The sequence below is a fragment of the Pusillimonas sp. SM2304 genome (genome assembly GCF_031628915.1).
In the GTDB taxonomy this organism is placed as follows: Bacteria; Pseudomonadota; Gammaproteobacteria; order Burkholderiales; family Burkholderiaceae_B; genus Pusillimonas_C.
The window spans coordinates 1-57671 of the sequence record NZ_JAVLUJ010000001.1 but is presented as its reverse complement, the minus strand read 5'-3'; the positions used below and the strand labels follow the sequence as shown (position 1 = coordinate 57671).

Annotated in this window: 48 protein-coding genes, 1 pseudogene and 2 riboswitches (1 of these 51 running past the window's edge); of the genes and pseudogenes, 28 read left to right on the top strand and 21 right to left on the bottom strand. The window is 61.0% G+C overall.

The features are described from left to right. The 3 genes from RE432_RS00245 to RE432_RS00235 all read right to left on the bottom strand — a co-directional run. A protein-coding gene (locus tag RE432_RS00245) for a cation diffusion facilitator family transporter (protein ID WP_310931209.1) crosses the window boundary here: on the bottom strand, positions 1–426 show its 5' portion. The gene continues 489 nt to the left of window position 1, outside the view; 426 of the gene's 915 nt are visible here — the first part of the coding sequence; it begins with the start codon at positions 424–426; its stop codon lies beyond the left edge, outside the window. A 22-nt stretch (positions 427–448) separates the two neighbouring features. Beyond that, a complete protein-coding gene (gene metG / locus RE432_RS00240; protein WP_310931208.1) occupies positions 449–2518 on the bottom strand; it encodes a methionine--tRNA ligase in 2070 nt (689 codons plus the stop codon). Between the two features lie 255 nt (positions 2519–2773). Continuing rightward, positions 2774–3022 carry a hypothetical protein gene (locus RE432_RS00235; protein ID WP_310931207.1) on the bottom strand — a complete coding sequence of 83 codons (249 nt, stop codon included), beginning with the start codon at positions 3020–3022 and terminating at the stop codon, positions 2774–2776. Positions 3023–3136: 114 nt separating this feature from the next. Here RE432_RS00235 and apbC point away from each other — a divergent pair, with 114 nt between their 5' ends. The 9 genes from apbC to gcvP all read left to right on the top strand — a co-directional run bounded on the left by apbC (position 3137) and on the right by gcvP (position 18690). Beyond that, positions 3137–4222: an iron-sulfur cluster carrier protein ApbC gene (gene apbC / locus RE432_RS00230; RefSeq protein ID WP_310931206.1), complete on the top strand. Its 1086-nt coding sequence runs from the start codon at positions 3137–3139 to the stop codon at positions 4220–4222. A 7-nt stretch (positions 4223–4229) separates the two neighbouring features. Beyond that, on the top strand, positions 4230–6002 hold the full coding sequence (locus RE432_RS00225) for a BamA/TamA family outer membrane protein (protein WP_310931205.1): 1773 nt from the start codon (positions 4230–4232) through the stop codon (positions 6000–6002). Further along, positions 5999–9676, top strand: coding sequence for a translocation/assembly module TamB domain-containing protein (locus tag RE432_RS00220; protein WP_310931204.1), 3678 nt, complete (start codon positions 5999–6001; stop codon positions 9674–9676). Before RE432_RS00225 ends, RE432_RS00220 begins: the two co-directional genes overlap by 4 nt. 74 nt (positions 9677–9750) lie before the next feature. Beyond that, positions 9751–10314 (top strand): dCTP deaminase, encoded by a 564-nt coding sequence (gene dcd / locus RE432_RS00215; protein WP_310931203.1) that lies wholly within the window; start codon positions 9751–9753, stop codon positions 10312–10314. 25 nt (positions 10315–10339) lie between these two features. After that, positions 10340–12598: an arginine/lysine/ornithine decarboxylase gene (locus RE432_RS00210; protein WP_310931202.1), complete on the top strand. Its 2259-nt coding sequence runs from the start codon at positions 10340–10342 to the stop codon at positions 12596–12598. Between the two features lie 64 nt (positions 12599–12662). Further along, positions 12663–13874: an NAD(P)/FAD-dependent oxidoreductase gene (locus tag RE432_RS00205; protein WP_409079829.1), complete on the top strand. Its 1212-nt coding sequence runs from the start codon at positions 12663–12665 to the stop codon at positions 13872–13874. Positions 13875–13963: 89 nt separating this feature from the next. After that, positions 13964–14052, top strand: a riboswitch (glycine riboswitch). 24 nt (positions 14053–14076) lie between these two features. Beyond that, positions 14077–14188: riboswitch (glycine riboswitch) on the top strand. Positions 14189–14243: 55 nt separating this feature from the next. Continuing rightward, complete coding sequence (gene gcvT / locus RE432_RS00200) at positions 14244–15338, top strand: glycine cleavage system aminomethyltransferase GcvT (protein WP_310931200.1); 1095 nt, start codon at positions 14244–14246, stop codon at positions 15336–15338. Between the two features lie 61 nt (positions 15339–15399). Continuing rightward, a complete protein-coding gene (gcvH, locus tag RE432_RS00195; protein ID WP_310931199.1) occupies positions 15400–15780 on the top strand; it encodes a glycine cleavage system protein GcvH in 381 nt (126 codons plus the stop codon). Between the two features lie 3 nt (positions 15781–15783). Further along, positions 15784–18690, top strand: a complete 2907-nt coding sequence (gcvP, locus tag RE432_RS00190; RefSeq protein ID WP_310931198.1) for an aminomethyl-transferring glycine dehydrogenase — start codon at positions 15784–15786, stop codon at positions 18688–18690. Positions 18691–18829: 139 nt separating this feature from the next. On the opposite strand, the gene RE432_RS00185 is transcribed toward gcvP, so the two are convergent. Beyond that, a complete protein-coding gene (locus tag RE432_RS00185) occupies positions 18830–20113 on the bottom strand; it encodes an aspartate aminotransferase family protein (RefSeq protein WP_409079828.1) in 1284 nt (427 codons plus the stop codon). A 190-nt stretch (positions 20114–20303) separates the two neighbouring features. On the opposite strand from RE432_RS00185, the gene RE432_RS00180 reads away from it, so the two are divergent. After that, a complete protein-coding gene (locus RE432_RS00180; RefSeq protein ID WP_310931196.1) occupies positions 20304–21734 on the top strand; it encodes a PLP-dependent aminotransferase family protein in 1431 nt (476 codons plus the stop codon). A gap of 7 nt (positions 21735–21741) precedes the next feature. Here RE432_RS00180 and RE432_RS00175 read toward each other — a convergent pair whose 3' ends face one another. The 8 genes from RE432_RS00175 to RE432_RS00140 form a co-directional block, all read right to left on the bottom strand. Next, positions 21742–22242 (bottom strand): dihydrofolate reductase, encoded by a 501-nt coding sequence (locus tag RE432_RS00175; RefSeq protein WP_310931195.1) that lies wholly within the window; start codon positions 22240–22242, stop codon positions 21742–21744. A 179-nt stretch (positions 22243–22421) separates the two neighbouring features. Continuing rightward, on the bottom strand, positions 22422–23420 hold the full coding sequence (locus RE432_RS00170) for a tripartite tricarboxylate transporter substrate binding protein (protein WP_310931194.1): 999 nt from the start codon (positions 23418–23420) through the stop codon (positions 22422–22424). 50 nt (positions 23421–23470) lie between these two features. Beyond that, on the bottom strand, positions 23471–24025 hold the full coding sequence (locus RE432_RS00165; RefSeq protein WP_310931193.1) for a flavin reductase family protein: 555 nt from the start codon (positions 24023–24025) through the stop codon (positions 23471–23473). Positions 24026–24056: 31 nt separating this feature from the next. Then, complete coding sequence (locus RE432_RS00160; protein ID WP_310931192.1) at positions 24057–24845, bottom strand: hypothetical protein; 789 nt, start codon at positions 24843–24845, stop codon at positions 24057–24059. Positions 24846–24848: 3 nt separating this feature from the next. After that, a complete protein-coding gene (locus tag RE432_RS00155) occupies positions 24849–25757 on the bottom strand; it encodes a polysaccharide deacetylase family protein (protein WP_310931191.1) in 909 nt (302 codons plus the stop codon). A 14-nt stretch (positions 25758–25771) separates the two neighbouring features. Further along, positions 25772–26479: an isochorismatase family protein gene (locus RE432_RS00150; protein ID WP_310931190.1), complete on the bottom strand. Its 708-nt coding sequence runs from the start codon at positions 26477–26479 to the stop codon at positions 25772–25774. Between the two features lie 14 nt (positions 26480–26493). Beyond that, complete coding sequence (locus tag RE432_RS00145; RefSeq protein WP_310931189.1) at positions 26494–27993, bottom strand: 4-hydroxyphenylacetate 3-hydroxylase N-terminal domain-containing protein; 1500 nt, start codon at positions 27991–27993, stop codon at positions 26494–26496. Positions 27994–28086: 93 nt separating this feature from the next. Next, positions 28087–28653: a MarR family winged helix-turn-helix transcriptional regulator gene (locus tag RE432_RS00140; protein WP_310931188.1), complete on the bottom strand. Its 567-nt coding sequence runs from the start codon at positions 28651–28653 to the stop codon at positions 28087–28089. Between the two features lie 140 nt (positions 28654–28793). On the opposite strand from RE432_RS00140, the gene RE432_RS00135 reads away from it, so the two are divergent. Next, complete coding sequence (locus RE432_RS00135) at positions 28794–29627, top strand: thymidylate synthase (protein ID WP_310931187.1); 834 nt, start codon at positions 28794–28796, stop codon at positions 29625–29627. A gap of 111 nt (positions 29628–29738) precedes the next feature. Here RE432_RS00135 and RE432_RS00130 read toward each other — a convergent pair whose 3' ends face one another. The 7 genes from RE432_RS00130 to RE432_RS00100 all read right to left on the bottom strand — a co-directional run bounded on the left by RE432_RS00130 (position 29739) and on the right by RE432_RS00100 (position 36206). Next, positions 29739–30719 (bottom strand): NADPH:quinone reductase, encoded by a 981-nt coding sequence (locus RE432_RS00130; protein ID WP_310931186.1) that lies wholly within the window; start codon positions 30717–30719, stop codon positions 29739–29741. Between the two features lie 85 nt (positions 30720–30804). Then, the gene (locus RE432_RS00125) at positions 30805–31566 is read right to left on the bottom strand and encodes a fumarylacetoacetate hydrolase family protein (protein ID WP_310931185.1); all 762 of its coding nucleotides are present in this window, start codon (positions 31564–31566) and stop codon (positions 30805–30807) included. A gap of 21 nt (positions 31567–31587) precedes the next feature. After that, positions 31588–32007: a nuclear transport factor 2 family protein gene (locus tag RE432_RS00120; RefSeq protein ID WP_310931184.1), complete on the bottom strand. Its 420-nt coding sequence runs from the start codon at positions 32005–32007 to the stop codon at positions 31588–31590. After that, positions 32000–33184: an alpha-hydroxy acid oxidase gene (locus tag RE432_RS00115; protein ID WP_310931183.1), complete on the bottom strand. Its 1185-nt coding sequence runs from the start codon at positions 33182–33184 to the stop codon at positions 32000–32002. The genes RE432_RS00120 and RE432_RS00115 overlap by 8 nt, the downstream gene beginning before the upstream one ends. A 10-nt stretch (positions 33185–33194) precedes the next feature. Further along, positions 33195–34172: a tripartite tricarboxylate transporter substrate binding protein gene (locus tag RE432_RS00110; RefSeq protein ID WP_310931182.1), complete on the bottom strand. Its 978-nt coding sequence runs from the start codon at positions 34170–34172 to the stop codon at positions 33195–33197. Positions 34173–34199: 27 nt separating this feature from the next. Further along, positions 34200–35072, bottom strand: coding sequence for a TauD/TfdA family dioxygenase (locus RE432_RS00105; RefSeq protein ID WP_310931181.1), 873 nt, complete (start codon positions 35070–35072; stop codon positions 34200–34202). A gap of 18 nt (positions 35073–35090) precedes the next feature. After that, positions 35091–36206: an iron-containing alcohol dehydrogenase gene (locus RE432_RS00100; RefSeq protein WP_310931180.1), complete on the bottom strand. Its 1116-nt coding sequence runs from the start codon at positions 36204–36206 to the stop codon at positions 35091–35093. A 158-nt stretch (positions 36207–36364) separates the two neighbouring features. Between RE432_RS00100 and RE432_RS00095 the strand changes: the two genes are divergently transcribed. Further along, a complete protein-coding gene (locus RE432_RS00095; protein WP_310931179.1) occupies positions 36365–37270 on the top strand; it encodes a LysR family transcriptional regulator in 906 nt (301 codons plus the stop codon). A 44-nt stretch (positions 37271–37314) separates the two neighbouring features. On the opposite strand, the gene RE432_RS00090 is transcribed toward RE432_RS00095, so the two are convergent. Continuing rightward, positions 37315–38298, bottom strand: coding sequence for a tripartite tricarboxylate transporter substrate binding protein (locus tag RE432_RS00090; protein ID WP_310931178.1), 984 nt, complete (start codon positions 38296–38298; stop codon positions 37315–37317). Positions 38299–38433: 135 nt separating this feature from the next. Here RE432_RS00090 and RE432_RS00085 point away from each other — a divergent pair, with 135 nt between their 5' ends. Continuing rightward, positions 38434–39600 carry an NADH:flavin oxidoreductase/NADH oxidase gene (locus RE432_RS00085; RefSeq protein ID WP_310931177.1) on the top strand — a complete coding sequence of 389 codons (1167 nt, stop codon included), beginning with the start codon at positions 38434–38436 and terminating at the stop codon, positions 39598–39600. A gap of 136 nt (positions 39601–39736) precedes the next feature. On the opposite strand, the gene RE432_RS00080 is transcribed toward RE432_RS00085, so the two are convergent. Then, positions 39737–40159 carry an OsmC family protein gene (locus tag RE432_RS00080; protein WP_310931176.1) on the bottom strand — a complete coding sequence of 141 codons (423 nt, stop codon included), beginning with the start codon at positions 40157–40159 and terminating at the stop codon, positions 39737–39739. 247 nt (positions 40160–40406) lie between these two features. Here RE432_RS00080 and RE432_RS00075 point away from each other — a divergent pair, with 247 nt between their 5' ends. The 15 genes and pseudogenes from RE432_RS00075 (at position 40407) to RE432_RS00005 (ending at position 57312) form a co-directional block, all read left to right on the top strand. Continuing rightward, positions 40407–42086 (top strand): cbb3-type cytochrome c oxidase subunit I, encoded by a 1680-nt coding sequence (locus RE432_RS00075; protein WP_310931175.1) that lies wholly within the window; start codon positions 40407–40409, stop codon positions 42084–42086. A 2-nt stretch (positions 42087–42088) separates the two neighbouring features. Next, positions 42089–42682, top strand: coding sequence for a cbb3-type cytochrome c oxidase subunit II (locus RE432_RS00070; RefSeq protein WP_310931174.1), 594 nt, complete (start codon positions 42089–42091; stop codon positions 42680–42682). Between the two features lie 65 nt (positions 42683–42747). Beyond that, the gene (locus RE432_RS00065) at positions 42748–43344 is read left to right on the top strand and encodes a cytochrome c (RefSeq protein ID WP_310931173.1); all 597 of its coding nucleotides are present in this window, start codon (positions 42748–42750) and stop codon (positions 43342–43344) included. Between the two features lie 8 nt (positions 43345–43352). Continuing rightward, the gene (locus RE432_RS00060) at positions 43353–43964 is read left to right on the top strand and encodes an SCO family protein (protein ID WP_310931172.1); all 612 of its coding nucleotides are present in this window, start codon (positions 43353–43355) and stop codon (positions 43962–43964) included. Next, on the top strand, positions 43961–44578 hold the full coding sequence (locus tag RE432_RS00055; RefSeq protein ID WP_310931171.1) for a hypothetical protein: 618 nt from the start codon (positions 43961–43963) through the stop codon (positions 44576–44578). Before RE432_RS00060 ends, RE432_RS00055 begins: the two co-directional genes overlap by 4 nt. A 30-nt stretch (positions 44579–44608) precedes the next feature. Next, entirely contained in the window at positions 44609–45298 is a 690-nt protein-coding gene (gene coq7 / locus RE432_RS00050; RefSeq protein ID WP_310931170.1) for a 2-polyprenyl-3-methyl-6-methoxy-1,4-benzoquinone monooxygenase, read from the top strand. Positions 45299–45933: 635 nt separating this feature from the next. Next, positions 45934–47013 carry a glycosyltransferase gene (locus RE432_RS00045; RefSeq protein ID WP_310932985.1) on the top strand — a complete coding sequence of 360 codons (1080 nt, stop codon included), beginning with the start codon at positions 45934–45936 and terminating at the stop codon, positions 47011–47013. A gap of 55 nt (positions 47014–47068) precedes the next feature. After that, positions 47069–48343, top strand: a complete 1275-nt coding sequence (gene tviB, locus RE432_RS00040; protein ID WP_310931169.1) for a Vi polysaccharide biosynthesis UDP-N-acetylglucosamine C-6 dehydrogenase TviB — start codon at positions 47069–47071, stop codon at positions 48341–48343. A gap of 50 nt (positions 48344–48393) precedes the next feature. Beyond that, the gene (locus RE432_RS00035; RefSeq protein ID WP_310931168.1) at positions 48394–49419 is read left to right on the top strand and encodes an SDR family oxidoreductase; all 1026 of its coding nucleotides are present in this window, start codon (positions 48394–48396) and stop codon (positions 49417–49419) included. 1 nt (position 49420) lies between these two features. Further along, the gene (gene murJ / locus RE432_RS00030; protein ID WP_310931167.1) at positions 49421–50770 is read left to right on the top strand and encodes a lipid II flippase MurJ; all 1350 of its coding nucleotides are present in this window, start codon (positions 49421–49423) and stop codon (positions 50768–50770) included. 55 nt (positions 50771–50825) lie between these two features. Next, positions 50826–51917, top strand: a complete 1092-nt coding sequence (locus RE432_RS00025; RefSeq protein ID WP_409079795.1) for a glycosyltransferase family 4 protein — start codon at positions 50826–50828, stop codon at positions 51915–51917. Between the two features lie 36 nt (positions 51918–51953). Continuing rightward, complete coding sequence (asnB, locus tag RE432_RS00020; RefSeq protein ID WP_310931165.1) at positions 51954–53870, top strand: asparagine synthase (glutamine-hydrolyzing); 1917 nt, start codon at positions 51954–51956, stop codon at positions 53868–53870. Further along, positions 53867–55018 (top strand): glycosyltransferase family 4 protein, encoded by a 1152-nt coding sequence (locus tag RE432_RS00015; RefSeq protein WP_310931164.1) that lies wholly within the window; start codon positions 53867–53869, stop codon positions 55016–55018. The genes asnB and RE432_RS00015 overlap by 4 nt, the downstream gene beginning before the upstream one ends. Beyond that, positions 54961–56031, top strand: a pseudogene (locus RE432_RS00010) (glycosyltransferase); the annotation flags it as partial. The gene RE432_RS00015 and the pseudogene RE432_RS00010, both read left to right, overlap by 58 nt. A gap of 90 nt (positions 56032–56121) precedes the next feature. Continuing rightward, positions 56122–57312: a glycosyltransferase family 4 protein gene (locus RE432_RS00005; protein ID WP_310932984.1), complete on the top strand. Its 1191-nt coding sequence runs from the start codon at positions 56122–56124 to the stop codon at positions 57310–57312. The last annotated feature ends 359 nt before the right edge of the window (positions 57313–57671 follow it).

The following is a 57671-nucleotide window of genomic DNA, read 5'->3' as shown; positions in this document are numbered from 1 at the left end:
GCGCAGCAGATAGCGAAACAGCAGTTCTTTGGTGATCAGTGCCAGCAAGGCCACGATCAGCGCCGCGCTGTGCACTTCTACCACCGCGTCGGGGCGCTGCAGCTTGGTAAAGCTGTTCCACAGCATGCCTATGCCGACCGACAGCAGCAGGGCGCCAACCGCCAGCGAGGCGGCGGTTTCAAAGCGCCGATGGCCGTAGGGGTGATCGGCGTCAGGGGCTTTCTGGCTGTGCTTGTTGGCGATCAGCACGACGCCGTCCGACACCAGGTCGGACAGCGAGTGGATGGCGTCGGCCACCAGGGCCTGCGACTGGGCAAACACCCCGATCACGATTTGCACGATGGTCAGCGAGATATTGACCGCGACGCTGACCAGCGTGCTGCGATGTCCTGCGGTCTGGCGCTCGGGGTCGAAATGCCGGCTCATGTACGCCCCCTTTGGGTGACCCCTAGCTGACGCGCATGCCGGGCTGCGCGCCGGGCCAGGGCTCAAGCACGTAAATGCCCGGGTCGACGCCTTCATCGTGGTGGCTGGCCGCCAGCACCATGCCTTCGGACACGCCGAAACGCATTTTCCGCGGCGCCAGGTTGGCGACCAGTACGGTCAGCTTGCCGACCAGGTCGGCGGGCTGATAAGAGGACTTGATCCCCGAAAATACCTGCCGGTGGCGGCCTTCGCCCGCGTCGAGCGTCAGGCGCAGCAATTTGTCGGAGCCGTCGACGGCTTCGCAGTTGACGATGCGGGCAATGCGCAGGTCGATCTTGGCGAAGTCCTTGATGTCTATCGTGTCGGCAATGGCTTGCCCGCCCGGTGTGGGAAGGGCTTCGGCAGGCGGCTCGAACAGGTCGTCCAGCATCTTGGGCTCCACGCGCTGCATCAGGTGCTTGAAGGGTGCGATGTGCCGGGGCAGTTGCGCTGCGTCGGCCCACTGGAACAGGGCGTCCTGGCCGAACAGCTCGCGCGCGACCCTTTCGGTCAGCACGGGCAGGACGGGCGCGAGCATGACCGAAAGGGCCTTGAAGCCGGCCAGGGCGCGCGAACAGATGTCTTGCAGCAAGGCTTTCTGCTCGTCGGAGGCCGAGCCTATACCCTTGGCCAGGACCCAGGGCTGGGCGGCGTCGAAGGCCTGGTTGATCTGGTCCGCCTGCGCCATGATCTGGCGGATGGCGCGGCCATATTCGCGGCTCTCGAAGTCGGCGCGTATTTTTTCGGCGGCCTGCAGCAGCGCTTGCTCGAGCGGGGCCGTGTCGCCCAGGTAGGCCAGCTTGCCGTCAAAGTGCTTGCTGATGAAATTGGCCGCGCGGCTGGCAATGTTGACGTACTTGCCGATCAGGTCGCTGTTGACGCGCGCGATGAAATCGTCGGGATTGAAGTCCAGGTCTTCGACGTGCGCGTTCAGCTTGGCGGCAATGTAGTAGCGCATCCATTCGGCGTTCATGCCGATGTCCAGATAGCGCAGGGGCGAGATCCCGGTGCCGCGGCTCTTGGACATTTTCTCGCCGCTCACGGTAATGAAACCGTGCACGTGCAGGCCGTCGGGGGTTTTCTTGCCGGCGAATTTCAGCATGGCGGGCCAGAACAGGGCATGGAAGTACACAATGTCCTTGCCGATGAAATGGACTTGCTCGGTATCGCTGTGGGGGTCGACCAGGGCGTCGAAGTCAAAGCCCTGCTGGTCGCAATAGGCTTTGAGCGAGGCCAGGTAGCCCACCGGCGCATCGAGCCAGACATAGAAATACTTGCCGGGCGCGTCGGGGATGGGGATGCCGAAATACGGCTCATCGCGGGAAATATCCCAGTCGGCCAGCTTGGCTTCGCCGTCGTCGTCGGCGCCCAGCCATTCGCGTGTTTTGGCCAGCACTTCCGATTGCAGGCGTTTGTTGCCGCTGGCGTTGCTGCCCGTGGTCCAGGCTTGCAGGAATTCCACGCAGCGCGGGTCCGACAGCTTGAAGAAGAAGTGCTCGGACGACTTCAGCACCGGCGTGGCCTGCGTCAATGTGGAGTAGGGTTCGATCAGCTCGGTGGGCGCATAGACCGCCCCGCAGGACTCGCAGGAGTCGCCGTACTGGTCTTTGGCGTGGCAGCGCGGGCACTCGCCCTTGATGTAGCGGTCGGGCAGGAACATGCCTTTGACCGGATCGTAGAACTGTTCGATGCTGCGGGTATCGATGAAGCCGGCGGCTTTCAGGCGGCGGTAGATGTCCTGCGACAGCGCCACGTTCTCGGCCGAGTCGGTCGAGTGCCAGTGGTCGAACTTGATATGGAAGCCGTTCAGGTATTGCGGGCGCTCGGCGGCATACCGCGCCACCAGGGCTTGCGGCGTGATGCCCTCGCTTTCCGCCTTCAGCATGATGGGCGCGCCATGGGCGTCGTCCGCACCCACGAAGTGGACGGTGTGGCCCGACATGCGCATCGACCGCACCCAGATATCGGCCTGGATGTATTCCATGATGTGGCCGATATGAAAAGAACCGTTGGCGTAGGGCAGGGCTGTAGTGACGAAAATCGTGCGCGACATGTTCAAGAGGCTAAAGAGAAGTAAGGGGGAAGACCAGCGATTTTAGCCCTTACTGGCAAAGCAAAGGCAAAATCCGCTCGGGGGAGGCCATAAGCATAGCAGGCGGGCGCGATCACGCTCGGGATCGTCCTGGGCCGGACGCCCGGGCAGGGGCTTGCGGGTTTTTAGTTATGAATTGTTAACTTGCATGCGCTAGACAGCCCGGCGGCCGCGACGCTGCGTATCATGCGTAGGCACCGCGCGGCGTGGCTGCCCTTAAGGGATTTCACGCATTTCGACGTCGGTGATGTCTTTGTTTTTAAAGACGTTTTTAGTTGGCGAGGGGCGCCGGCGCTCTTCCCAGTAGGCTTTTACGCCAAAGGGGCGGCCCTTGATGCGCGCGACAACGTACAGGATGGCGACGGCGATGGCCGTGGAAATCATGAAGACGACCGCCATCGCCATGCCGAAAAGAGCCAGGACAAAGAAGAGGATGCCGCGGATAATTTGATTAAATGTATTCATATTGATTACGTAGACCCCCTTGGGGGAAAAAAATTCCCTTAATCCGCTATTCTTTAGACTTCACTGCACTTACATAAGGCTTGAGTGCATTTTATTCAAGCAAGGCCGATTGAAATGAGCGTAAATCCTGAACAGATACTCGGTGTGCTGTCTGATGTGACGGATCCCAACACCAAGAAAAAGCTGCCTGTCACGGCAAAAAACTGCGAAATCATCATTGAAGGGAAAGATGTAAATATCACTGTACCCCTCGGTTACCCTTCGCACAATGGGGAGTCTGAATTGAAGAAACGGATTGAAACGGCTTTGGGCGCCTTGGGCTTGTCCCTTAAACGCCTGAACCAGAACACGAAAATTGCCAGCCACGCCGTACAGCCGGGGCTCAGGCCCCTGCCCAATGTCCGCAATATCATTGCCGTGGCCTCGGGCAAGGGCGGGGTCGGGAAAAGCACGACGGCGGTCAATGTCGCCCTGGCGCTGCACAAACAGGGCGCCCGCGTGGGCTTGCTGGATGCCGACATCTACGGCCCCAGCGTCCCCATCATGCTGGGCCTGTCGGGCAAGCCCAAGAGCCAGGACGGCAAAACCATGGAGCCGCTGGTCGGGCACGGCCTGCAGGCCAACTCCATTGGTTTCCTGATCGAAGAGGACTCTCCGGCCATCTGGCGCGGGCCCATGGTGACCCAGGCATTGACGCAATTGCTGAACCAGACAGCCTGGGACGACCTGGACTACCTGATTATCGACATGCCGCCGGGCACGGGCGATATCGCCTTGACCATGGCGCAGAAGGTGCCCCTGACCGGCGCCATCATCGTGACCACGCCGCAGGACCTGGCCCTGGCCGATGCGCGCCGCGGCTTGCGCATGTTCCAGAAGGTCAATGTGCCGGTGCTGGGCGTGGTGGAAAACATGTCGGTCCATGTGTGCAGCCAGTGCGGGCACGCAGAGCCTATTTTCGGCGAGCATGGCGGGCGCGACATGGCGGCCGAGTTCAACCTGCCCTGGCTGGGGGCCTTGCCGCTGCAGATGGCCATACGCACGCAGACCGATTCGGGCCAGCCCAGTGTGGTGTCCGATCCCGATGGCGACGCGGCGCGCGCCTATCACGAGATCGCCCGGCGCATCGCCGCCAACGTGGCGGCGCTACCGCGCGATATGTCGGCAAATATGCCCAAAGTCGTCGCACGCAAAGCATAGGGACGTTATGCGGGTAGGGGTGGGTTGTCTGTTGTTGGTCTGGAGCGCCGCGCACTGCGCTCATGCGGCTCGCCCCGAAGTGGTGATCGATCCGGGCGGGGTGCCGCCTGGCGCGCTGCAAGCCATCACCGGGGCGGTTGACGCCATTACCCGCCTGGCGGAAGACCAGGATGGCGGCGAAGTCTCGCGGCTCAGGCGCCGCGCGCGCGACGCCACGCTGTCGGCGCTGGAAACCCAGGGGTATTACGCGCCCAAGGTCACCCTGGAAGTCGGCGAAGACATCGGCGGCGAAACCTGGGACATCACCATAGAGCCGGGCGAGCGCACGCAGGTCGACGACGTCAGCCTGCACTTCAAGGGGCAGATTGCGCGGCCCGAGTTTGCCGGCCGGGTGCAGATACTGAAAGAGCAATGGCCCCTGCAGCAAGGCATGCCGTTCATCAACGAATCGTGGCACAACGCCAAGACCAGTTTGCTGGACGATGTCAGCCGCAAGGATTTCTACTTCGCGCGTCTGCTCAACACACAGGCCACGGTGGATGCGGAAACCTCCAAAGCCGATCTTTTCGTGGAGGTGGCCAGCGGGCCCAGGGTCAGGTTGGGCAAGCTGTCGACCAGCGGGCTGAAGCGGGTGCCGCGCAAGCTGATCGAGCGCTATGTGCAGTACAAGCCCGGCGATCCCTACGATCAAGACAAGCTGGATGAGTGGCAGCAGGCCTTGCAGTCCACGTCTTTTTTCCGCGGGGCTTTCGTCACGCTGGACCAGGACGAGTCCGCGCAACGTGTCTTGCCCGGAGACGAGCTTGAGCTGCCGGTGCACGTCAAGGTGTCCGAGGCGCCGGCCCGCCGTGTCACCTCGTCCCTGGGTGTGGACAGCGACCATGGCGTCCGGGTCGAAGGGCTGTACCGGCAGAACGTGGTGTTTGGCAAGCCGGTATGGATAGAAACCGGCGCGGGGGTCGACAAGGACAATCAGCGCGCGTTCTTCGATGTGCATTTGCCGCCGACCACGCGGGGCTACAAAGACAGCGTGGGGGTGTTGTACGAACACTCCGATGTGGAAGGGCTGGACAATCGCCGGGTCGGCGCGGCTTGGAAGCGCCGTCAAGAGCGCAAGGCGGGCGACGGCAGCCGGGTCGAGTACGAGACGCAGCTGGGGCTGGGCGTGGCCTACGACAAGACCCGCATCCGCGGCGCCGACGACTACGAGGTGCCTTCGGCGGTCACGACCTGGCAGTGGCTGCGGCGCGATGTCGACAAGAAATACGATCCGCGCGAAGGCAATCTGGTGGATTTCGGCGTGGGAGCGGGCATCACGCTGGACAAAAGCGAGCCGTTCTACCGCAGCAGCCTGCGTGTGCAGCAATGGTGGCCGATCGGGCGGCGCGATGTCCTGACCGTGCGCGGCGAGATCGGCAAGGTCTGGTCCGACACCGACCGCCTGCCGCAGGACTTTGGGTATCGCACCGGCGGCGCGCGAACCATACGCGGCTATCGCTATCAAAGCATAGGGCTGGATCGCGGCGATGCGGTGATCGGGGCGCCGGCGCTGGCGGTGGCCAGTATCGAGTACACGCACTATTTCACCGAGATGATCGGGATGAATTACTTTATCGACGTGGGCGACGCCACCACTTCATTCGGCGAGATGGACCCGGCCCTGGGCTATGGGCTGGGCGTGGCGATCCGTACGCCGGCGGGGCCCTTTCATGTGGATCTGGCCTACGGCCAGCGTGACCGGCGGCTGCGGCTGCACTTTTCTTTGGGTATAGCGTTTTGAGCCGACTGTTGAAATGGCTGCGTGGCATCCTGGTCTGGGTGGGGCCGCTGGCGGTATTGCTGCTGGCCGTGTTGTGCGGTTTTTCGTACTGGGTGCTGAACACGGCCTCGGGAACACGGTGGGCGCTGGTGACGGCGGCGGAGCAGCTCGACGGGCAGGTCAGCGGGGTTTCCGGCACCTTCTGGGACGGCGTCCAGGTGGGGCGGCTGTCGCTGGCCTTGCCGGATACGGCCGTGCAGGTGCAGGATTTTCGTTTGCAGGCCAACTGGCGTGAGCTGCTGGATGGGCGCTTGCATGTCATCGAATTGGCAACGGGCGCGCTGCGGCTCGATCTGACCAGCAGCCAAGAGGAAAAACCCGCCGAGCCTTTCAAGATGCCGGCATTGCCGGTGCGTCTGGCGGTTGATCGCCTGGCGGTGGGCAAGCTGGTGGTGACCCAGGACGGCGAACCGCTGCCGGTCGATGTCGGCAATGTGTCGACCTCTCTGTCGCTGACCGAGGCCGGCGGCCAACTGGTGATTCAAAGCCTGGACGTCGAGCATCAGCAATTGCGGGCGGGCCTCTCGGGCGAGGCCCGGGTTCTGGACTTGCGCGATCCGTGGCCTTTGCAGGCGCGGATTGCGACCCGGGCGCAGGGGCTGGTTGCCGACTCGCCTTTGTGCGCGCGCCACTACTTGCCCACTCTGCCGCCGGGCAATGGGGAGGCTGCTGAATCGGACACGGCGAAAGCAGAGGAAGAAGGCGCGGACAGCCCTGCGTTGGCGGCAGCCGGGACGGAGGCCTCTGAGGATTGCGTCCTGGATATCGAGACCACGCTCGATGGCAGCCTGGACGCCATGCGTGTTGTGCTGAAAGGGGCGGGGCAAGGCATGAAGGTGGATGCCGATGTGAATCTGACGCCGCGCGCGTCCTTCCCGCTGAAGGATGCGGTGGCCAGCCTGCAGTTGGCCGATGGTTCTTCCCTGCAGGGCAAGCTGGACTGGTCGTCCACGCTGCACGAAGGCGAGGTGCGTGACCAGGTTGCCGGCACCCTGCGCACGGAAAAACTGGATATCGGCCAACTGGTGGGGCCCGCCATTCCGCCGGCGCTACTGACCCTGGCGGCCGATTTCGATGTCGCGCTGCGCAATCACAGTGAACTGCTGCAAGGCCGCCTGGACCTGAACATCCAGGAAGGGTCGCGCTGGAATCAGCAGGCGCTGTCCGGGCATTTGAACACGCAGGTGGTGAACACGGGGCAGCCGGATCAGACGCCGGTGGTCAAGGCTCAGGACACCGCGCAGCCGGCGCAGGCCGCGGGGATCGAACCCGTTGCGCCAACCCGGCAAGATCCTTTGTGGAAAGGGCTGCGGCTGGCGGCGGTGGACATGGATCTGCAACTGGGCAAGAACCGTCTGCGCGCGGACGGCGCGCTGGGCATGACCGACAGCCGCATCAATCTGGATCTGCTTGCGCCCGAGCTGGCGGCTTTCTGGCCCGACCTGCCGGGAGGCGCGCAGTTGAAGGGGGTTGTCGCGGGCGAGCTGGCCCGGCATACGGCCGACCTGGCCGGCCAGTACACGCCGGAACATAGCCAGGCAGGCAAAGTCGGCGCCGCGCCCATGAAAGCGCATCTGGCGCTGGAAGGGGGCTGGGGCCGCGCCAGCGGCGAGGCCGGCAGCCCGGAAGGCTGGCAAGGGACGATCAAGACGCTGGACGCCGAGCACGCGGGGCTGGGATTGAAAACGGCGGCGGCGATGCCGGTCAGTTTTTATCCCGGTGTCGCGGCGCCCGCCTGGCAGTGGCAGGTGGGCAAGACCCGGATTGAGTTCCTGATGTCGTCCCGCAGTGTGTTTGCCCTGGACCATCAAGGGTCGCGCGGGGGGGCGGGGCGCTGGGAAACACAGGGCGCGATTGCTCGCCTGCCCGTGTCGGAGCGCCTGATCCAGGACCTGCGCAAGACACTGGACTTGCCCGATCAAGAGGACATCGACCGGGGCAGCGTGAAGGTCAAGGCCGACAAGGCCAACGCGCTGACCGAAATCGTGCTGTCGCTGGACTGGGACCTGAAATTCTCGGGGGCGCTGGCGGGGCAGGCGCGCATCAGGCGGCTGTCGGGCGATGTGATGGTGCCGGCCGAGCCGTCGTTCCCGCTGGGCCTGGAGTTGCTGGAGCTGGACCTGAATGCCAAGCCGGCCGGCGAAGCGGCCAGCCGCCTGACGGCTGACCTGCGCCTGCGCACCAAGGCCATGGGGCGGGTAACGGCCAACGCCGCGACGCTGCTGCGTTCGGCGGGCGGCAGCTTCAGCCTGGACCCGAAGGACACCAAGACCGTAAATATCGACGCGGATATCGATGACCTGGGCTGGACCAGCCTGTTCCTGGATGACAGCATGGAACTGGGCGGGGCGGTGCAGGCCAAGGTGGGGCTGGAAAGCCGGCCAGACGGAAGCTGGAACAGCAGCGGCACCATTTCGGGCCAGAAGATCAGGGTGGTGCGTATCGATGACGGCGTACGCTTGCTGGATGGCACGCTGACGGCCCGCCTGGAAAACGACCGGCTCATTCTCCAGGAACTCACTTTTCCCGCCTTGTTGCGCGTGGAGCCCAAGGAATGGCGCACGGCCGAATGGGTCAGCACCAATCCGGAGGCCAAGGGCGGCAAGCTGACGCTGTCGGGCGACTGGTATCTGTTCGAGTCGCGCGGCGCCATTGATGTCGAGCTGCATCGCTACCCCATTTTGCAGCGTTCCGACCGCTACGCCATGATCAGCGGCAAACTGCGCCTGGCGCTCCAGTTGCCCGCGATCGCCATCAATGGCGCGATTACGGCCGATGCGGGCTGGTTCGACCTGGATATGCTGGGCGGCATCCCCACCATTGACGGCGATGTGGTGGTCCTGCGCGCGGGACACGAGCAGCAGGAAGCCAGCGCGCCGATGGATGTCTCCATGGATCTGCAGGTTGACCTGGGCCCGCGTTTTTACCTGACGGGCTATGGGGTGAACTCGGGGCTGGTCGGCGACTTGCGCATTACGATGATAGGCGGCCGATTGACGGGGGTGGGCGCCTTGCGCACGCGCGGCGGCGCCATCGAGACCTACGGCCAGCGCTTGCAGTTGCGCCGGGGCACAATCACCTTCCAGGGCGATATCACCAACCCGGTCCTGAATATCGAGGCCTTGCGGACAGGCCTGGCGGTCGAGGCGGGCGTGCGCGTGGGGGGGACGGCCAAGCGGCCGCGCATCGATCTGGTTTCGTATCCGGCCGTCAGCGAAATCGAGAAGCTGTCCTGGCTGCTGCTGGGGCATGGGCCGGATGACTCGGGGGGCGATGTGGCGCTGCTGTTTTCCGTGGGTACGTCCTTCCTGGGCGACGGCGAGCCGTTCTACCGCAAGTTCGGCATCGACGAACTCAGCATGCGTTCGGGCGAACTGGGCGCCGCGGGTAGTATCCTGCCTGTGGAAAGCGTGGTCAGCGGGCTGGATAGCGGCACCAGCGACATCGAGCGCAAGTTCATCCAGGTCAGCAAACAGCTCAGTACCGGCATTACGCTGAGCATCCAGCAGGCCTTGTCCGATACGGGCACCGTGGGCCGGGCCAGCTATCAGTTGGCCCGGGGGCTGACGGCTGAGCTCAGCGCGGGCACAGTGAACGGGCTGGCGCTGATTCACCGCTGGTTTTCCAGGAATTGAGCCGTGTATCCCACGGTCATACGTCTTTAGCGTGTAAGCGATAAAATACGCGCCATCGTTATAAGGTTAGGGCTATGAGCATAAAAAGTGATCGCTGGATCCGGCGTGTTGCCGATAGTGGGATGATAGAGCCGTTCGAGCCGGGCCAGGTGCGTTCGGTGAACGGGCAGCGCATTGTCAGCTATGGCACCAGCAGCTATGGTTACGATGTGCGCTGCGCCGATGAGTTCAAGATCTTCACCAACATCAACTCGACCATTGTCGATCCCAAGGCCTTCGACGAAAAGTCCTTCGTCGATTTCAAGGGGGATGTGTGCATTATTCCGCCTAATTCCTTTGCCTTGGCCCGCACGGTGGAATATTTCCGCATCCCGCGCAGCGTGCTGACGATCTGCCTGGGTAAAAGTACCTATGCCCGTTGCGGCATCATCGTCAATGTGACGCCGCTGGAACCCGAGTGGGAAGGCCATGTGACGCTGGAGTTTTCCAATACCACGCCCCTGCCGGCCAAGATATACGCCGGCGAAGGTTGCGCGCAAATGCTGTTCTTTGAAAGCGACGAGGTGTGCGAAACGTCTTATCGCGATCGTGGTGGCAAGTATCAAGGGCAGCAAGGTGTTACGCTGCCGCGCACGTAAGTGAACGAGGCCTAGGAGCCAAGCAATGAAATTCCGCTTTCCCATCGTCATCATCGACGAAGATTATCGTTCCGAGAACGCATCGGGTTTCGGCATTCGCGCGCTGGCGGCAGCCATCGAGAACGAAGGCGTCGAAGTCCTGGGCGTTACCAGCTACGGTGATCTGAGTTCTTTCGCGCAGCAGCAAAGCCGGGCCAGCGCCTTTATCTTGTCGATAGACGATGAGGAGTTCGATGTCGATTCGCCGGAAGACGTGGCCAATGCCATCAAGAATCTGCGCTCCTTCATCGGCGAACTGCGCTTTCGCAACGAAGAAATCCCCATCTATCTGTATGGCGAAACCCGCACGTCGCAGCATATTCCCAACGACATCCTGCGCGAACTGCACGGTTTCATCCATATGTTCGAGGACACGCCCGAATTCGTGGCCCGGCACATCATCCGCGAGGCGCGCGCCTACCTTGACGGACTGGCGCCGCCGTTCTTCCGCGAACTGGTCAAGTACGCATCCGACGGTTCGTATTCCTGGCACTGCCCCGGGCATTCGGGCGGGGTGGCCTTTTTGAAAAGCCCGGTCGGGCAGATGTTCCACCAGTTCTTCGGCGAGAACATGCTGCGCGCCGACGTATGCAATGCCGTCGATGAACTGGGGCAACTGCTGGACCACACTGGCCCGGTGGCCGAGTCGGAGCTGAATGCGGCGCGCATTTTCCATGCCGACCACTGCTTCTTCGTGACCAACGGCACCTCTACGTCGAACAAGATCGTGTGGCATGCCAACGTGGCCTCCGACGACGTGGTGGTGGTCGACCGCAATTGCCACAAGTCCATTTTGCACGCCATCACCATGACGGGCGCCATTCCGGTATTCCTGCGCCCCACGCGTAATCACCTGGGCATCATCGGCCCGATTCCAATCGAGGAATTCGAGCCGGAAAACATACGCAAGAAAATCGAAGCCAATCCTTTCGCGCGCAATGCAAAAGACAAGAAGCCGCGGATTCTGACGCTGACGCAAAGCACGTACGATGGCGTCATCTACAACGTGGAAATGATCAAGGAAAAGCTGGGCTCCGAGATCGACACCCTTCATTTCGACGAGGCCTGGCTGCCCCATGCGGCTTTCCACGAGTTCTATCACGATATGCACGCCATTGGCGAGGGCCGTCCGCGCAGCAAGGACGCCATGGTTTTCGCGACGCACTCCACGCACAAGCTGCTGGCTGGGCTGTCGCAGGCCTCGCAAATCACGGTGCAGGATTCGGAGTCGCGCAAGCTTGACCGCAACGTATTCAACGAGGCCTACCTGATGCACACGTCGACCTCGCCCCAGTACGCCATTATTGCGTCCTGTGACGTGGCGGCCGCCATGATGGAACCCCCGGGCGGTACGGCGCTGGTGGAAGAAAGCATCGCCGAGGCGCTGGACTTCCGGCGCGCCATGCGCAAGGTCGAGTCCGAATTCGGCAAGAACGACTGGTGGTTCAAGGTATGGGGCCCCAACCGCCTGGTGTCCGACGGCATCGGGCACCGCGACGACTGGCTGCTGGAGTCGGGCGACGAATGGCATGGTTTCGGCGCCTTGGCCGATGGCTTCAATATGCTGGACCCGATCAAGGCCACCGTGGTGACGCCGGGCCTGGATATTTCGGGTACGTTTGCCGAAACCGGCATTCCGGCCGCGCTGGTGTCCAAATACCTGGCAGAACATGGCGTGGTCATCGAAAAGACCGGCCTGTATTCCTTCTTCATCCTGTTCACCATCGGTATCACCAAAGGCCGCTGGAACACCTTGCTGACCGCCCTGCAGCAGTTCAAGGACGATTACGATCGCAACCAGCCCATGTGGCGCATTCTGCCGGATTTCTGCAAGGAACACCGCCTTTACGAAAAAATGGGCCTGCGCGACCTGTGCCAGCACGTCCACGAGGCTTACCGCAAGTACGACCTGGCCCGCCTGACCACCGAGGTCTATCTCAGCGACATGGTGCCGGCCATGAAGCCGTCGGACGCTTACGCCAAGATGGCGCACCGGGAAGCCGAGCGGGTCGATATCGACGAGCTCGAAGGCCGGGTCACCGGCGTGCTGCTGACGCCTTACCCGCCGGGCATCCCCCTGCTGATCCCGGGCGAGCGCTTCAATCACCGCATCGTGAACTATCTGAAGTTCGCGCGTGAGTTCAATGCCAAGTTCCCCGGCTTCGAAACCGATGTCCACGGCCTTGCCAACGACATCGGGCCCGACGGGCAAGTGCGGTACTACGTCGACTGCCTGAAAGAATAGGGCCGGTCAGCGCGTGGCGTCCGGAAGTTTTGATGTGGCGGTCATTGGCGCCGGCGCGGCCGGCATGATGACGGCCGCCGTGGCGGGCCAGCGCGGGTTGCGGGTGGTGTTGATCGACCATGCCCGGCGCCTGGCCGAAAAGATACGGATTTCGGGCGGCGGGCGCTGCAACTTTACCAACGTGGGCACGGGCCCGGCCAACTTCCTGTCGCAGAATCCCAACTTTTGCCGCTCGGCCCTGGCGGCCTACACGCCGCGCGACTTCATCGATCTGGTCGAGAAGCACGGCATTGCGTGGCACGAGAAGCACCGCGGGCAATTGTTCTGCGACGAATCCAGCGAAGCCATTATTGCCATGCTCAAGCGCGAGTGCGATATGGGGCAGGTGTCGTGGCGCATGCCGTGCAGCGTCGAAGAGATCGCATACGGCGACGGCCGGTTTACGCTGCGCACCAGCCAGGGCGTATTGCGCGCGGACCAACTGGTGCTGGCCACGGGCGGCATGGCGATTCCCCAATTGGGCGCCAGCGATTTTGCGCTGGGCGTGGCGCGCCAGTTCGGGCTGAAAGTGGTAGAGCCGCGCCCCGCGCTGGTGCCGCTGACTTTCGATGCGCAAGCGTGGCAGGCTTTTGGGGCCTTGAGCGGCGTTGCGCTTGAAGTGACCGTCAAGGCCGTCGCCGCGCCGGGCGCTGCGGCGGCGCAGGGCGGCCAGCGCAGCGCCCGGCAGCACAGGCAGGAATTCCTGGAAGACCTGCTCTTTACGCACCGCGGCCTGTCGGGGCCGGCTATTTTGCAAATATCCAGCTACTGGAATCCCGGCGATGCCATCCATATTGATCTGGCCCCCCACCAGCGTCTGGCGACAGAATTGCTGGCGGCCAAGCAGGGCGGCCGCCAGCAATTGGGCACGGTGCTGGCGGGGCTGTGGCCCAAGCGCTTGGCCGAGCAGTGGCTGGCCCACGAGGGGGCGGCCGGTGCGGATATGGGGACGCAGCGCCTGGCCGACGTTCCCGACCGGACGCTGCGCCAACTGGCCGAACGGATTCATGGCTGGTCGCTGATACCCACCGGCACGGCCGGCTACAAAAAGGCCGAAGTCATGCGCGGGGGCGTGGATACCCGCGCGATCGATCAGAAAACCATGCAGGCCAAGGCCGTGCCCGGCCTGTATTTTGTGGGCGAGGCCCTGGATGTGACGGGTTGGCTGGGAGGCTACAACTTCCAGTGGGCCTGGGCATCCGGGGTGGCTTGCGGCCGGGCCTTGCTGGCCGGCTGACCGCCCCCGCATCCCGGCAGGCAGGAACGAGGCCCAGTTTTCGACTTGGCGCAGGCTGTTTTTCGGGTTATTCTTTGCGGTCGCTGTCATTACACCGAGTGGGAGAGCGCCGGTCCGCCGGCCGCCGAAGGCGCAATTCGCCCAGAATCGCTCAGGCACCCCGTACCGCTCGTGTATTGTTGTTCCGTTCTTGAAACACACAAGGCAGCACTCTGGAGAGACCCGCATCACCTGGCAGGCAGGGCGGCGGGCGCCGAAGGTGAACACCCGCCAAGCGCGGGTCAACTCTCAGGCAAAAGGACAGAAGGGCGGTGCTGGCCAGCATATCAATGGTGCGCGTCGTCTTTTTATTCTGTTTTTGGAGTCTCCATGTCTACCGCGTTAAAGCATACCCCCCTGCATCCCGTCCATATCGAATTCGGCGCCAAAATGGTCGACTTCGGGGGCTGGGACATGCCTGTGGCCTACGGCTCCCAACTCGAAGAACACCATGCCGTGCGCCAGGACGCGGGCATGTTCGATGTATCGCACATGCTGAATATCGACGTCAACGGGCCTGATGCCGAAGTTTTTTTGAAGCGCTTGCTGGCCAACGATGTGTCCAAGCTTGCGGTGCCGGGCAAGGCGCTGTATTCGTGCATGCTGAACCCCGAAGGCGGGGTCATCGATGACCTGATCGTTTACTTTTTCAGTTCCGACCAATGGCGTGTCGTCGTCAATGCGGGCACGGCCGACAAGGATCTGGCCTGGATGCAGCATGTTGCGCAGGCAGATGGCTTCGACGTCGTGCTGACGCCGCGCCGCGACCTGGCCATGGTGGCGGTACAGGGCCCCAACGCCCGGAGCAAGCTGTGGGAAACACGCCCCGGCTGGGAGGCCGAAACGCATGCCCTGCCGGTATTCACCGGCGCTTTCGTCGATGACGACACCCTGGTGGCGCGCACTGGCTATACCGGCGAAGACGGCTTCGAGGTCGTTCTGCCCGCCACGCAGGTGGAAGCCTTCTGGCGCGACCTGGCCGCCAACGGCGTACGCGCCTGCGGCCTGGGCGCGCGCGACACGCTGCGCCTGGAAGCCGGCATGAATCTGTACGGGCAGGAAATGGACGAATCCGTCAACCCGCTGGTGTCGGGCCTGGCCTGGACGATTTCCCTGAAAGATACGGAACGCGCCTTCATCGGGCGCGAAGCGCTGGAAGCCGCCGCGGCCGACCGCACGCTGGTCGGCGTCAAGCTGCTGGAACGCGGCGTGATGCGCGGCCACATGAAAGTGCGCACCGGCCAGGGCGAAGGCGAACTGACCAGCGGTTCCATGTCGCCGACCATGGGTGTGTCCATCGGCATGGCGCGTGTGCCCAAGGGCGCGCAGCCCGGCGACCCGATCCAGGTCGAAATTCGCGGTAAATGGCTGCCGGCCGAAGTAGTAAAAATGCCTTTTGTGCGCAACGGCAAGATTATTGCCTGATTCGCTTTTCTGAACACCTCCAGAACGTCAACATACCTATCATCCAATTACGGGGTTAATCATGAGTCTTCCCAACGATCGCAAATATACGTCTTCACACGAGTGGGTAAAAGCCGAGGGCGACATCCTGCTGGTAGGCATTACCGACAGCGCCCAGGACCAACTGGGCGACCTGGTTTTCGTGGGCGATGTCAACCCCGGCGCCGCATTGAACGCCGGTGACACCGCCGGCGTGGTCGAGTCGGTCAAGGCCGCTTCCGATATCTACGCGCCCGTCGATGGCGAAATCGTCGCCTTCAACGAAGCCCTGAACGATCAGCCCAATCTGATCAACGACGCCGCTTTCGATACCTGGATCTTCAAGATCAAGCCCAATAACATGGCTGACACCGAAGGCCTGCTGGATGCGGCTGGCTATCAAGCCCAGGTTGACGCAGGCTGACTTATGTTGCGCGAACTCGACCCCCACTCCGATTTCATTCCCCGGCACATCGGCCCGTCCAAGGCTGACCAGGCCGCGATGCTGGCCGCGATCGGGGCGCCCGACCTGCACAGCCTGATCCAGGAAGTCGTGCCGGCCAGCATCCTGAAGCGCGGCGCCTTGAACCTGCCGGCCTCGCGCAGCGAAGCCGACGCCTTGGCGGACCTGAAAACGATCGCCTCCCGCAATCAGGTGTTTCGCAATTACATTGGCCAGGGCTATTACGGTACGCATGTCCCGAACGTCATCCTGCGCAACATTCTAGAGAACCCCGCCTGGTACACGGCCTACACCCCGTATCAGCCGGAAATCTCGCAGGGCCGCCTGGAAGCGCTGCTGAACTACCAGACCATGGTTGCCGATCTGACCGGCCTGGATATCGCCAATGCGTCCTTGCTGGACGAGGGTACGGCCGCGGCCGAAGCCATGACGCTGGCGCGTCGCGGTTCGCGCGCCAAGAGCAATGTCTTCTTTGCATCGGCGCATTGCCATCCGCAAACGATTGAAATCCTGCGCACGCGGGCCAGCGGCCTGGGCATCGATGTCCAGGTCGGCGATGAAGCGCAGGGCCTGCCCGAGTGCTTTGGCGTGCTGCTGCAGTATCCCCACAGCCTGGGCGGCGTCAGCGACTACCGTGCCTTGACCGAAGCGGCCCATGCGCAGGGCGCCGTGGTGGCGGTCGCCACCGACCTGCTGGCGCTGGCGCTGCTGGCGCCTCCGGGCGAGTGGGGGGCGGATATCGCCGTCGGCTCGGCGCAGCGCTTTGGCGTGCCCATGGGCTTTGGCGGCCCGCACGCCGGCTTCATGGCTTGCAAGGATGCCTTCAAGCGCAACATGCCCGGCCGCCTGGTGGGCGTATCCAAAGACAGCCAGGGCGCGCCCGCCCTGCGCCTGGCTTTGCAAACCCGCGAACAGCACATTCGCCGCGAAAAAGCCACCTCCAACATCTGCACCGCGCAGGTCCTGCTGGCGGTGATGGCGGGCATGTATGCCGTGTGGCACGGCCCCGCCGGCATCAAGCGCATTGCCGAGCGCGTGGCTTACCTGACGGCCTTCCTGCATGCGTCCTTGTCCGGCTTGGGCATCAAGGTGGCCAGCGAACAGTATTTCGACACCTTGCTGCTGGATACCGGCGCGCAGACACAAGCGATCGTGCAGGCGGCGCAGGCGGCGTCCATCAACCTGCGCCAGGTGGGCAATGCGCAGTTGGCCGTCTCGCTGGACGAAACCGTCACCGTCGGCGATCTGAATGTGTTGCTGTCCGTCTTGGCGCAAGCCGTGGGCAAGCCGTGGGATGCCTCGGCTCAGCATGCCTTGCCGGCGCAGCATGGCATTCCGGCAAGCCTGCAGCGCCAGTCGGCCATCCTGAGCCATCCGGTGTTTTCGCGGATTCAGTCCGAAACCGATATGCTGCGCTATCTGCGCGGCCTGGCCGACAAGGATCTGGCGCTTGACCGGACCATGATTCCGCTGGGTTCGTGCACCATGAAGCTGAACGCCACGGCCGAAATGATCCCCGTCACCTGGCCCGAGTTCGGCCAGATTCACCCATTTGCGCCTACGTCGCAAACCCAGGGCTACAAGGAATTGGTCGACCGCCTGTCCGCGGCGCTGTGCGAAATCACCGGCTACGATTCGGTCAGCCTGCAGCCCAACTCGGGCGCGCAGGGCGAGTACGCCGGCTTGCTGGCCATACGCGGCTATCATCAGGCCAACGGCCAGCATCAGCGCAATGTCTGCCTGATCCCGGCATCCGCGCACGGCACCAACCCCGCGTCGGCCCAACTGGCCGGCATGGACGTGGTCGTGGTGGCGTCCGACGCGAACGGCAACGTCGATGTTGAAGACCTCAAGGCCAAGATCGCGAAGGTGGGCGACCATCTGGCGGCCCTGATGATCACCTATCCGTCCACCCACGGTGTGTTTGAAACCGCCGTCACCGAAATCTGCGCGCTGGTGCACGACGCCGGCGGCCAGGTATACCTGGACGGCGCCAATATGAACGCCATGGTGGGCCTGGCCCAGCCGGGCAAGTTCGGCTCCGACGTTTCGCACCTGAACCTGCACAAGACTTTCTGCATTCCGCATGGCGGCGGCGGTCCGGGCGTGGGCCCTGTGGCGGTCCGTTCGCACCTGGCGCCCTATCTGCCCGGAGTACTCGATGCGTCGGGCAGCCTGCCCGCCGATGCGCGCGTCGGCCCCGTGTCGGCCGCGCCTTACGGGTCGGCCAGCATCTTGCCGATTTCGTACATGTACATTGTGCTGATGGGGTCGGAAGGCTTGCTGGAAGCCACCGAAACGGCCATTCTGAACGCCAACTACATTGCGGCGCGCCTGCGCGATCACTACCCGATTCTGTATGCGGGGCCCAACGGCCGCGTGGCGCATGAATGCATCCTGGATATCCGTCCCATCAAGGATGCCTGCGGCATATCGAACGAAGACATCGCCAAGCGTTTGGTGGACTATGGCTTCCATGCGCCCACCATGAGCTTCCCCGTCGCGGGCACCTTGATGGTCGAGCCGACGGAGTCCGAAGGTCTGGCCGAGCTTGATCGCTTCATCGATGCGATGATTGCGATTCGCGCCGAGATCGCCCAGGTTGAACGGGGCGAGGTCGACGCGCAAGACAATGTGTTGCGCAACGCCCCGCATACGGCGCAGATGCTGCTGGCCACGGAATGGCACCACGATTACACGCGGGAGTCCGCGGCGTATCCGGTGTCCAGTCTGCGCGACGGCAAGTACTGGCCGCCCGTGTCGCGGGTGGACAATGCCTACGGCGACCGGAACCTGGTGTGTTCCTGCCCGCCCATGGAGGCCTATGCGTCGGATGCCGATCTGGCAGTGGAGCCGTCCACGTCGGCCTGATCGGCGCATGACGCCTGCCGTCAAATAAATGGCGGGTGCCGGTCATTGCCGGCACCCGCCATTTTCATTGGATCATCAAGGGTGTTGCGGGCAGCCCCGGGCGCAGCGTATCGGGCCGCGTCCGGGGCTGCGCTGAAGATCAGTCTACGGTTTTCAGGACGCTTTCGATTTTTTCAAAGATTTCCTGGATTTGCGCTTCTTCGATGATCAGCGGCGGCGAGACGGCGATGATGTCGCCCGTGTAGCGCACCATCAGGCCCTGATCGAAGCACTTGGCGAAGACTTCGGCGGCACGGGCCCCCGGCGCGCCCGAGCGCGGCTGCAGTTCGATGCCCGCCACCAGTCCCAGGTTGCGCACATCGATCACATGGCGCGCGCTTTCCAGTTTGTGGGCGGCGTCTTCGAAGGTTTGCGACAAGCCCTTGGCGCGTTCGAACAGCTTGTCTTTTTCGTAGATGTCCAGCGTGGCCAGGATGGCGGCCGTGGCCAAGGGGTGCGCGGAGTAAGTGTAGCCGTGGAAGAACTCGATGCCGGTGGCGGCCGCGCCCACAATCGTGTCATGGACGTCGCGCTTGACCGCGACCGCGCCGGCTGGCACCGCCGCGTTGCTGATGCCTTTGGCCAGGGTGATGATGTCGGGTGTAATGCCGAAGCGCTCGCTGGCCGTATTGGCGCCCAAGCGGCCGAAACCGGTGATGACCTCGTCGAAAATCAGCAGAATGCCGTGTTTTTCGGTAATGGCGCGCAGTTTTTCAAGATAGCCCTTGGGGGGAATCAGCACGCCGGTGGAGCCGGCCAGCGGCTCGACGATGACTGCCGCAATGGTGGAGGCATCGTGCAGGGCGATGATGCGCTCAAGGTCGTCGGCAAAGTGCTCGCCCCAGGCGGGCTGGCCGCGCGTGTGCGCATTCTTGGACAGGTCGTGGGTATGCGGCAGGTGATCGACGCCCGGCAGCAGCGCGCCCGAGAAAGTTTTGCGGTTGGGCGAGATGCCGCCGACCGAGATGCCGCCGAAACCCACGCCGTGGTAGCCCCGTTCGCGGCCGATCAGCCGTGTGCGCTGGCCTTCGCCGCGCGCCCGGTGGTAGGCCAGCGCGATTTTCAGGGCGGTGTCGACGGACTCCGACCCCGAGTTGGTGAAGAAAATGCGGTCCATGCCTTTCGGCATCAATTTGGCGACGGCCGAGGCGGCCCGGAACGAGTCGGTGTGCCCCAGTTGGAAGCTGGGCGCGTAATCGAGTTCGGCGGCCTGCCGGGCGATGGCGTCGATGATTTCCTGGCGGCCGTGCCCGGCGTTGACGCACCAGAGGCCGGCGGTGCCGTCCAGCACCTGGTGGCCGTCGGTGGCGGTGTAATACATGCCTTGGGCCTTGGCCAGCAAGCGAGGCTGTTCCTTGAACTGGCGATTGGCGGTAAACGGCATCCACAGATTCGAAAGGTCTGGAATGTTGGCTTGGCTGGTCATGATGTACCCCCGGCAACGGTAAAGTATGAGTAAAAAGAGACTGATCAGTTATTCTCGTCCGGCGCGCGCAGTAAAAACATATACAGTTGAACTATAAATCGATTACTGTATTGGTAAGATAAGAATATCTGTACATGGCGAGGGATGGATGCGTTTCTTTGAACCTTTGCGTGATCGCAAGCACGCGATGCCCTTGGTGGACCAGACGGTTGCCGCCATTGAAGCGGCCATACGGCAGCGGCTGCTCAGGCCGGGGATGCCGCTGCCGTCGATCCGGCACTTTGCCAAAGCCCATGGTTTAAGCACGTTCACCGTATCGGCCGCCTATAGCCGCCTGGTGGCCCAGAACTGGCTGACGGCCCGCCCGGGGTCGGGGTATCGCGTTGCGGCGCTGGCGCGGGCCGAACGGGGCGCAGCCGCCCCTACCAGCTGGATACCGCCGCGCATCGGCGCATCGTGGCTGCTGGCCGATGTGTTTGCCGACCATTCCATTCCCATCAAATCGGGTTGCGGCTGGCTGCCCGCCGAATGGCTGAACGAGGCGGGCCTGCAGCAATCCTTGCGCCAGGTGGCGCGCACGCCGGTCAATCAGGTCGCGGGCTATGGCCATCCCTATGGCTATCACCCCCTGCGCGAGCATGTGCAGCAGGCGCTGGGCCAGCACGGCCTGCAACTGGACACTGATCAGGTCTTGCTGACGCAGGGCGCGTCTCAGGGGCTGGATATCGTCATACGCACCTTATTGCGGCCGGGCGACGTCATTGTGGTCGAGCAGCCATGCTATGCCAATTTCCTGCAGTCCTTGCGTTTGGCGGGCTTGCTGGTTCTGGGCGTGCCGCGCAATGGCGAAGGGCTGTGCCTGGACACGCTGGAAAGCCTGGCGCGCCAGCATGCGATCAAGGCTTTGTTCGTGAACACGGTCCTGCAAAATCCCACCGGCACGAGCCTGGGCATGAGCAATGCCTTTCGCCTGCTGCAGTTGGCCGAGCAGTACGATTTCAGGGTGATCGAAGACGACGTGTCGCGCGACCTGATGCCCGGCCTGGGCCCCATGCTGGTGGCGCTGGCGGGCACCGGACGCGTGGTGTATGTATCGGGTTTCTCCAAAAGCATCATGCCCTCGATGCGGGTGGGGTATATCGTCGCCAACGCGGCCTTGCTCAAGGAATTCGCCAAGACCAAGATGTCCATGGGGCTGACGACGCCGGAAATGATGGAGCGCCTGGTGTATCAGGTGCTTAGCCAGGGCAGGCACCAGGCGCATCTGCAGCGTGTGCAGGACCGTTTGCGGCAAGCCCACGACGAGCTGTGCGTGCTGATGGATCAGCACGGCTTCGAGGTCTTCGCGCGTCCGCAGGCGGGCCTGTTCCTGTGGGCCAGGCCAGGCAGCGGGCCGTGGCGCGAACAGGGCGCCAACAAATTGGCCGAGCAGGCGCTGGCAGACGGCATCTGGCTGGCGCCCGGTTCTTATTTTGATCCGGGTCAGGCCGATAGCGGCTGGATACGCTTCAATGTGGCGTATTCCTTGCACCCGGCGCTGTGGCAATTCATGCGCAAGGCGGGCGCTGCAACCCCCTGATCCGCGGCTATGCCTTCACGCGCTTGTAGGTGACGAAATCAAAGTGCAGGCCGTTTTCCTCGGGCTGCGGCAGCCTTTCGATTTCTTGCCAGATACCCGCATCCAGCGCGGGGAAAAAGGTGTCCCCTTCGATGTCGGCCCGGATCTCGGTGGCGACGATTTCGTCGGCGATGGTCAATGCATGGCGGAACACTTGTTCGCCGCCGATAATGCAGGCCTTGTCGGCACCGGTGTCGGCGCAGGCGGCCAGGGCCGCTTCCAGCGACGGGTAGACCGTGGCGCCTTCGGCCTTGAACCCGGGGTTGCGGCTGATGACCAGGTTGGGGCGCCCGGGCAGGGGCCGGCCCAGCGACAGCCAGGTGTTGCGCCCCATGACAATGGGATGGCCCAGGGTAACGCGCTTGAAGTGGGCCAGGTCGGCCGGCAGGCGCCAGGGCAGGGTGTTGTCGCGGCCGATGACGCGGTTTCTTGAATAGGCGACGACAAGCTGGATAACGGGTGTGCGCATGGGGTAGGTAGGAAGGGGATAACTGTATGACCTCGTATTCTAAGAGAAATGAGGGCAGCGGTCGCGGAGCGCTTATCAAACATGCATTTGATATTTCGGATTGATAAAGAGGCGGGCCGAAGGACACCCGCCATGAGACTGGCGTAGTGGCTTCGGCGCCCAGGTAAAGAATAATCGAGTTAGTTTTCGATCTTTATGTCAGCGCTTTTGATCAGGTCCCCGATGACGCGATGGTCAGCTTCAACAAACTGGGAAAATTCCGCTGCCGATAATTTGCCTGGTTCCACCCCTAGGCCCAGCAAAATCTTCTCGCGTTGAGGGCTTGCCAAGGCCTTTCGTATTGTTTCGTTCAGCTTGTTGACAATCTCGGGAGGCGTGCCGGCGGGAGCAAATACCCCGAACCAAGAGGTGATTTCATAATCTTTGACGCCTGCTTCCTGAAAGGTAGGGATATCTGGAAGCAAAGCGTCACGCGAGCTGCCTGTGACCGCCAGCGGCCGGAGTTGACCCGCGCGAATTTGCTCCAGGACGGAGATGGTGTTTGCAAACATGGATTGGACCTCTCCCCCTATCAAGGCAATCGTGGCGGGAGCCGAGCCTCTATAAGGAATCGACACCAATTCGGCCCCCGTCTTTATCTTATAAAGCTCGCCGGCCAGGCTCATCGATGTGCCTACGCCTGCATGAGCGAAGTTTACGTCGCCGGGATGATCGAGCGCATAACGTGTAAATTCGCCGAGGGTTTTAGGCGGAAATGAAGCGGGTACCACCAGCACGTTGTTGACTGACCCGATGAGCGCCACCGGCACAAAGTCCTGGCGCGCATCATAGGGCAGGTTCGGCATGAGGTGGGGGTTGGCGGACATCGTGCCTTGGCTGCCGATGACCAAGGTATAGCCATCCGGCGCTGAGCGGGCGACAAATGCGCTTCCGACGCTTGCGCTTCCCCCCGGCTTGTTCAACACGATGACGGATTGATTGAATTCAGCCCCTATTGCCTCTGCCACCGTTCGTCCAAGTACGTCATTGGTCCCCCCGGGCGCATAAGGAACAACAATTTCTATGGACTTCGATGGGTAGCTGTTTGCTGCTGCGATGGTGGGCAGCGTCAATGATGCAAAGCCACTCGCTATTGCGACGAGCATTGCTCCCGCTCTTCCTTTGTTGCTTGATGCCATGTTCTCCTCCTTGTGGAATGTCATAAAGTTTCTTCTGGTGCAAGTAATCGCTATGTGGGTAATAAATCGGATTTCAGGTAGGCGCCGCGACAGAAAATCAGGGGCTCCCGAAAATGGTTCTCGAATGCGTCGACCTTGCATAGATGGATCGTGTGATCACCACCGTAGTAATGGTCGACAACGCGGCAGATGAATGTTGCTGCGCAGCCTGCGAGAATAGGCGTGCCGCAAGCGGCCGGCTGGTATTCGATATCGGCAAACTTGTCTGGGCTGGGTCGCGAGAAGTGCTGGGAGAGCTGTTGTTGATGGGCGGATAGCACGTTGATGACGACCGTTTCTGCTTCCAGAAACTCACGATGGCTGGGCGCGCTCTTCACTTGACTCCACAGAACGAGCGGAGGGTCAAGCGATACTGATGCAAATGAGTTGACGGTCACCCCCAACGGCGCTCCGCTGCGAGCGAGCGCGGTGACCACTGTCACACCTGTGGCAAATGAGCCCAACGTATTTCTCAATAATCTGCTGTCCTGGCGTTTTTCAATATGCGCGCCATTGTTGGGACGGCATAACGGCGAAGGCAAGGGCGACAATTGCTGTGCAGTCATTTCTTGAATTCCTTTGTTGCGGTGCATGCGTCTATAGGCGTGAAATACGCCTGCTCCAGCCGCCGACCAGGACTTCGCCTGCTTCAGGGTCTGGTGTCGGGTAAGGGGTCCGGGCCGCCTCAAGCATTGCCCATGCAAGGCAGAGATTGGACGATATGGTGGGCAGTTTTGTAAGTTGAGCGATTGCGGGAATAGCCCGAAGCGTTGGCATTCCGGTTCCCGATAGCAAGACGGCTTGGGCATCGTGGATCGGGAGTGTTGCGGCAGCGTGCAGCACCATCTCGGTACGAAGCTGATAGACGTTCCTTGTATCTTCTGTATCAAGCATTGTCCTGGCCGAACCGGTGACTGTCAGCCCGCATTGCGTCCAGTATTCATGGCTAGTATCGATCATCCATTGTGGATAGGGGGCGATGAGGGCGATCTTCGAAACGCCCAGGTGTCTCAATGCGGCCAGAATGGCCTGTGCGGAAGTGATGATGGGGTAGCCGAATTTGCTGGAGAGCGCCTCTGTTTTGCGCTGTTCCTCTTCGCGTCCGACCAGATAGGAGCTGCCGGTGCAGGCATACCCGACTACGTCCAGAGCGGCCGTATCAAACGCTGAAAGGCTTGTCTCCAGGTTGTCCAGATAGTCGATCAGCCGGTTTTTCGAGTTGCTGCGGCTTCCTTGCAGCCGTGTGGCGATCGTTCCGGTGCCGGCTGGCATCAATGCGGAGAATTCAGGCTCGACGACGGGGTTTGCCTGGGGCACGGCGATGCCGAACAGGCCCTCGCGGCTGTATTCGCGTTCGATGCGATGGTTCTTGCTTTCAGTCTTCATTATTCACCTTTCATCGCCCGGCACCGTGCCTTTGGGCAAGGCCGCGACGTGGGTTGCTATCTGGCCAGGGGTCGTTAGCCAGATGGATTCCCTGTGCGCTTGAATGTGTTCAAGCACGCCGCGCAACTGCCGTATCCGATGAGGGTGTCCGGTCATGAAAGTATGCAGCGAGACGCAATAGACCGATGGAAACGTAGCGGATTCTTCCAATTGCTCGTCAAACGCGTCGATCATCATCCGTGTAAAGTCCGAATCGGACGACCCGCGGTTGATGTATGCCGGTAGATCGTTCAGTTCCATGGAAGGATAGGGAACGGCCAGTATGGGTCCGTTGTCCGTCTTGAACCACACCGGCTGGTCATCGAAGAACCAGTCGAGCATGTAGGTGAACCCCTGTTCCTTCAACAGCTCGGGGGTTTTTGGACTTTGAGAGATGAAAGGGCCAAGCCATCCCTTAGGGGGAGTGCCTTCGGCGGCGGACATTCGGCTTGCCACTGCGGCGATCATTTCACGCTCTTGCGTTTCGGACATTTCAATCTGCCGCTCCGAGTTGGTACGGCCATGGCCGACAAACTCGTCGCCTCTTTCTCTGAATGCATCAAGAACGCGCGGGTAAACGTCGTAAACCGAAGAGTTGGCCAGAATGGCCAGCGGCATATTCATGTCGTCGAACAGTTTCTTGATGCGCCAGACGCCCACCCGGTTTCCATAATCACGATAGGCATAGCCTCTGTGGTATGGGGCCGAAGGCGATGAGGTGAAGTCCTTGCCCGGGTTCAAGCCGAACTCGAAAGCCTCGATGTTCAATGCGAAGTAGACGGCCAGCCGGGTGCCGTTTGGCCACTCGTAGGTTGGGCGGTCGACGATGGCTGAATAAGCGTAGCGGTCAAGCTTGGTATCGAACTTTTCCATAGTGGTTTTTCCTTTTATTCACTGACACGGGCTGGCATATCGGCCAGAAGCTGCAGCAACTCGCCCGATGGGAGGACATGTGCATACTTCTCCGACATGTCGAAAAGATTGACGGCATGGGCGACGGTTCCTCTGTCGTACACGCAGTCCTCAGGCACCACGATGTGATAGTTGTAGGAAAAACCATCCACAACGCTCGCCCTGACGCATCCAGAGGTCGTGCATCCCACGATGACCAGGGTGTCGGCCTCGAGGTTGATCAGGTCGCTGGCCAAGGAGGTGCCGAAGAATGCGCTGGGGTGCCGCTTGGGAACGAGTATGTCGTTGGGCTGGGGGGCCAGATCGGCGAAGAAATCGTAGCCTTTGGGTGGGATGCCCATCATGGTAGGGACCTTTTCCGTAAGCCTGCCCTTGTCATAGGGCTTCTTGGGCGCTACGTGCGGATAAAGCACAGGCCAGCCTTTTTCACGAAACATCGACAGAATAGGTTTGATCCGGGAGGCGGCGTCCCAGGCAGCCTCCCCACACGATGTGGCGAATTCTTTCATCGCTTCCTGTAACGGAACGGGCTTGGTGCCGGTGGTTCTATACTGCATATCGATGATCAATAGGGCGGGACGCTTCCCCAATCCGCTCTGGCCTCCGAAGCCTGCGGTTGCGTATGCGGCCTTGTCGGCGCTTGTGATGAGCCCATCCCAGGGGCGTTTATGTTGACTGGACATATTCTTCAGCTCTCTCAGGTAGTGGTGGTGACGGCTGTGCTGTCACGCGACGGCACTGGATTCTTCGTTGTGGTCGCGTCGTAGCTGGACATAAGGTCATCGACGATCGTGTCAAAGGCGGCCCAAGGGGCGTGGCGCAGACTGTATGCCCGCACTACGAAGGACGGTCCGGCATAGAAGTTTTCGTATTGCAGATGGCGGCTTGCGAATTCAGAACCGAGCATGTCCCAGGCCAGCTTGTAGAGTTTCATGCGATCAAGCGCTGTTTCGTTTTCCGTGGACCAGAAATCCTCGAATATGGCACTGAGCGCTGCATTGTTCGTCACGGATACGTTGGCGGGCATCTGGAACACTGCACCGCCCATGAGTTCTCTGACGGTGGTGCACAACGAAGCGTAGTTTTCCTGGCACCAGTTAAGGGTTCCATACATATAGCGGCGATTGGGCAGCACGTACTCCTCACCTATGTGCTCGCAGGCTTGCACCTGTCCGTGGATCATGGCGGCGATGCTCGCCTCGTACGCGGCCAGGCGGCCCAATGTGTCCTGGACGGCGGCAATGCCGCGAACGCCCCCGGATTGCGCGATCTTGTTTGCCAAGCCTACGATGAACTGCAGTTTGGACCAGAAACGGACATTGGATTGGTGATTCCCGAAGCAATGCCCGGCGGTTTCCATATATATAGAGCGGCTCAGTTCCACATTGCCCAGCGTGAAAACACGGCTCCAGGGAACTTTGACATGGTCGCAAATGAGCATGACATCGGACTCGTCGAAACGGGAGGACAATGGGTTGTCGAAAACGCTTTCCGCCATCGCTTCCATCGACTTCCTGGACCATAGCGTGATGCCGGGCGTTGCAATCGGCAAGGCGCATGTGATGGCTTCTTTTTCCCTGCCGGGCGCCAGCGCTGTCAAATTGCCGATCCATACTTCATCGACGAATGCGCCGCCGGTGGCCAGCATTTTCATTCCATGGATCGTTACGCCTGTGTCGTCGGTCGCCACGACTTGCAGCGACGGCGAGTCGAAGAGGTACGCTTTTGCGTCGGTGCTCCAGTTTTTTGCGCCGGCTGGAGGATGGACCGCATAGGTGACGTATAAATCGTTGTCGCGTAAATAATGGTAGTAAGCGTCGAGATTGTCGCGAAAACCTTGCCCTGGAACATCGAAGACCTCGGGCCTGAGCGTCATGCCTGTAACAAACGAGGCTACGTGGTCCGGCGATCGCCCTAATAAACCGTAGCTGAAGTCTGCGAGCAGCTTGTGTCCCTTCATGCGAAATACAAGGTCCTGGGCGTTCCTCGGCTGCTTGTAGTAGAAACTGAAGCGTTTGCCATCCTCTTCAAAAGACATGCCTTCCGTCTTCCGTTTGAGATCAAAAAGGTTGGCGTAGCTTTGTGCCGCGTTGCGAAATGCCGGATGCGTCGTGACGTCGCTGATCCGCTCATCTCCGATATAAATTTGCCGGCCATCGCGTAGTGAAGCCAGATAGTCCTTGCCAGTGCGTAACATGCAGTGCCGCCTTCCATATAGTTAATAAAGTTACTTAACTATATTGCAGGGATATGATCTATGTCAAGAATATCGTTGTTTTTTTACTCGGCCTTAGCTTTTAAAGCTGCGCGTCGCCAGCAGGTCTTGCAAATATGCTTTGGCATGTTCGGCGTCCTTGACCATACGTTCGACGGTCAGGCATTGCTGAGTCAGTCCTTGTTGATCGAACTGAGAATAAAGGCAATCGTTGACTTTCTGCTGGACGGGAGACAGCACTCTTAGCAGCTCCAAGCCCTCTTTGGTGATTGAAAGGAACTTGATTCGCTTGTCATCGGGGCTGTTTTCGCTGGTCAGGAGGCCCTGCTTGAGAAGAGGGCGCAGCTCCATGCTTATATAGGCATTGGTCACCCGAAAGTGGGTGGCCAAGATACGAGTTGTCCATGGCTCTTCGTGTTCAAGCCTGGCAATGGCCTGGAGCGCGACGTATTGAAACGGCGAGAGATGGATCAGCTTTCCGAAAGAGGTCCGGATGTCTGATAGGAGCCAGCCTAATACTGCGAAGCCTAGTGTGAGCCGCCGAAGGACTTGATCCGACTCGTCGACGAGCAGCGCAGGATTGGAGGCGGTAAGAGGAAGCTTTGCGGGTTCCGGTTGCTTTTTTGGGGGTTGTTTTGCCATGAATGTATCTATAAAGCCTTTAAGGCGCTGAGCGGGTCAAGGCTATCATAGTGGCGGGTTGCGCTTCATGGCAATGCGGACGACGCCTTATACGGCTATAAGTCCTATACTTATATCATCAACGGACTGAGTGACCGCAAGTGAAACAATATCTCGAACTTTTAAGTGACATCCTCGAAAACGGAGAGCAGAAAGGTGATCGTACTGGAACGGGAACGATTTCTGTTTTCGGCCGGCAAATACGCCATGACCTTTCCACAGGCTTTCCTCTTCTTACAAGCAAAAAGCTCCATTTCAAAAGCATTGCCAATGAATTGATTTGGTTCCTTAGCGGGAACACAAATGTCAGTTGGTTGAATGAAAATGGGGTGACCATCTGGAATGAATGGGCAACAGACGAAGGGGAGCTGGGACCCGTCTATGGCAAGCAATGGACGGCTTGGCCAACCAAGGATGGCGGCATCATCAATCAGATTGACTATGTGGTCAATACGCTGAGAAACAACCCGAATAGCAGGCGCATCCTCTTTCATGGCTGGAACCCAGAGTATTTGCCGGATGAGTCTCTAAGCCCGAAAGAGAATGCCAAGAAAGGGCGAATGGCGCTTCCTCCCTGCCATTTGTTATATCAGTTTTATGTGGCAAACAATAAGTTGTCTGCTCAGCTTTACATCAGAAGCTCAGACAGCTTCCTTGGCTTGCCCTACAACATTGCGTCGCTGGCGTTGCTAACGCACATGTTGGCGCAACAGTGCAATTTAGTTCCGCATGAAATCGTTGTAAGCATTGGGGACTTGCATGCATACTCAAATCACATCACCCAGATACAGACCCAACTGACACGGGATACTCGCGCTTTGCCGCAGTTGGTTATCAAGCGGAATCCAGAATCCATTTACGATTACAAGTTTGGTGACTTTGAAATCGTTGGCTATGATCCCCACCCGTCTATTTCTGCTCCTATCGCTGTGTGACACGACCTACATCATCGGCGATGCGCTCCTCGACGAAAATCCCGACGGGCCGGGGGGCTGACGGTAAATATGCGATGGCAGGGCGGTCGACCTTGCCCGCAATCCAGGCCATTAAAGGCTGACCACCACATTCCCAAGCACTTTGCCGGCTTCGACCGCCTGATGAGCCGCCGCAATATCATCCAGCTGGAATGTTTGCCCAATCTGGTGCTGCAAAACGCCTAGCTCGAGCAGGGACTGGACACTATCCAAAGCTTGCCGGCGATCGGGTTCAAGCAAGTCGTATACAAGGAAGAAATGCAAGGAAAGGGAGCGGGGCAGCCATGCCCCGAACGCTATCGGCACATCGCCACGAAAATTGGAGCCATAGCAAACAATGGCTCCATGATGGGCGACCGCCCCTTGGGGCACCAGCGCAGCAGATGATGAAAAATCCATATCGATGATCACATCGACGCCGGCGCCCTGAGTCAGGGCGCTGATTCTCTCGGCCACCGGCTCTTTCTTATAGAAAATAATCTCTTGAAAGCCGGCGGCCTTAAGGAAGGCTGCTTTCTCGTCAGAGCCGATCGTCCCGATAACCCGAGCGCCACGAAGCCGGGCCATTTGCGCGGCGTAGAACCCGACAGCCGAGGCTGCGGCAGTGACAAGCACTGTCTTGCCTTTCAGGTCGCCGGCCAGTTCAACGGCGCGGGCTGCCGTCAGTGCGGGAATACCCAGGCACGCACCCGCCTCGAATGTTGTATTCGTTGGCATGTGGACCGCTTGCTGCGAAGGCAATGCAATGTACTGGGCCGCCGTCCCCATTGTGCGCTGCCACTGGCCATTCCATAACCATACGCGTTCCCCGATCCGCTTGGGATCGACGCCGGATCCGACCTGGTCGATGATCCCCGCGCCATCGCTATGCGGTATGACGAAGCCGGACACAACAGGCCTGCTGCCCGCGCGCGATTTGACGTCGGACGGATTGACACCCGACACAAGCAGCTTTACGCGTACCTCTCCGGGTCCTGCCTGAGGTGTTGGTATCTCACCCACCTGCAGCACTGACGCGGCATCCCCGTTCTTGCTATACCAGGCAGCCTTCATGGATGCTCCTTTTTACTTGCACTTGTATTCAAGGGATGGATTGTGATCATTATCATCAGGTATCAAAGGGCGGCAAAGAAGCTGCTCAGGCTTGTCGAACAAATCTGTTGCTGAGCGTTCCCAGGCCGGTCAGCGTCACGTCCACGACATCTCCATCGCACAGGTCGGGCGATTCGCCATCCGTCCCCATCCAGATGATATCGCCAGGATACAGTGTCAAGTACTGACTCATGGTACTGATGAAGCGTTCCACGCCAAAGAGCATGTCCTGGGTCTTGAAGCGCGTCATCTCTTTCCCGTTCACCGCAACGACGGTTTCCATGCGATCAAGGTCGACATCCGTTTCGATCCAGGGACCCATGGGCTTGAAGGTATCGCTATTCTTGGCACGCCAGAAGGTACGGTCAGTCGATTGCCAGTTGCGTTCGCTGACGTCGTTGCCGATCGTGTACCCCAGGATATAGTCGCCGGCCTCTTCCATGCTGACATCCTTGGCCTTTTTGCCGATGACCACGACCAACTCGCCTTCGTAGTGGATTTTGGTGGCGTCACGGGGCATCACGACGTCTTTGCCGTGAGCGATCAAGGCGTTATTGGCCCGGTACCCGACATCGGGTTTGCCGGGTATGCTTTTTCCTTCGGTGCTGATGTGCTTGGTGTAGTTCAGGCCAACGCAGTAAAAAGTCGACGGTACGGCAGGAACCTCGAGCTGGACATCGCTCAGGTCCAGCACTGTTCCGGTCTTTTTGTATCCATTGAACGGGTCCCCTTCGACCTGAACGACACGCTGGTCTTCCAGGATCCCATACTGTGTTGCCGCATTGGATGTATACCTTATCCACTTCATGTTCCGCTTCCTTCAGTCGTGCTAGCTTGTTGCCGAAAAGCTGGGGTCGTCATTGCGCATTTGAACGATAAGCCAAGCATCAGCGTCGCGCTCGAGCTTGACATGGGTCGTCCGGATATTCTCTATACCAGATAGCGGGGCCGGCCCGCAGGCTTTTTTTCCGTCGTCGTGGCGCACCACCAGCATGTAGGCCCGCATGTGGCATTCATCGCCGTCAATGTGGTCGGCCATCACATTAGTGATCAGATGATGAATACGCAAGGTCGGCGAGCGTTTCGCCAGCGCATCGTGCACAGCTGCGCGCCCCTTCAGGATTTGACCCTGTCTATGCCACGTCGCCTGGGCGCTCAGCCGTTCCGTAAGACGGGCGTATTCGCGATCGTCCAGATCGCGAAAAAAAGCCATGATCTGATTGGTGCAAAGGCTAAGGTCATCACTCATGCGTGTTCTCTGAAAAGGCGTGCTTCGATCCAGGGGCCAACATATCTGTATTGATATCGGCCAGGCCGGGGGCGCCGCAAAGCTGCATGGCGCGGGTCAACTCGTCCTGCAGGATTCTGAGTGCCTGGCAGGCGCCTTCGTGCCCGCCGGCGAGCACACCGAACAACGTGGCTCGCCCCGTCAAGACGCCTGCCGCGCCAAGCGCCCTGGCCTTGAAAATATCACTACCCCGGCGTATGCCGCCGTCAACAAAGACGGGCGCGCGTCCGCCCACTTTCTTGACGATTCCAGGGAGCGCCTCAATCGTGGAAATGCCGGTGTCAAGCTGGCGCCCGCCATGATTGGAGACCACCAGCGCGTCGACGCCCAGCGATATCAGCGCATCCACATCCAGCGGATTGACGACACCTTTGACAATGAGTTTATTCTTCCAGATATCACGCAACTGCTTCAGCGCGTCCAGGTCGAACGAGGGGTCGTAGTTTCTGCCCGCAATCGACTCCAAGGCCTTTGAGTTCGCTTCAACCTTGCGCATGCCCGCCAGGCTGGGCATCTCGGGAGGGCGTCCGACAAGCATGCCGAGCGACCAGACAGGCTTGCGCGCAAATTGCGCGATGTTGCGCGGCGTGAGCTTCATGGGGAAGCCCAATCCGTTCCTGAAGTCTCTTTCGCGCTTGCCGCCGACAGGCAGGTCGACAGTGATCATCAACCCTTCGTAATCCGCCGCGTTGGCGCGTCTGATGAGATCGAACAGCCTTTCCTTGTCTTGAAGAATATAAGCCTGGAACCAATGCCGCCCCGGCGCCTTGTCGGCGATTTCCTCAATGGATGCGGTGGCCGATGTTGACAAGGTGTACGGAATTTCAAATTTGGCGGCGGCTCTTGCCAGATCGACATCACCGTCCCGCCATCCAAAGCCTACCGCCCCTGTCGGGGCAATGGCCGCAGGCAGGCCCAGCTTGCGGCCGAACAAGGATGACGACAGATCGACCACGGAAACGTTCCGCAGGACTCTTGGCAGCAAGCGGATTCTTTTGAAGGCATCGACATTGTCGCGTAGCGTAATTTCATCCTCGGATCCGCCGTCATAGAATTCGAAAACGCCGCGAGGCAGCCTGCTGCGGGCGGCCTCGCGCAGGCGCTCGATGGAATAGCAACGACTTAATTGAGCGCGCATAGTTCATCCATTACTCAGGCTTGACGTTGCCCTTTTGTATCACGTCAGCCCATCGTTGCTTGTCATTGATCAGGAACTCCCTGTATTGCTCCGGCGTATCGGCAACCACCTCGGAGCCCAGCGCGGCGAGCTGGTCGTGCACTTCCGGCTTGTTCAGCACTCTGACAGCGGACTCATTGAGCTTGTCGATAATGGCCTTGGGCGTGCCGGCCGGCGCCAGCATGCCCACCCACGAGGCGCTCTTTTCAAATCCGGTCAGGCCGAGGCTGTCCAAGGTCGGCACGCCGGGAAAATCAGCCCTGGGCTCTTTGGTTCCCACGGCAAGAACTCTTAGCTGTTTCTCGGCAACGTAGTTTGATATGCCTACACTGGGGTAGAACATGAAGGAAATCCGGCCGACGATCATTTCCTGAAGGGCAGGGCCATTGCCCTTGAACGGAATGTGAACCATATCGAGGTCGGCCATGGTCGAGAGCATTTCCGCCGCCAGGTGGGCCGAGCCGCCAAACCCCGAGGAACCGAAGGTGAGTTTGCCCGGATTGGCTTTTGCATCGTCGAGCAAGCTTTGCATGTCCTGGTAGGGAGAATCGTAGTTGGTGACCACGACCAATGGAAGTTTTGCGAAATTGACGATGGGCTCGAAATCCTTGACCGGATCATAATTGTAGCGATCAGGATACAACAGGGGGTTGACGTTCAAGGTCAGTGAAGTGACCAGGACTTTGTATCCATCGGGCTCGGCACGCATCACATCGTTCGCTGCGATGGAAGCACTGGCGCCGGGCTTGTTTTCCACGACGACAGACTGCCCCAGATCCTCGGACATATGCTTGGCCATGATACGGGCCAGCACATCGGTTGGCCCTCCTGCCGAGTAGCCCAATACCATCCTGATGGGGCGATCCGGGTAGCTTTCCTGCGCGCCGGCCGTGCCGCATAGTGTTGCTGCGAAGGCGATGGCCAGCGCAAGTTTCTTGTTTATTTTCATTATGGTCTCCGTAAGGCAATTTGCTGACTAAGCGGCGGGAAAATATTTATCCGCCATCACTTGGCAGCGCTTGATAAAGCGTGGCTCATCGGGACGGTAGTCCGACACTGCGTTGTGTATCGTTCCCATGTTGTCCCACATGAGGACATCACCTTGCTGCCACTCGTGCCGATACCTGAACTTCTCTTGAATCTGGTGCTTGAATAGAAAGTCAAGCACCTCGGCGCTCCGTGCTTCCGATAGCTCGTTAATGCGTACGGAATAGCCAGGATTCGCGTATAGAACCTTCTTTCCGGTAATGGGGTGCGTCAGGAAAACAGGGTGCGAAACCGGCGGTTTCTTCTTGCGCTGCTCCTCGGTCAACGGCGGACGGGTACTGCCCCGCTCGCGTCGCATCATCTCCCAGAACTTGTTGAAGTCGTGGGTGACGGTCATGCCATCGAGCTCCTTCTTCAGCTCGCGCGGCAGTTCTTCATAGGCGGCATGCATATTGCTGAACTCGGTATTTCCCAGTGACTTGCCATTGCGCATGGGTATCGTTATGCCGTAGAGCACATTCGTAAAAGCAATCGTGTTGCTGTAGGACATATCCGTATGCCAGTCTTGCCCCGCGTCGCTCAGCCCTATGGGTTTGCCGTTCTCGACGATGTTCGACAGAATCATGACCTCGGGCAAACCGGGCTCGTAATACATGTTGGCAACATTGACTTCCAGTTTCCCGAATTTGACGCTGAAGTCCCTGAGCTGCTTGGCAGTCAGATGCTGATTTGGGTAGCTAAGCACGCCGTATCGACCCAAAGCCTGCTCAAGAGACTTATAGTTTTCTTCAGTAAGGGGCTCTGCAAGATTTATATCCAGCACTTGCGCGCCAAGGCTGCTGTCCTTTTCCACGATCTTCATGAGTTCTCCTGATTTGTTTTACAAGGCATTGCGTAGAATCGATTTGATGTCTGAACTGTGGATGACGGGCCTGGGGTTGAAAGCCAGTCCTCGTTCCGCAAGCGTGCCGGCGGCGATCTCGTCCAGATCGGCTTCTGTGATCCCAAGCTGGGACAGCCGGCCCGGCAACGACAAGGTTTCAATGAGCTGAGCCACCCAGTCGGATACCGACGTATAACGGCCAGCCGACATGCCGTTGATCATGTCCAGCGCCGGCGCCAGTTCATTGCCGGCCACCGGCTCGTTGAACCGCAGCGTATGCGCAAGCATGACTGTGTTCACCGCGCCATGGCCTGTGTTGTGCCGTGCCCCAATCACATGGCAAATGGCATGATGCAGGCAGCTGCGGGCCATGGACAGCACCATGCCCGACATGTGCCCGGCCATAAGCAATGCCTGCCGTTGCTCAGCTTCGGGCAGCGCCTTGTCGGGCACCAGCCCTTTAATGAAAAACCTCAGGCCATGCATAGCCAGGGCATCGGAAACTGGCGATCTGTTGCGCGAATACAAGCCCTCGAGACAATGGGCGATGCCGTTCATGGCAGTGCTGTGCAAGATGTTCATGGGTACGTCGTCGCACCAATCAGGGTCTATCAGGATCGATGTGCAAGCGAGCGATCGATTCCAGAACAAAAGCTTTTCATGGCCATCCGATATCCCAAATGAAGGCGTGGCCTCGGCGCCGGACGCGGTGGTCGGCAGAGAAATAATGGGGAGCTTGGGCTGCACCCTATGCGGCACGGTGACTGTAGAGGGCGGTTCGAAATGCGTGGCGTGATCCGCCAGCGCGCCGCCTTCGGCCAGCAGCATGGCCAAGCCCTTGGCGGAATCGGAAACACTGCCCCCGCCAAGCGCGACGATGCAATCCGGTTTGAATTGCGCTGCCCGGTGCGCCACTGTTTCGATTAAACTAACACTGGAGTGCGAAGGAATGTTGTCGATATGCAATACGTTGAAGGCTTCCATCTGCCGGCGTATCAGCTCGAATTTGGCCGAGGCGGCCATGCGCGCGGAACAGAGCAGTACGGGCCTGCGCAGCGCCAGCCGGCGCAGTTCCCCGGCCAGCCCAGCCGCTGCGCCGGGCTCAAACAACACATGAGTTCCAAACAGAAAGTAATCCATAAATGCAGCCATCGCTATCAGCGATCCATTGTTCAGCAGATTTGATTCAAATCAAGTTTAGCGAAGCGGCCGGCCTGGGAATACCCAACAGAACAGAAATCAATTTTTCCAATTTGGAAACGTAGACTGATATGAACATTCTCGAATGCATAGACGTGTTTGTCGAAGTGGCAAAGGGGCTGAACTTCTCCAAGGCTGCCGAACGCTTGGGAACCAGCAGGTCGGCCGTCACCAAAAAGGTCGCCTGGCTTGAAAACCATTTTGGCGCGCAGCTTCTGAACCGCAACACCAAGACAGTCAGCCTGACGGAAAGCGGCCGACTGCTCCTTGAGAATGCGGACTCGGTCACGCAAAGCCTGAAAGCACTGCAGGATCTCGTGCGCAATCCGGTGCAGACGGCAAGCGGGCGCATCCGTATCGGCAGTCCCCCATCGTTCGGCGCAGTGCATCTGACGCCCGCAATTGGCGCGTTTCTATCGAAGTACCCGAAAATCAAGGCCTCGCTACTGATCGATGATGGACGCAGTGACTTGATTGCCGAGAACATGGATTTGTCGGTGCGCATCGCCCCACGCTTGAAGGATACGAACCAGATTGCCTACAAGATTGCCGTCGTGCCTCAGGCCTTGGTGGCTACGCAAGCCTATATAGAACAGCACGGCTTGCCTCAAACCCCCAAGGATCTGGAGCAGCACAACTGCCTCGTGCACAGCTTGAAGGCGCCGACGGGAAGCTGGACGTTCAGGGGCCAGAACGGAGAAATGCACGTGGCGCGCGTGTCGGGCTCATTTGATTCTAATCTTGGCGAATCCATCCTGCATATGGCAAAGCTCGATCATGGCATTGCCATGCACCCGCGCTATATGGTCGAGAAACAGTTGAAGAGCAAATCAGTGGAAATCGTCTTGCCCGACTATATGCCCGAAGGATTGGACATCTACGCTATCGTGCAAAGCAAGAAGCACCTGCCGTATAAAGTCCGCCTATTCGTCAACCATTTGCGGGAATGGTTCAAGGACACCGACTGGTCCGTTTGAGCCCAGGATTGGCCCTGGACGGTATTGTCCAGGCCCGTCGTTGCTTAATCAACTTTCAGCCCGAGTTCCTGGATCAAAGGTGTCCATCGATCCATTTCGCTCTGTATGAAAGCCCCAAGTTCCTCGGGCGATGAAGCCACCAGCTCGATGGCGTTGAGTCGATCTCCCAAGCCGGGCAGCGCCACAATGCGCCGGACTTCCGTGTTCAGCTTCGCCACAATGTCGGGTGGCGTGCCGGCCGGCGCCAGCAAACCGAACCACTCAGTGGTCACCAGGTCTATGCCCTGCTCCTTGAAGGTCGGGATTTCCGGTACGGACGGATAGCGTTCCTCTGACGAAATACCCAGTGGCTTGACCATCTGTTTTTTATATTGCTGCAAAGCCTGGCCCACCGTGGCGAAGGTCATGGGTATATGGCCCGCGATCGTGTCCATGAGCGCCGGCGTCCCGCCCTTATAGACGACATGCTGGATGTCTATGCCTGTCTTTTGCTTCATTAGCTCGGCGGTCAAGTGCGTCATGGAGCCTGCCCCGGCCGAACCGAAATTTATGGTGCCGGGCTTCTTCTTGGCCAGCGCCATCAGCTCGGCCAGATTGTCGGCCTCGAAATCCGGGTTGGCGTAGGCGACGATGGGCGTACGGGCCATCAGGCTGATGGGCTGAAAGTCTTTCAGCGTGTCGTACGGCATCTCGGAGCGCATGGCCGGATTGGTGGTGTGATTGCTGACCGAAATAATGAGTGTGTACCCGTCAGCGGGCGAGTGTGCCAGCGCGGTGGTGCCGATCAAGGTGGACGCCCCCGGCCGCGACTCAACAAGCACCGGCTGCCCCCAATGCTCTTGCATTTTTTGGCCGATCACCCGGGCAAGCGTATCTACCGAGCCTCCGGGCGCAAAGGGCACAATGATTTTTATGGGTTTTTCGGGGTAGTTGTCGGCAACCGATTGAGCGCCGGAGGCGCCGGTAAAGCATAGACCCACTACTGCGGTGACGGCAAAAAGCGCCCGCCTTCTGAAATTTGTCTTCATCTCCGTATCCCTTGTTTAAGGTTATTGTTTTCTATTTGCTTGCGCCAAATCATGGAAATTTGCTTGCGCTTGCTGTATATGCTGAATTTATTATATTGACGTTTGTTAGCATAAAAGCGTTGTGTTGTTTCTATAATGGAAATACTGTTTTTCTCCAGGCGTTTTAGCTCGCCAGCAGCCCCTGTATATACTCAATCCGTCAACTTCAGACCAATCCCTATGAACTCACTACTTTTTTCGCCGTTTCGCATCCGGGACATCACTTTAAAAAACAGGGTGGGCGTCGCGCCGATGTGCCAGTACTCCGCAACAGATGGCATCGCTGGACCGTGGCATGTTGTGCATTTGGGCAGTCGCGCCGTCGGGGGGGCCGGACTGGTTTTTGTGGAAGCAGCGGCTGTCTCGGCTGGCGCGCGCATCAGTGATGGAGACATAGGCATCTGGAACGATGCGCACGTCGCTGCCTTTCGTCCGATTACCGCTTTCGCCAAGAGCCTGGGTGCGACGCCCGGCATTCAACTGGCGCATGCGGGCCGTAAAGGCTCCACCCAAAAACCATGGCAAGGAAGAAAAATGGTCGATGTCCATGAAGGTGGATGGACGACTGTTGCGCCGAGCGCGTTGCCGTTCAACGACGAGTACCCGATGCCCGCCGCAATGACTGAAGACGATATGGCGCGGGTCATCGACGATTTCGTTCAAGCCGCCCAACGGAGTCTGGACGCGGGTTTCGACGTGTTGGAACTGCACATGGGGCATGGGTATCTGCTGCATGAATTTCTGTCGCCGCTTTCCAACCTACGCACTGACGCCTGGGGCGGCAGTTTCGAAGGACGCACGGCCTTTCCGCTGAGCCTGGCCAAAGCCGTGCGTGCGCAATGGCCTTCCCGGCTCCCTCTCTTCGTGCGAATCTCGGCGACAGACTGGGTGGACGGCGGATGGGATCTGGATCAATCCATTCAGTTTGCCCGCCTGCTTCGCGAAGCAGGTGTCGATCTGGTGGATTGTTCCAGTGGTTCCATCGTGCCGGGATCACGGGGCGAGCCCGCTCCGGGCTTTCAGGTCCCGCTGGCTGCCGCGATCAGGAAAGAAGCCCAAGTCGCCACTGCCGCCGTCGGACTCATTACCGAGGCGCGCCAGGCGGAAGAGATTCTTGTCCAAGAACAGGCCGACCTGGTTCTTATCGGCAGGGCGTTGCTGGCGGATCCTTATTGGCCTTTGCGGGCGCAAGGCCAGCTCGACGGGACGAGCGCCTGGCCAATCCAGTACGATCGCGCCGTCAATCCCAATGCATTGACTTGACGCCCATTTGACGGCATTCGCAGGGCGTTGCCGCCATGGCGCGTCCACCGCCAGCCGGCGTTTCTATACCGCTGTCGTTGCGAAGATGCCGAGGTCGTGAGTTACGACCTCCATCCCGGTATCGCCGCCCGCGTTTTCAGGCTTCTACCACCGTGACGGAGTGGGTGATGTCGGCGGTTTTGGCCAGCATGGCGGAGGCCGAGCAGTATTTGTCGTGCGACAACTGCACCGCGCGTTCGACGGCGGCGGCCGGCAGGTTCTTGCCGGTGACCGTGAAGGCGAAATGAATCTTGGTGAATACTTTGGGGTCGGTATCGGCGCGGGTGCTTTCCAGCTTGACCTGGCAGCCGGTCACGTCGTGCCGGCCGCGCTTCAGGATCAGGACGACGTCGTAGGCGGCGCAGCCGCCCGTGCCCGCCAGCAGCATTTCCATAGGCCGCGGGGCCAGATTATGGCCGCCGCCATCGGGCGCGCCATCCATGGCCGTGACATGGCCGCTGCCGGTGCGCGCCACAAACAGCATGCCTTCAGGGCCGCCCCAATCTATCGTGCATTCCATCGTTGCTTTCCCGCTTTCTTCGATCAAGGATTAATCATACTCATAAAACTTGCGGACTGCGTCGGCGGCGCCTGGCCGAGGGGCCGGATCGCGCCGGCCGTGCGTGGACGCCAGTAACAGTAATCGGCGTAGGGGGATTGCGGGTTTTCCCGCGCTCCATCCATAAAATAAGCGCAGTTGTCTATCGTAAAGCGACATAAATGGCCTTGCTTTAAGGCCAGTATTCGTCGTTGAGCCGAGAATAAGCATGAACACCATCACCATACTGCTACTGACCTTTATTCTTTCCGTTACCGGCCTATTTGTTTTCATCTGGTCCTTGCGCAAGCATCTGTTCGACGACAATCCCGCGGCTGCCAATGTGATCTTCCTGGAAGGCGAGATTGGCAAGGTCGAGGAGCCGGCGGCCACGCAAGCCCAGCATCGTGCCTTGCAAAGCATGGTGGACGCGACCCACGCGCCCTTGCCCGACGCGGGTCGCGAAGCGCGGATGCAGGCCGAATTGGCCGATCGCGTCTTGGCCGACCAGTCGACCAAGTACGTGACCTTTGTGTTCTTGTCCTGTGCGGTGGTGTGGCTGATCTTCGCTTCCGCCGCCGGACTGATCAGCTCTATCAAGCTGCACCAGCCCGACTTCCTGACGGAATACGCCTGGCTCACCTTTGGCCGCATACGCACCTTGCACTTGAACGCGGTGGCGTATGGCTGGGCGCCGATGGCCGCCTTCGGCATTGCCATCTGGACCTTGCCGCGCCTGCTGAAAACCGAGCTTATGGGCGGACGCTTTGCCTTGCTGGGCGCCATGCTGTGGAACGCAGCGCTGATTGCGGGGCTGGGCAGCATTGCCGCGGGTTTCAACGACGGCCTGGAATGGCTGGAGATCCCCTGGCAGATCGATATTCTGTTCGTGGTGGGCGGGGCGCTGATCGGCTTGCCGCTGGTATTCACCCTGCAGAACCGGAAGGTGGAACACCTATACGTGTCAATCTGGTACATGGGGGCGGCGCTGTTCTGGTTTCCCATCCTGTTTCTGGTGGGCAATCTGCCGGGCGTGCACTTTGGCGTTGAGGGAGCCACCATGAACTGGTGGTTCGGGCACAACGTGCTGGGGCTGTTCTACACGCCGGTGGCACTGGCTTCGGTGTATTACTTCCTGCCCAAGATCATTGGCCGGCCGATCCAGTCTTACAACCTGTCCCTGCTGGGCTTCTGGGCCCTGGCTTTTTTCTATGGGCAGGTGGGCGGGCACCATCTGGTGGGCGGGCCGGTGCCCAGTTGGCTGATTACGCTGTCCATCGTGCAAAGCATCATGATGATCGTGCCGGTGCTGGCTTTTTCCGTCAATCAGCACCTGACCATGCGCCATCACTTCAAGACGCTGATCTACTCGCCCACGCTGCGGTTCATTGTATTGGGCGGCATGATGTATACGCTCAGCTCGGTGCAGGGCTCTTTCGAGGCGCTGCGCAGCATCAATACCGTGACGCACTTCACGCACTTTACCGTCGCGCATGCGCACCTGGGCCTGTATGGCTTCTTTTCGCTGGTGATGTTCGGCGCCATTTATTTTGTGATGCCCCGCGTGATGTCGTGGGAATGGCCCTATCCGAAACTGATTGCGCTGCACTTCTGGCTGGTCGTGGCCGGCTTCAGCATCTACTTCGTGGGCCTGTCCATCGGCGGCTGGCTCCAGGGCGTGGCCATGCTGGACGCCTCGCGGTCCTTCATGGAATCTGTGCAGGTGACTATCCCCTATCTTGAAAGCCGCTCGGTGGGCGGCGCCCTGATGACGCTGGGGCATGTGGTGTTCGCAGGCCACTTTGTGGTCATGGCGCTTCGTTATGGCCGCAAGCGGGTCGGCCCGGCCCTGTTTCACAAGCGATCGGGCGGCGGCAGCCCGCCGGCGGTAGCAGCGGCGGAGGCCTGATCATGGAAAGCGAATACAAACTTCTGGGCGGCGCCATGGTAACCCTGGCGCTGGCGACGGCGACCCTGGTGATTGTGCCGTATCTGCAGCTGTCGGACGTGCAGCCTTCGGAAGGCTTGAAGGAATACACGTCGGTGCAATTGCGCGGGCGGCAGCAATATATCCAGAATGGCTGTGTGTATTGCCACACCCAGCAGCCCAGGGCGCAATCGCAGGCGCCGGATTTCAAGCGCGGCTGGGGGCGCGCGCCGGTCGCGGGCGATTATTTCTACGACCATCCGCACCTGCTGGGCACCATGCGTACCGGGCCGGACCTGCTCAATATCGGCGCGCGCCAGCCCAGCGCCGACTGGAATCTTGGGCATCTGTACCAGCCGCGCGCCTACACGCCGGGCAGCATCATGCCTGCCTATCCCTATCTGTTCGAGGTCAAGGACAAAGCCGAAGAGGGCGATAAGGTCGTGAACCTGCCGCCCGGCTATGCGCCGGTGGGACAGGTTGTGGTGGCGCGTCCCGAGGCCCTGGATCTGGTGGCCTACCTGCTTGCGCTGGACCGCACTTACCCCGTCAAGCCGCCGCCCGATGAGGGACGCTAGGCGGAGCCGAGGCGGCCGCGGGTGTGCGGGCGGCCCGGTAGTGCAATGAGTTGCAGGAGAACAGCATGTCAGATCGATCAAAGAAAATGGAAGCCCAGCAGCGAGAGATGCCCGAGCCCTATGAAGGCAACCGGCCTATCCCCTGGCTGGTGATAGCGCTGGTGAGCGCGGTGTTTGCCTGGGCAGTGGGCTATATCGGACTCACCCACCAGACCAATCCGCCCTCGTATGGGGACCGGCGCACGGCGCTGGATTTCAAGGTGGCGGCGCCCAGCGCGGGGGGCGTGGCCGATGGCGCGCAAATTTACACGGCGCAATGCCTGGCCTGTCACCAGGCGAGCGGCAAGGGCCTGCCGGGTGTGTTTCCGCCCCTGGCAGGCTCTGAATGGGTCACGGGCAAGGGGGCATTGACGGTGCAGATCGTGCTGCATGGCGTGACCGGCGAGCTGACCGTGGCGGGCACGGCCTACAACGGGATGATGCCCATGTTCAAGGACAAGCTGGACGATGGCCAGATTGCGGCGGTCATCAGCTATATACGCGGCAGCTTCGGCAACGCGGCCGCGCCCGTCGATGCGGCCACGGTTGCGTCTGAAAGGGCGGCCACGGCCGATCAGGCCCAGCCCTGGAATGGCGACGCCGACCTGGCCGGCATGAAGTAGGCCCCGGCATGCGCATGCTGCTGATGGTGTTGCTGGTTTCCTGCGCGGGCGTGGCGGGCATCTACCGTCAGACCGAGGGGTTCACGGTGCTGACCACCGAGGCCGCCCGCCGCGCCAGCGTCGTGCGCTCTCCGCGCGCCTTGCCCGATGCCTTGCTGCAAGGCCAGGACGGCCGGGCCACCACCTTGCTGCACAGTCTGCAAAGCGACGGCCGCCTGGCCGTGGTGAACTTCATGTACACGCGCTGTTTTTCGGTCTGCCTGGCGATGGGCGCCGAGCTGCAGCAGTTGCAGGCCGCCATCGAGCGCCAGGGGTTGCAGGATACCGTGCGTGTGTTGAGCATCAGTTTCGATCCGGCCGACACGCCGCAGCAACTGGCGCGCTATGCGCGAAGCATGCGGGCCGATGCGTCTGTCTGGCGCTTCGCCGTGGCGCCGCAGGCGACCCAGCGCCAAGCGCTGCTCGAAGCATTTGGCATCGTGGTGGTGCCCGCTCCGATGGGGCAATTCGAACACAACGCCGCCTACCATGTGGTGTCGCCCGACGGCAGGCTGCTGCGTATCGTTGATTTGGCCGAGACCGCTGCCGTGCTGGACTATGTTTCAAGGCGGGTGCCATGAACGCCGGCTTCCGGCTGCCGCGCGGGCCTGGGGCCTACCTGTGTGCCAGCCTGGTGCTGCTGGCCGTCGCCAGAAGCCTGGAAGGCGTCCTGACGCACACGATGGCGCGGCATATGCTGTTGCATATTCCCTTGGTTCTTTGCGCGGGCATTTTTGCCGGCGCCGCGCTTTGCACCGGCAGGCACCGCCGGGGCGCGCGCTGGCGGCGGGTGCGGGAAATGTATGGGAAATATAATGAACTGGGCGTGCCGGGCCTGTTGCTCGGCACGTTCGTGGCGGCTTACTGGATGATTCCCAAGTCGCTGGACGATGTCCTGTTGTTCCCCATGGCCAACGCGGGGAAGTATGCGGGGCTTTTTCTTGCCGGCATGGTTCTGTTCGACGCGCTGCGCCGGGCCAATAACGTGATCAAGCTGTTCTTCCTGGGAAATTTTTCATGGATGATGGCGATTGTGGGCCTGGTCTACCAGGAAGAAACCAGCCGCTTGTGCAACGTTTATTTGCTTGGCGACCAGGAAATCGCGGGCAGGGGACTGGTGGTGCTGGCGGTGGCCGTGCCGGTGGCATGGCTGTGGTCGGCGCGTAGCCGGGCGCGCCGCTTGCTGGCAAAATAGCCTACTGCGGCACACGATTCAAGGATGGATATGACTAAGCAAGATGCGGTTCAGGGTGTTTCAGGGTTTACGCGGCGCATGGGGCTGCTCGATCGCTTTCTGGCCGAGGCCGGGCGCGCCGTCCAGGTGCTCGATGGGTCCGTGCACGCGGGCCGCCCTAACCCCGCCGGCCGGCAGGAGTCGCTGGTCGAAGAGGCCGAGTCCTTGACCGAGGTGGAGCAAAAGCACGCCGCAGGGCTTATGCGGGTTAACCATGTGGGTGAAATATGCGCCCAGGCCTTGTATCGCGGACAGGCCTTATTTTGTCGCGACGCATCAATTCGGGGTTTGCTGCATCAGGCAGCGGCCGAAGAGGTCGACCACCTGGTCTGGTGCCGCGAACGCCTGGGCGAGCTGCGCAGCCGTCCCAGTCTGCTGAATCCCCTATGGTATGCGGGCTCGTTTTCGCTCGGGGTGCTGGCCAGCCGCGCCGGCGTCGCGAAAAACCTGGGCTTCATGGCCGAAACCGAAAGGCAGGTCGAGCAACATCTGGATAAGCATCTTACTGATCTGCCCTTGGCGGATGCCCGCTCCCGTAGTATCGTAGAACAAATGCGCGACGACGAGATCAGCCATCGCACTACGGCGGAAGTCAACGGCGCGCAAAAGCTTGCCAAGCCCGTACGGCTCGTCATGAAGGCCATGTCCAAGATCATGACCACAACGGCCTACCGGATTTAAGCGGGCAGGCGCGTATTTGTAACAACATGAAGGTTTTAGGGTTAATGCTTAAATACAAGAAGCCGGTTTTATGGCTGGCTTCGTGTTAAAAAAGCCACAAAAAAGTACGGTTACAGTTTTCCTGAAGATTTATCTTGCAATGCACAAATAGGGACTATACAATTTAGTTATCGGATGTCGAAACGTGATTGCAAGGGAAAACCCCCGGTCACGCGGTCTCAAGCTTAAAGCTTTCGTAGCCCGGCATGCCAAGGTTGTCTCCTCCACCCTCCTCCTTTGGTGGATTTAGCCCGAGATCGTAAGATCTCGGGCTTTTTTTTGCCTTTTTTCGGATCGGGGGCTGATTTGGCTGCGGATCCGGGCCGAACCCGCCGGCAAAGCGCAGAAATTTCCATGATTCCAAGGCCGGCGGGGCCCGCAAAGTACACGTTTACCCTGGAAATGGAATAAAGTGCTTATTAGGCGGTGGCGCTCAGCAAATCCATGCTTTTTGTTGCGCTTATTACAACCACGGGGGCAATCTTGTTACAAGTGGAGCCGATAATGTCATTGCTTCCATTGCTTATAGGGATTTTGTGATTTCTCCTCAACTCTGGGAATCGTTCACCTGGTTTTATATCTGTATCGTGGCCTTCATGGTGGGCGGCCTTATCGTCGTATCAGAACGCTGGCACGGTGTATTCACCGGCGACTCCGATATGAAGAAACCGCAGGCGTCGCACGCCCGTGCGGCGCCGCGCGTTGGCGGCCTGGCGGTGGTGGCGGGCAGCCTGGCCGGCCTGCTGGTGCTCGGGCCCAGCAACATGACGCTGACCTGGCTGTGGCCCGTCTTGTTCATTGCGGCCATGCCCGTGTTCGTGGCCGGGCTGCTGGAAGACATCACCAAGGATGTGGGATCGGGCAAGCGGCTGCTTGCCGCATTCCTGTCCGCGGCGATCGCCTGGTGGCTGCTGGGCGGCGTGTCGCGCGTGGGCTTGTCGTGGGCGGACAGCATATTGTCGTTCTGGCCTGTGTCCCTGTTCTTCACCATGATCGCCGTGGGCGGCTGCACGCATGCGCTGAACATTGTCGACGGCATGAACGGGCTGGCGGGCATGATCGCCACGCTCATGGCCCTGTCGCTGGCGCTGGTGGCCTTGCAGGTGCAGGACATCCCCATTTTCCTGATCTCCGCCGCGCTGGCTTCGGCCACGCTGGGCTTTCTGGTCTGGAATTTTCCTTTCGGGCGGGTGTTCCTGGGCGATGGCGGCGCTTACTTCCTGGGTTTCATGCTGGCCGAGCTGGCGGTGCAACTGGTGGTGCGCAATCCCAGCGTGTCGCCGTTCTACGCCTTGGCCGTGCTGTTCTATCCCGTTTTTGAAACCCTGTTCTCGATCTGGCGGCGCCGCTTCAAGCGGGGTACGCCGGTCGACCAGCCCGACGCGCTGCACTTGCACCAACTGGTATTCCGGCGCCTGGTGCGCGTGACCTTCAGCCGTGACAGCCGGCATGCCGTGCCTGCGCTGTGCAATGCCATGACCTCGCCTTATCTGTGGGTGCTGGCCTTGATCGGCCTGGTGCCCGCCACGATCTGGTGGGATAACGCCTGGGCGCTGTGCGCCAGCCTGCTGGTCTTTTCGCTGGTGTATCTGTGGCTGTATTCGCGCCTGGTGTCGTGGCGCCGGCCTTCGTGGCTGTTGTTGCCCTCGATGGGGCGTGACAATCGCCGTAAATAGTATTCTTTTATAAAATCAGCTTCTTCTTATAGGCGCCATGCGCGGGAGATTCAACTTGCAAATTCAAGATGTGAAACTTGCAGTAGTCGGTTTGGGCTACGTAGGCCTGCCTCTGGCAGTGGAGTTCGGTAAAAAGCGTTCGGTATTGGGTTTCGATATCAACGCGCGGCGCATTGCCGAGCTGAAAAACGGGCAGGACCATACCCTCGAGGTGGACGCCGATGAGCTCGCCCAGGCGGCCCAACTGCGCTTCAGCAGCGAAGCCGAACACCTGGCAGAGGCCAATGTGTTCATCGTGACCGTGCCCACGCCTATCGACGAATACAAGCAACCCGACCTGACGCCGCTGATCCGCGCCAGCGAGACCATCGGAAAGGTGCTCAAGCGCGGCGATATCGTCATTTACGAATCGACGGTCTATCCGGGGGCGACGGAAGAAGACTGCGTCCCGGTGCTGGAACGTATCTCGGGCTTGCGCTTTAATGAAGACTTCTTCGCGGGCTACAGCCCCGAGCGCATCAATCCGGGCGACAAGGCGCACCGGGTGTCCACCATCAAGAAGGTCACCTCGGGGTCCACGCCCGAAGTCGCCGATCTGGTCGACGAACTATACGGCCAGATCATCGTGGCCGGCACCCACAAGGCCTCATCCATACGCGTGGCCGAGGCCGCCAAGGTCATTGAGAACACACAGCGCGACGTCAACATCGCCCTGATCAACGAGCTGGCGCTCATTTTCAACAAGCTGGGCATCGATACCCAGGCCGTGCTCGAGGCGGCCGGCACCAAATGGAACTTCCTGCCGTTCCGGCCGGGCCTGGTGGGCGGGCACTGCATTGGGGTGGATCCTTACTACCTGACGCACAAGGCTCAGTCCATTGGCTATCACCCCGAGATCATTCTGGCGGGGCGCCGCCTGAATGACTCCATGGGCGGCTATGTGGTGTCGCAACTGGTCAAGTGCATGACCAAGCAGCGCATTCAGGTGCAGGGGTCCAAGGTGCTGGTCATGGGGCTGGCCTTCAAGGAAAACTGCCCCGACCTGCGCAATACCCGTATTGTCGATATCGTCCAGGAATTGGGCGAATACAGCGTCGAGGTCGACGTCTACGACCCGTGGGTCGATGCCGAAGAGGCCGTTCATGAATACGGAATCGAGCTGATCGGCAAACCGTCGCCGGGCGCCTACGATGCCATTATCCTGGCTGTCGCGCACGAACAGTTCGTCGCTATGGGCAGCGACGCCATCCGTGGCTTGGGCAAGTCCCAGCATGTGCTGTACGACCTTAAATACGTGCTGCCCGCCAACGAGTCCGATCTGCGTCTGTAGGGCGCGGTCGGGTCGCGTTTGTTGGTTGGTTCAAACAGAAGGGTTTTTATATGAACACACGATATCAGGAAGTCACGGCAAGTCTGCAAACAGAGCCCAAGGTGTGGCTGGTTACGGGCTGCGCGGGGTTCATCGGATCCAATCTGCTCGAAGCCTTGCTGCTCATGGGGCAGAAGGTGGTCGGCCTGGATAATTTCGCAACCGGCCACCGCTACAACCTGGATGAAGTCCAGAAGGCGGTCAGCGCGGAGCAATGGGCCAACTTCACCTTTCATGAAGGCGATATCCGCGATGCGGACACCTGCCGGCAGGCGGTCAAGGGCGTCAACCACGTCCTGCACCAGGCCGCGCTGGGGTCGGTGCCCCGCTCTTTAAAAGATCCCGTGACCACCAACAGCGTCAATATCGACGGCTTTCTGAACATGCTGGTGGCGGCGCGCGACGAAGAAGTGCAGTCCTTTGTCTACGCCGCGTCCAGCTCGACCTACGGCGACCACGAAGCCCTGCCCAAAGTCGAAGACCGCATCGGCCGTCCCCTGTCGCCTTATGCGGTGACCAAGTACGTGAACGAACTGTATGCCGATGTCTTCACACGGGCCTATGGTTTTGGCAGCGTGGGCTTGCGCTACTTCAATGTGTTCGGCAAGCGGCAGGACCCGAATGGCGCGTATGCCGCCGTGATTCCCAAGTGGATTGCGGCCATGATACGCGGCGAAGATGTCGTGGTGAACGGCGATGGCGAAACCAGCCGGGATTTCTGCTTCATCGACAATGTGGTCCAGGCCAATATCCTGGCCTCCCTGGCGCAGCCGGAAGGCGTGAACCAGGTATACAACGTGGCCTTCAATGCGCGCACCAGCCTGAACGAACTGTTCGAGTATCTTGCGCAAGCGCTGGGCAATAACGGCATTGTCTACGACAAGCCGCCTGTTTACGCCGACTTCCGCGCCGGGGATGTGCGGCATTCGCAGGCCGACATCAGCAAGGCCAGGCAGTTGCTCGGCTACGAGCCCATGCATAGCATCGTGCAGGGGCTAGAGGTCTCCATGCCCTGGTATACGCAATTCTTGCGTTAACTTGAAAACGTTAAAGCAGCGGCTCTCCAACCTGCACGCCGACCACCGGCGCATCGCCCAAGGGGCGATGCGGGTTGCGTTCTTCCTGCTGCTGGGCAAGGCGGCAGGCGCGTTCAAGGAAATGGCGGTGGCCTACCGCTATGGGGTCAGCGATGCGGTCGACGCATACCAGTTCACCATGGTCATGGCGAACTGGCTGCCGGTGACCATCGTCGGGGCGCTGTCGGTGGTGCTGATCCCGGTGCTGGTGCGCACCCGCTACGAAGACCGGGCCAGCCGGTCCCGCTTCCTGGGCGAGCTGCAGGGCTGGATCATCGCCGGCGGCACGGTGCTGGCGGTCGCCACGTATATCGCCTGGCCCTGGGTGCTGGCGTGGGGCGGCGGTGGCCTGCCCGAGCCCGCGCGGCGCATGAGCGGCGACCTGTTGTTCGCTTTTGCGCCCGCAGCGCTGCTGACCTTGATGACCGGCCTGAGCGCAGCCAGGCTGCGTGCCCACGAGCGCCATATCAATACGCTGCTGGACAGCGTGCCGGCCATTGTCATCCTGGTCTGGGTGCTGCTGGCGGCCACAGTCAATGATGTGGGGCCTTTGCTATGGGGGACGCTGGTCGGTTATGCCATTCAGTCGGCCTGGCTGCTGTGGCTCGCTTCCAAGGCCGATGGCATGTGGGGCAGGCCGCGCCTGGGACTGAGCTCGCACCAGTGGCCCGATCTGGTCAAGGCGGCGGGCGTCATGCTGGTGGGGCAGGTGGCCATGAGCTTTGTCGGCCCCATCGATCAATATACAGCCGCCAATCTGGGCGCCAACGCCAACTCGACCCTGGGCTATGCCAGCCGCCTGCTGTCGCTGCTGCTGGGCGTGGGCGCGGCGTCGGTCGGCCGCGCCGCCTTGCCCGTGCTGGCCGACATTCAGGCGCGCGGCGACCGGGCGCGCGCGCGCGCCACTGCGCTCAAGTGGTCGGTGCTCATGCTGGCGGCCGGCGCCGGGGTCACGGCGGTGGGCTGGCTGCTGGCGCCCTGGGGCGTGGCCCTCTTGTTCGAGCGGGGGGCATTCACCGCCGACGATACGATGAGGGTGGCCCAGGTGTTGCGCTGGGGCTTGCTGCAGATGCCGTTTTATTTTGGCGTGTTGATCCTGGTGCAGTTGCTGGCCAGTCAGAACCGCTACCGCATCATGGCGGCCATCGCGGTGGGCAATTTCATCATGAAAGCGGCCATGAATCATGTGCTTGCCCCCGTCATGGGTCCGGCGGGCATTATGCTGGCGACCAGCATCATGTACGCTTCATCTTACGCCTGCTATGTCATGGTGGCGCTGCGGCCCGTCCAGGCCGCGCCATCATCTCCTTAATGCTATGGAAACAGGTATTGCTTTGAGTTATTCATCCGTACAACCGCATTTGCTGATGGTCATCCACTCTTTGAGCGGGGGCGGGGCAGAGCGTGTTGCCGCCGATTTAAGCGCTTACTGGGTGCAGCGCGGCTACAAGGTCACCCTGGTCACGCAGGCCGACGCCAGCACCGATGCGTATCCCCTGCATGCGGACGTCAAGCGGTATGCCCTGGGTACGGCGGCGCCCAGCTCGGGGCGGCTCAGCGCGGCCCTGGCCAATATCAGGCGCGTGTGGCGCCTGCGCCGGCTGATCAAGCGCGAGCGTCCCACCGTCGTGCTGGGCATGATGACGACCTCGTCCGTGCTGGCGGTGGTGGCCGCGCGCGGTCAGCCCTGCCGCGTGATTGCCACCGAGCACACGCACCCGCCTTCACAAGAGTTGTCGGAAATGTGGCTGCGGCTGCGCCGTTGGGCGTATCCGCAGGCCGCCGCAGTGGTTGCCCTGACGTCGGGCACGGCTGAATGGCTGGCGCGGCATGTCCCGGGCTCGCGGTTGACGGTCATTCCGAATGCGGTGCGCTGGCCACTGGAGAGCACCGAACCGGTGATCGAGCCGCCGCCGCGGCAAGGACGCTACCGCATCCTGGCGGTGGGACGCCTGCATCCGCACAAGGGCTTCGATCTGCTCATACGCGCTTTCCGCGAGATTGCGGGCCACTTCCCCGATTGGGACCTGGTGATCCTGGGCGAGGGCGACTGCCGCGGCGAGCTCCAGGCCCAGATCGATGACGCAGACCTGGCGGCGCGCATCAGCATGCCGGGCCGGGTCGGCAACGTGGCCGACTGGTATGTGCAGTCCGACCTATACGTGCTCAGTTCGCGCGTCGAGGGCTTGTCCAATACCTTGCTGGAGGCCATGGCCAGCGGCTTGGCGCCGGTTGCCTTCGACTGCGAGACGGGCCCGCGCGAGATCATACGCAATGGCATAGACGGGGTGCTGGTGAGCCCGGCAGACGATAACGAAGCCTTGGCCGCCCACTTGTCCGACATGATGGCGCATCCCGAGCAACGCGAGGCTTATGCCCGGCGCGCCGTCGATGTGCGCGACCGGTTTTCCACAACCCGGGTCATGGCGTTGTGGGGCAATTTGTTTGAAGTGCATTGACGCTCTCACGGGCGCGCAGGCAAAAGCGAGCAGACTATGTGTGGCGTGGTTGGAATCTGGGGCGGCCTGAGCGATAAACAGGCAATTATTCAAGGCGGGTGCGCGCGCATGCGCCATCGCGGGCCCGACAGCGAAGGATACTGGGAGGACGAGGCCGCGGGCCTGGCCCTGGGGCATGTCCGGCTGGCCATTCTTGACCTGACTCCCGCCGGGCATCAGCCCATGGTGTCCGCCTGCGGGCGCTTCGTGCTGGTGTTGAACGGCGAAATCTACAATCATCTTGACTTGCGCGTCCAGCTTGAGGCGCAGGGGGCGGCGCCCGCCTGGCGCGGCCATTCCGATACCGAGACCGTGCTGGCGGGTTTCGCGGCCTGGGGCATACAGAAAACGCTGGAAGCCGCCACCGGGATGTTTGCCATGGCCTTGTGGGACCGCCAGGCGCGCAGCCTGGCGCTGATGCGCGACCGCATGGGCGAGAAGCCGCTTTACCTGGGCTATGTGAACGGCAATTTCGTTTTTGCCTCTGAGCTCAAGGCCTTGACCGGCATTCCCGGCTTCAACAAGGATATCGACCGCAGGGCCTTGTCCTTGCTGATGCGGCACAACTATATTCCCGCCCCGTTCAGTATTTACCAGGCCATCGGCAAGCTGGAACCGGGTACTTGGCTGGAACTGTCGGAGCAGGATCTGCAGCAACGCGTCCTGCCACAGGCGCGGGCGTACTGGTCCGCCCATCAGGTCAGCCGGCAGGCGCGGAACGATGCCTTATCGTTCGACACAGACAGCCAGGCGGTCGATGCGCTGGAAGCCGTCCTGACGACGGCGGTCAAGGGCCAGATGATTTCCGACGTGGATCTGGGCGCTTTTTTATCCGGTGGCATTGACTCGTCCATCGTGGTGGCGCTGATGCAGAAAAACAATGCCCAGCCGGTCAGGACATTTTCCATCGGCTTTGACGACCCCGCCTTCAACGAGGCCGAGCACGCCAAGGCCGTGGCGGCGCATCTGCGCACCTCGCATACCGAGTTGTACGTCAGCGCCGGCGATGCCCTGGATGTCGTGCCGGGGCTGGCAGGCCTGTATGACGAGCCTTTTGCCGATTCGTCGCAGATCCCCACGGTGCTGGTCACGCGCATGGCGCGCCGGCATGTGACGGTCGCGCTGTCGGGTGATGGCGGCGACGAACTGTTTGGCGGCTATTCGCGCTATGTTCGGGCCCAGCGCTGGTGGGACAAGCGGCAAGCGGTGCCGGGCGGGCTGCGGTCCCCCTTGGGCGCGGTGGTCCGCGCCGGGGCGCGGTGGCTGCCGCAGGGGCATCGCCGCGACCAGTTCGAGAAGCTGGCCGAGGTCCTGGGCGCCGCGCACGAAGGCGAGTTCTACCGGCAGTTTGTGTCCTACTGGAAAGATCCGGCCCAGGTGGTGGTGGGGGCCCAGACGCCCGCGACGCGATTCGATGAAGCGTCGGCACAGGGCCTGTTCGAGCGCATGATGCTGCTGGACGCCGTCACCTACTTGCCCGACGACATCCTGGTGAAAGTCGACCGGGCCGCCATGGCAAGCAGCCTGGAAACACGCGTCCCCATGATCGATCATCGGGTCTTCGAGTTTGCGCAGCGCTTGCCGCTGGACTACAAGCGGCGCGATGGGCAGGGAAAATGGCTGCTGCGCCAACTGCTGTACCGCCACGTGCCGCGCGCGATGGTGGACCGTCCTAAAAAAGGCTTCTCCGTGCCCATGGCCGCCTGGCTGCGCGGGCCCTTGCAAGACTGGGCCGGGGCCTTGCTGGACCCCATCCGCCTGCGGCGCGATGGTCTTTTTCACGACGAGCCTATTGTGCGCAAGTGGACGGAGCATCAGGCGGGCAAGCATGACTGGAGTACGCATTTATGGAGCGTGCTGATGACGCAGGCGTGGCTGGATAAAATGGACGAAACCGAGACGAGGCCGACATGAAGATCCTGTTTTTTGTGAGCTCCATGCATGCGGGGGGCGCCGAGCGTGTGGCGGCGACCCTGGCCAGCGCCTGGGCGCGCCGGGGCGATACCGTGACGCTGGTGCCCACTTATACCGGCAGGGGCAGTTGCTTCTATCCCCTGAATGCGGCGGTGCGTCTTGAGTGGCTGGCTGACCGCATGGGCTGGCTGGGCCGCAAAGCGTGGCCGCCGCTCAGCAAGTGGTTCGCCATCCGGCGGCTGGTCCGCGAAACGCGGCCTGATGTCATTGTGTCCTTCCTGACCAATGTCAACGTGGTGGTCCTGTTTGCCACCCGGGGCATGGGGGTGCCTGTGCTTGTGTGCGAAAGGACCAACCCCGCGCACAGCACCAGTGCGGGGAAACTGCTGCAGCGCTTGCGGCGCATGGCCTACCCCTGGGCGGCCCGGGTGGTGCTGCAATCGCAGGACAGCGTCCAGGCTTTCCAGCAGTTGGTGCCCGGCATTCAGCAACTGGATGTGGTGCCCAACCCCTTGCCGCCCGATCTGCTGGACCTTGGCCTTGCGCCGGTCCAGCCTTCGGCCCCGTCTTCGGCGCCGGCGGGCCGTAAACAACTGATGGCCATGGGGCGTTTGGTGGCGTTCAAGCGCTTCGATGCGCTGATTCAGGTTTTCTCTGCCTTGGCGGGCGATTATCCCGATTGGGATCTGACGATTTGGGGGGAAGGCCCGGATCGCCAGGCCCTTGAGCAGCAAGTGCGCGACGCCGGCCTGGCTTCCCGCATCTTCTTGCCGGGGCGCACCAGCCAGCCCTGGGAAGAACTGGGCCGTGCCGATATCTTTGCCATGACGTCCCAGGTAGAGGGGTTTCCCAATGTTTTGCTTGAGGCCATGGCATTGGGGCGCGCCTGCGTGACCGTCGATTGCCCCAGTGGTCCGCGCGAAATGAGCCAGGACGGCAAATATGCCCTGCTGGTTCCGCTGGGGGACCATCGCGCACTGGTCGCCGCGGTAGCGCAGTTGATGGATGACGCCACCCTGCGCGATGTGATGGGCAGGCATGCCGCTGCGTCGGTCCGCGAGCGCTACGGCTTGCCGCAGGTGCTGGACCAATGGGATGCGCTGTTCGAGGGCGCGGCACAGCCGGTCCGGCAGGGCGAGCTTGCATGACCCGGGCCGATGATACCTCGCTGAGTGTCGTCCACATCATCTCCGGCCTGGGCCTGGGCGGCGCGGAAACAGTCTTGCACCGCTTGGCGACAGCGCCGGACCAGGCGGCGCGCCATTGCGTCATTTCCATGGGGACCGAGGGGGTGTTCGGCCCCCGGCTGCGCGAAGCGGGCATACGGGTCTATGCGCTCCAGATGCAAAGTCCCCTTGGCTTTGTCAAAGGTTTGTGGGGCATGCACAAGCTGCTGCGCAAACTGAAGCCCGACGTGGTGCAGACGTGGATGTATCACGCGGACCTGATCGGCGGGCTGGTGGCCCGTCTGGCCGGTATCAGGGCGGTCTGCTGGGGGATACGAAACTCGGGCGCGGATCTGCATAAAAGCAGTTTGTCGGCGCGCGCGCTGTCGTGGCTGTGCGCCCGCACATCGTCCCTGATTCCGGCTGTCATTGTGTCGTGCGCCGAAAGCGCCGCAAGACGCCATCAGGTATGGGGCTATCGGGCTGACCGCATGCGCGTCATTCCCAATGGCTACGACCTGTCGCGCTGGCAGGTCGATGATGCGGCCCGCCGGCAGGTCCGCGCGCAGTGGGGCGTATCGGCCGACACGCCGGTCATCGGCAGCGTGGCGCGCTGGAATCCGCTGAAGGATCACGAGAATCTCCTGGCTGCGCTGGCTATCAGTCTGCGCAGTCATCCAGCCCTGCGCTGTGTATTGATCGGCCACGGCATGGAGGCGTCGAATCCGGAGCTGTCGGCGCTGCTGGACCGCCATGGGGTGCGCGAGCAGGTGATCTTGCTGGGACGCCGCGATGATGTGCCGGCGCTGATGAACGGGCTGGATATCCATGTCCTGTCCAGCCGGGCCGAAGGCTTTCCGAATGTGGTCGCCGAGGCGATGGCCAGCGGGGTGGCTTGTGTGGTGACGGATGTTGGCGATGCGGCGATGATGGTCAACGATGCGCGGGCCGTGGCGCCGGCGCAGGATCCGCAGGCCTTGTCCCGGGCCATTGATGCGGCCGTGTCCGGGCTGGGCACGCCTGGCCATGCGGCGCGTGTGCAGCGTGGCCGCGAGCGGGTGGGCCAGATGTTCAGCCTGGACGCCATGGTGCGCAACTATCTCAAGGTATGGCGCAGCGTGGCCGGGCCGGGCAAGCAGGCCGCCGCCCGCCGCCTGCTGTTTGTGGTGAATAACCCGGCTTTCTTCCTGTCGCATCGCCTGCCCTTGGCGCTGGCGGCCCAGCAGGCGGGCTTCGATGTGCATGTGGCCACCATGGATGGCCCATCGGTATCCAGGATCGTGGGGCAGGGGCTGGCTCACCACGTGCTGCCGATGTCCCGCAGCGGAAAGAATCCGATCCAGGAGCTACGCAGCATTTACGCGATGTGGCGTCTGTTCCGGCGCCTGCGGCCGGACATCGTGCATGCGGTGACGATCAAGCCTGTGTTGTACGGTGGCATTGCCGCAAGGCTGGCGGGCGTCCCAGCGTATGTGGCGGCGATTTCGGGGCTGGGATTCATTTTCACGCGGCCTGTGCAGGGGTTTGATTTTCTGCGCACGGCGGCGACGATGTTGTATCGCCTGGCGCTGGGGCACCGCAACAGCCGGGTGATTTTCCAGAATACGAATGACCGCGATGTGCTGCGCCAGGCGGGGGTCGTGCGGCCCGAGCAGGCGGTATTGGTCCGCGGCTCCGGCGTCGATCTGGAGGGCTTCAGCATGGTGCCCGAGCCGGCGGGGCCGCCGGTCGCGATTATGGCGGCGCGGCTGCTGGCCGATAAGGGGGTCAGGGAGTTCGTGGATGCCGCGCGGCTGGCCGCGGGCGATGCCAGCGGTTTGCGGTGGCGCTTGGTGGGCAGCCCTGATCCGGGCAATCCGGCCAGCATGACGCCGGATCAGCTTGCGCAATGGCGGCAGGAAGGGGTGGTGGAGTGTCTGGGCGAGCGCAATGATGTGGCGCAGCTTTATCAGCAGGCGCATATTGTGGTGCTGCCGTCGTACCGCGAGGGTTTGCCCAAGTCGCTGGTCGAGGCGGCCGCTTGCGGACGCGCGGTGGTGACGACGGATGTGCCGGGCTGCAGGGATGCCATTACGCCGGGCGTAACGGGTGTGCTGGTGCCGGTGCAGGATGCACGGGCGCTGGCGGATGCGGTGCTGGATCTGGCGCGCGATGAGGATCGCAGGCGGGCTATGGGGCGGGCGGGACGTGAGCTGGCTGAGGGCGAGTTCGATATTCGGAAGATTGCCCAGGTGCATCTGGATTTGTATGCGAGTTTGCTGGGGGCTGGCCGGTAACGTGCCCTTGGGGATGTCTCTGGATTCTCTTTTTGTGTTCTTGTGCCATAGCTTGCCTTCTTCAAAACAATCAGAGGCTTAAACACAAAATTTAGGACGCTCTCGATTATGGATACTCTTATGGTTCAGGTTTTTTAAGACGGCCTGCCGGGTGCTTGCGGGGTAGCCGGGCTTCCGTGCCCCGGTCCTGCTGCGCAGGACTGCCCGCGTCAATCCTGGCTGGCCGGGCGGTCGCAATGGAATGGACGCCCCTACTCGTAACGGCATCAATGTGCCAAAGTGGAGGTGTTGCACAACCACTTGAACCGAGAGGAGCGTCCACCATGAAGATTACAACTATCGGCATTGACTTGGCAAAG

What these genes read in the sequence shown, in the direction of transcription:
- RE432_RS00225 (WP_310931205.1), top strand. Translation starts at nt 4,230, where the DNA reads ATGCGGGTAGGGGTGGGTTGTCTGTTGTTGGTCTGGAGCGCCGCGCAC.
- RE432_RS00155 (WP_310931191.1), bottom strand. Translation starts at nt 25,757, where the DNA reads ATGGAAAAGTTCGATACCAAGCTTGACCGCTACGCTTATTCAGCCATC.
- RE432_RS00105 (WP_310931181.1), bottom strand. Translation starts at nt 35,072, where the DNA reads ATGAAGATCGTGGAAAAGGACAGCAGCCTTGGCGCGCAAGTGCTGGAT.
- RE432_RS00025 (WP_409079795.1), top strand. Translation starts at nt 50,826, where the DNA reads ATGGTCATCCACTCTTTGAGCGGGGGCGGGGCAGAGCGTGTTGCCGCC.
- RE432_RS00070 (WP_310931174.1), top strand. Translation starts at nt 42,089, where the DNA reads ATGGAAAGCGAATACAAACTTCTGGGCGGCGCCATGGTAACCCTGGCG.
- RE432_RS00205 (WP_409079829.1), top strand. Translation starts at nt 12,663, where the DNA reads ATGATGACGGCCGCCGTGGCGGGCCAGCGCGGGTTGCGGGTGGTGTTG.
- gcvT (WP_310931200.1), top strand. Translation starts at nt 14,244, where the DNA reads ATGTCTACCGCGTTAAAGCATACCCCCCTGCATCCCGTCCATATCGAA.
- RE432_RS00075 (WP_310931175.1), top strand. Translation starts at nt 40,407, where the DNA reads ATGAACACCATCACCATACTGCTACTGACCTTTATTCTTTCCGTTACC.
- RE432_RS00005 (WP_310932984.1), top strand. Translation starts at nt 56,122, where the DNA reads ATGGTGCGCAACTATCTCAAGGTATGGCGCAGCGTGGCCGGGCCGGGC.
- RE432_RS00160 (WP_310931192.1), bottom strand. Translation starts at nt 24,845, where the DNA reads ATGAAGACTGAAAGCAAGAACCATCGCATCGAACGCGAATACAGCCGC.
- RE432_RS00170 (WP_310931194.1), bottom strand. Translation starts at nt 23,420, where the DNA reads ATGGCATCAAGCAACAAAGGAAGAGCGGGAGCAATGCTCGTCGCAATA.
- dcd (WP_310931203.1), top strand. Translation starts at nt 9,751, where the DNA reads ATGAGCATAAAAAGTGATCGCTGGATCCGGCGTGTTGCCGATAGTGGG.
- apbC (WP_310931206.1), top strand. Translation starts at nt 3,137, where the DNA reads ATGAGCGTAAATCCTGAACAGATACTCGGTGTGCTGTCTGATGTGACG.
- RE432_RS00130 (WP_310931186.1), bottom strand. Translation starts at nt 30,719, where the DNA reads ATGAAGGCTGCCTGGTATAGCAAGAACGGGGATGCCGCGTCAGTGCTG.
- coq7 (WP_310931170.1), top strand. Translation starts at nt 44,609, where the DNA reads ATGACTAAGCAAGATGCGGTTCAGGGTGTTTCAGGGTTTACGCGGCGC.
- RE432_RS00085 (WP_310931177.1), top strand. Translation starts at nt 38,434, where the DNA reads ATGGAAATACTGTTTTTCTCCAGGCGTTTTAGCTCGCCAGCAGCCCCT.
- RE432_RS00115 (WP_310931183.1), bottom strand. Translation starts at nt 33,184, where the DNA reads ATGCGCGCTCAATTAAGTCGTTGCTATTCCATCGAGCGCCTGCGCGAG.
- RE432_RS00150 (WP_310931190.1), bottom strand. Translation starts at nt 26,479, where the DNA reads ATGTCCAGTCAACATAAACGCCCCTGGGATGGGCTCATCACAAGCGCC.
- RE432_RS00210 (WP_310931202.1), top strand. Translation starts at nt 10,340, where the DNA reads ATGAAATTCCGCTTTCCCATCGTCATCATCGACGAAGATTATCGTTCC.
- RE432_RS00035 (WP_310931168.1), top strand. Translation starts at nt 48,394, where the DNA reads ATGAACACACGATATCAGGAAGTCACGGCAAGTCTGCAAACAGAGCCC.
- gcvP (WP_310931198.1), top strand. Translation starts at nt 15,784, where the DNA reads ATGTTGCGCGAACTCGACCCCCACTCCGATTTCATTCCCCGGCACATC.
- RE432_RS00065 (WP_310931173.1), top strand. Translation starts at nt 42,748, where the DNA reads ATGTCAGATCGATCAAAGAAAATGGAAGCCCAGCAGCGAGAGATGCCC.
- RE432_RS00125 (WP_310931185.1), bottom strand. Translation starts at nt 31,566, where the DNA reads ATGAAGTGGATAAGGTATACATCCAATGCGGCAACACAGTATGGGATC.
- RE432_RS00045 (WP_310932985.1), top strand. Translation starts at nt 45,934, where the DNA reads ATGGTGGGCGGCCTTATCGTCGTATCAGAACGCTGGCACGGTGTATTC.
- RE432_RS00165 (WP_310931193.1), bottom strand. Translation starts at nt 24,025, where the DNA reads ATGACTGCACAGCAATTGTCGCCCTTGCCTTCGCCGTTATGCCGTCCC.
- RE432_RS00185 (WP_409079828.1), bottom strand. Translation starts at nt 20,113, where the DNA reads ATGCCGTTTACCGCCAATCGCCAGTTCAAGGAACAGCCTCGCTTGCTG.
- RE432_RS00175 (WP_310931195.1), bottom strand. Translation starts at nt 22,242, where the DNA reads ATGCGCACACCCGTTATCCAGCTTGTCGTCGCCTATTCAAGAAACCGC.
- RE432_RS00235 (WP_310931207.1), bottom strand. Translation starts at nt 3,022, where the DNA reads ATGAATACATTTAATCAAATTATCCGCGGCATCCTCTTCTTTGTCCTG.
- RE432_RS00120 (WP_310931184.1), bottom strand. Translation starts at nt 32,007, where the DNA reads ATGAGTGATGACCTTAGCCTTTGCACCAATCAGATCATGGCTTTTTTT.
- RE432_RS00145 (WP_310931189.1), bottom strand. Translation starts at nt 27,993, where the DNA reads ATGTTACGCACTGGCAAGGACTATCTGGCTTCACTACGCGATGGCCGG.
- RE432_RS00055 (WP_310931171.1), top strand. Translation starts at nt 43,961, where the DNA reads ATGAACGCCGGCTTCCGGCTGCCGCGCGGGCCTGGGGCCTACCTGTGT.
- RE432_RS00080 (WP_310931176.1), bottom strand. Translation starts at nt 40,159, where the DNA reads ATGGAATGCACGATAGATTGGGGCGGCCCTGAAGGCATGCTGTTTGTG.
- asnB (WP_310931165.1), top strand. Translation starts at nt 51,954, where the DNA reads ATGTGTGGCGTGGTTGGAATCTGGGGCGGCCTGAGCGATAAACAGGCA.
- RE432_RS00060 (WP_310931172.1), top strand. Translation starts at nt 43,353, where the DNA reads ATGCGCATGCTGCTGATGGTGTTGCTGGTTTCCTGCGCGGGCGTGGCG.
- metG (WP_310931208.1), bottom strand. Translation starts at nt 2,518, where the DNA reads ATGTCGCGCACGATTTTCGTCACTACAGCCCTGCCCTACGCCAACGGT.
- RE432_RS00015 (WP_310931164.1), top strand. Translation starts at nt 53,867, where the DNA reads ATGAAGATCCTGTTTTTTGTGAGCTCCATGCATGCGGGGGGCGCCGAG.
- RE432_RS00090 (WP_310931178.1), bottom strand. Translation starts at nt 38,298, where the DNA reads ATGAAGACAAATTTCAGAAGGCGGGCGCTTTTTGCCGTCACCGCAGTA.
- RE432_RS00095 (WP_310931179.1), top strand. Translation starts at nt 36,365, where the DNA reads ATGAACATTCTCGAATGCATAGACGTGTTTGTCGAAGTGGCAAAGGGG.
- RE432_RS00140 (WP_310931188.1), bottom strand. Translation starts at nt 28,653, where the DNA reads ATGGCAAAACAACCCCCAAAAAAGCAACCGGAACCCGCAAAGCTTCCT.
- RE432_RS00180 (WP_310931196.1), top strand. Translation starts at nt 20,304, where the DNA reads ATGCGTTTCTTTGAACCTTTGCGTGATCGCAAGCACGCGATGCCCTTG.
- gcvH (WP_310931199.1), top strand. Translation starts at nt 15,400, where the DNA reads ATGAGTCTTCCCAACGATCGCAAATATACGTCTTCACACGAGTGGGTA.
- RE432_RS00110 (WP_310931182.1), bottom strand. Translation starts at nt 34,172, where the DNA reads ATGAAAATAAACAAGAAACTTGCGCTGGCCATCGCCTTCGCAGCAACA.